Origin of the sequence: Roseivivax jejudonensis (assembly GCF_900172265.1) — a bacterium.
Taxonomy (GTDB): domain Bacteria; phylum Pseudomonadota; class Alphaproteobacteria; order Rhodobacterales; family Rhodobacteraceae; genus Roseivivax; species Roseivivax jejudonensis.
Genome location: NZ_FWFK01000006.1, coordinates 1 through 55,388, shown reverse-complemented (window position 1 = coordinate 55,388; position 55,388 = coordinate 1). Strand labels below are relative to the sequence as shown.

At 69.5% G+C, this 55,388-nt stretch carries 52 protein-coding genes (1 of these 52 running past the window's edge); 24 read left to right on the top strand and 28 right to left on the bottom strand.

Going from position 1 to position 55,388, the window contains the following annotated elements:
• The 4 genes in view from ROJ8625_RS15800 to ROJ8625_RS15785 are tightly spaced (at most 25 nt apart) and all read right to left on the bottom strand, a layout consistent with a single transcriptional unit that may run on beyond the window.
• Positions 1–322, bottom strand: the 5' end (the start) of a protein-coding gene (locus tag ROJ8625_RS15800; RefSeq protein ID WP_085792892.1) for an ABC transporter ATP-binding protein. It extends 434 nt beyond the left edge of the window; 322 of the gene's 756 nt are visible here — the first part of the coding sequence; it begins with the start codon at positions 320–322; its stop codon lies off the left edge, out of view.
• The gene (locus tag ROJ8625_RS15795; protein ID WP_085792891.1) at positions 319–1,314 is read right to left on the bottom strand and encodes a branched-chain amino acid ABC transporter permease; all 996 of its coding nucleotides are present in this window, start codon (positions 1,312–1,314) and stop codon (positions 319–321) included. The genes ROJ8625_RS15800 and ROJ8625_RS15795 overlap by 4 nt, the downstream gene beginning before the upstream one ends.
• Positions 1,314–2,231, bottom strand: coding sequence for a branched-chain amino acid ABC transporter permease (locus ROJ8625_RS15790; RefSeq protein WP_085792890.1), 918 nt, complete (start codon positions 2,229–2,231; stop codon positions 1,314–1,316). The genes ROJ8625_RS15795 and ROJ8625_RS15790 overlap by 1 nt, the downstream gene beginning before the upstream one ends.
• Positions 2,232–2,256: 25 nt before the next feature.
• Positions 2,257–3,453, bottom strand: a complete 1,197-nt coding sequence (locus ROJ8625_RS15785; RefSeq protein WP_085792889.1) for an ABC transporter substrate-binding protein — start codon at positions 3,451–3,453, stop codon at positions 2,257–2,259.
• 295 nt (positions 3,454–3,748) lie between these two features.
• Here ROJ8625_RS15785 and ROJ8625_RS15780 point away from each other — a divergent pair, with 295 nt between their 5' ends.
• The 4 genes from ROJ8625_RS15780 (at position 3,749) to ROJ8625_RS15765 (ending at position 7,917) form a co-directional block, all read left to right on the top strand.
• Positions 3,749–4,237, top strand: coding sequence for a MarR family winged helix-turn-helix transcriptional regulator (locus tag ROJ8625_RS15780; protein ID WP_234984301.1), 489 nt, complete (start codon positions 3,749–3,751; stop codon positions 4,235–4,237).
• Positions 4,234–5,034: an enoyl-CoA hydratase family protein gene (locus tag ROJ8625_RS15775; RefSeq protein ID WP_085792888.1), complete on the top strand. Its 801-nt coding sequence runs from the start codon at positions 4,234–4,236 to the stop codon at positions 5,032–5,034. Before ROJ8625_RS15780 ends, ROJ8625_RS15775 begins: the two co-directional genes overlap by 4 nt.
• Entirely contained in the window at positions 5,034–6,197 is a 1,164-nt protein-coding gene (locus ROJ8625_RS15770; RefSeq protein ID WP_085792887.1) for an acyl-CoA dehydrogenase family protein, read from the top strand. Before ROJ8625_RS15775 ends, ROJ8625_RS15770 begins: the two co-directional genes overlap by 1 nt.
• An 82-nt stretch (positions 6,198–6,279) precedes the next feature.
• Positions 6,280–7,917, top strand: a complete 1,638-nt coding sequence (locus ROJ8625_RS15765; RefSeq protein ID WP_085792886.1) for an AMP-binding protein — start codon at positions 6,280–6,282, stop codon at positions 7,915–7,917.
• Between the two features lie 253 nt (positions 7,918–8,170).
• On the opposite strand, the gene ROJ8625_RS15760 is transcribed toward ROJ8625_RS15765, so the two are convergent.
• The 10 genes from ROJ8625_RS15760 to ROJ8625_RS15715 form a co-directional block, all read right to left on the bottom strand.
• On the bottom strand, positions 8,171–8,875 hold the full coding sequence (locus ROJ8625_RS15760) for a dimethylsulfonioproprionate lyase family protein (protein WP_085793068.1): 705 nt from the start codon (positions 8,873–8,875) through the stop codon (positions 8,171–8,173).
• A 166-nt stretch (positions 8,876–9,041) separates the two neighbouring features.
• Positions 9,042–10,199 carry a helix-turn-helix domain-containing protein gene (locus tag ROJ8625_RS15755; protein WP_085792885.1) on the bottom strand — a complete coding sequence of 386 codons (1,158 nt, stop codon included), beginning with the start codon at positions 10,197–10,199 and terminating at the stop codon, positions 9,042–9,044.
• A gap of 271 nt (positions 10,200–10,470) precedes the next feature.
• Positions 10,471–11,454: a plasmid partitioning protein RepB gene (gene repB, locus ROJ8625_RS15750; protein ID WP_085792884.1), complete on the bottom strand. Its 984-nt coding sequence runs from the start codon at positions 11,452–11,454 to the stop codon at positions 10,471–10,473.
• Positions 11,444–12,634 (bottom strand): plasmid partitioning protein RepA, encoded by a 1,191-nt coding sequence (gene repA / locus ROJ8625_RS15745; RefSeq protein ID WP_085792883.1) that lies wholly within the window; start codon positions 12,632–12,634, stop codon positions 11,444–11,446. The genes repB and repA overlap by 11 nt, the downstream gene beginning before the upstream one ends.
• A gap of 264 nt (positions 12,635–12,898) precedes the next feature.
• Positions 12,899–13,711, bottom strand: coding sequence for an ATP-binding cassette domain-containing protein (locus ROJ8625_RS15740; protein WP_085792882.1), 813 nt, complete (start codon positions 13,709–13,711; stop codon positions 12,899–12,901).
• The gene (locus ROJ8625_RS15735; RefSeq protein WP_085792881.1) at positions 13,704–14,579 is read right to left on the bottom strand and encodes an ABC transporter ATP-binding protein; all 876 of its coding nucleotides are present in this window, start codon (positions 14,577–14,579) and stop codon (positions 13,704–13,706) included. The genes ROJ8625_RS15740 and ROJ8625_RS15735 overlap by 8 nt, the downstream gene beginning before the upstream one ends.
• The gene (locus ROJ8625_RS15730) at positions 14,576–15,391 is read right to left on the bottom strand and encodes an ABC transporter permease (RefSeq protein WP_085792880.1); all 816 of its coding nucleotides are present in this window, start codon (positions 15,389–15,391) and stop codon (positions 14,576–14,578) included. Before ROJ8625_RS15730 ends, ROJ8625_RS15735 begins: the two co-directional genes overlap by 4 nt.
• Positions 15,384–16,361, bottom strand: a complete 978-nt coding sequence (locus ROJ8625_RS15725) for an ABC transporter permease (RefSeq protein ID WP_234984295.1) — start codon at positions 16,359–16,361, stop codon at positions 15,384–15,386. Before ROJ8625_RS15725 ends, ROJ8625_RS15730 begins: the two co-directional genes overlap by 8 nt.
• A 64-nt stretch (positions 16,362–16,425) precedes the next feature.
• The gene (locus ROJ8625_RS15720) at positions 16,426–17,958 is read right to left on the bottom strand and encodes an ABC transporter substrate-binding protein (RefSeq protein ID WP_085792878.1); all 1,533 of its coding nucleotides are present in this window, start codon (positions 17,956–17,958) and stop codon (positions 16,426–16,428) included.
• 351 nt (positions 17,959–18,309) lie between these two features.
• Complete coding sequence (locus ROJ8625_RS15715; RefSeq protein ID WP_085792877.1) at positions 18,310–19,872, bottom strand: phytoene desaturase family protein; 1,563 nt, start codon at positions 19,870–19,872, stop codon at positions 18,310–18,312.
• 95 nt (positions 19,873–19,967) lie between these two features.
• Here ROJ8625_RS15715 and ROJ8625_RS15710 point away from each other — a divergent pair, with 95 nt between their 5' ends.
• The 5 genes from ROJ8625_RS15710 to ROJ8625_RS15690 all read left to right on the top strand — a co-directional run bounded on the left by ROJ8625_RS15710 (position 19,968) and on the right by ROJ8625_RS15690 (position 26,709).
• Positions 19,968–20,756: a cyclase family protein gene (locus tag ROJ8625_RS15710; RefSeq protein WP_085792876.1), complete on the top strand. Its 789-nt coding sequence runs from the start codon at positions 19,968–19,970 to the stop codon at positions 20,754–20,756.
• Between the two features lie 13 nt (positions 20,757–20,769).
• Entirely contained in the window at positions 20,770–22,335 is a 1,566-nt protein-coding gene (locus tag ROJ8625_RS15705) for a phytoene desaturase family protein (RefSeq protein WP_085792875.1), read from the top strand.
• 5 nt (positions 22,336–22,340) lie between these two features.
• Positions 22,341–22,832, top strand: coding sequence for a MarR family winged helix-turn-helix transcriptional regulator (locus tag ROJ8625_RS15700; protein WP_085792874.1), 492 nt, complete (start codon positions 22,341–22,343; stop codon positions 22,830–22,832).
• 107 nt (positions 22,833–22,939) lie between these two features.
• Positions 22,940–25,084 carry a thiamine pyrophosphate-dependent enzyme gene (locus ROJ8625_RS15695; protein ID WP_085792873.1) on the top strand — a complete coding sequence of 715 codons (2,145 nt, stop codon included), beginning with the start codon at positions 22,940–22,942 and terminating at the stop codon, positions 25,082–25,084.
• Positions 25,081–26,709, top strand: a complete 1,629-nt coding sequence (locus ROJ8625_RS15690) for an indolepyruvate oxidoreductase subunit beta family protein (protein WP_143535148.1) — start codon at positions 25,081–25,083, stop codon at positions 26,707–26,709. The genes ROJ8625_RS15695 and ROJ8625_RS15690 overlap by 4 nt, the downstream gene beginning before the upstream one ends.
• 21 nt (positions 26,710–26,730) lie before the next feature.
• Here ROJ8625_RS15690 and ROJ8625_RS15685 read toward each other — a convergent pair whose 3' ends face one another.
• Positions 26,731–27,879, bottom strand: coding sequence for a pyridoxal phosphate-dependent aminotransferase (locus tag ROJ8625_RS15685; protein WP_085792872.1), 1,149 nt, complete (start codon positions 27,877–27,879; stop codon positions 26,731–26,733).
• Positions 27,880–27,894: 15 nt separating this feature from the next.
• Here ROJ8625_RS15685 and ROJ8625_RS15680 point away from each other — a divergent pair, with 15 nt between their 5' ends.
• The gene (locus ROJ8625_RS15680) at positions 27,895–28,653 is read left to right on the top strand and encodes an N-acyl homoserine lactonase family protein (RefSeq protein ID WP_085792871.1); all 759 of its coding nucleotides are present in this window, start codon (positions 27,895–27,897) and stop codon (positions 28,651–28,653) included.
• Here ROJ8625_RS15680 and ROJ8625_RS15675 read toward each other — a convergent pair.
• The gene (locus tag ROJ8625_RS15675) at positions 28,650–29,381 is read right to left on the bottom strand and encodes an SDR family NAD(P)-dependent oxidoreductase (protein ID WP_200813324.1); all 732 of its coding nucleotides are present in this window, start codon (positions 29,379–29,381) and stop codon (positions 28,650–28,652) included. The genes ROJ8625_RS15680 and ROJ8625_RS15675 overlap by 4 nt on opposite strands.
• Before the next feature lie 69 nt (positions 29,382–29,450).
• Between ROJ8625_RS15675 and ROJ8625_RS15670 the strand changes: the two genes are divergently transcribed.
• Together ROJ8625_RS15670 and ROJ8625_RS15665 are read left to right on the top strand one after the other, a co-directional pair.
• A complete protein-coding gene (locus ROJ8625_RS15670) occupies positions 29,451–30,536 on the top strand; it encodes a cupin domain-containing protein (RefSeq protein WP_085792869.1) in 1,086 nt (361 codons plus the stop codon).
• Entirely contained in the window at positions 30,533–31,639 is a 1,107-nt protein-coding gene (locus ROJ8625_RS15665) for an aminotransferase class V-fold PLP-dependent enzyme (protein WP_085792868.1), read from the top strand. The genes ROJ8625_RS15670 and ROJ8625_RS15665 overlap by 4 nt, the downstream gene beginning before the upstream one ends.
• Positions 31,640–31,641: 2 nt before the next feature.
• On the opposite strand, the gene ROJ8625_RS15660 is transcribed toward ROJ8625_RS15665, so the two are convergent.
• Positions 31,642–32,007, bottom strand: coding sequence for a type II toxin-antitoxin system VapC family toxin (locus ROJ8625_RS15660; RefSeq protein ID WP_085792867.1), 366 nt, complete (start codon positions 32,005–32,007; stop codon positions 31,642–31,644).
• Complete coding sequence (locus ROJ8625_RS15655) at positions 32,004–32,198, bottom strand: type II toxin-antitoxin system VapB family antitoxin (RefSeq protein WP_085792866.1); 195 nt, start codon at positions 32,196–32,198, stop codon at positions 32,004–32,006. The genes ROJ8625_RS15660 and ROJ8625_RS15655 overlap by 4 nt, the downstream gene beginning before the upstream one ends.
• Before the next feature lie 159 nt (positions 32,199–32,357).
• Between ROJ8625_RS15655 and ROJ8625_RS15650 the strand changes: the two genes are divergently transcribed.
• From ROJ8625_RS15650 to ROJ8625_RS15630, 5 genes are all read left to right on the top strand, one after another.
• On the top strand, positions 32,358–33,191 hold the full coding sequence (locus ROJ8625_RS15650; protein ID WP_085792865.1) for a tryptophan 2,3-dioxygenase: 834 nt from the start codon (positions 32,358–32,360) through the stop codon (positions 33,189–33,191).
• Between the two features lie 3 nt (positions 33,192–33,194).
• A complete protein-coding gene (gene kynU, locus ROJ8625_RS15645; RefSeq protein WP_085792864.1) occupies positions 33,195–34,406 on the top strand; it encodes a kynureninase in 1,212 nt (403 codons plus the stop codon).
• 99 nt (positions 34,407–34,505) lie between these two features.
• Entirely contained in the window at positions 34,506–35,069 is a 564-nt protein-coding gene (locus ROJ8625_RS15640; RefSeq protein WP_085792863.1) for a TRAP transporter small permease subunit, read from the top strand.
• The gene (locus tag ROJ8625_RS15635; RefSeq protein ID WP_085792862.1) at positions 35,066–37,048 is read left to right on the top strand and encodes a TRAP transporter large permease; all 1,983 of its coding nucleotides are present in this window, start codon (positions 35,066–35,068) and stop codon (positions 37,046–37,048) included. Before ROJ8625_RS15640 ends, ROJ8625_RS15635 begins: the two co-directional genes overlap by 4 nt.
• A gap of 23 nt (positions 37,049–37,071) precedes the next feature.
• Positions 37,072–37,761: a DUF998 domain-containing protein gene (locus ROJ8625_RS15630; RefSeq protein ID WP_085792861.1), complete on the top strand. Its 690-nt coding sequence runs from the start codon at positions 37,072–37,074 to the stop codon at positions 37,759–37,761.
• 31 nt (positions 37,762–37,792) lie between these two features.
• On the opposite strand, the gene ROJ8625_RS15625 is transcribed toward ROJ8625_RS15630, so the two are convergent.
• From ROJ8625_RS15625 to ROJ8625_RS15590, 8 genes are all read right to left on the bottom strand, one after another.
• Positions 37,793–38,935, bottom strand: coding sequence for a TRAP transporter substrate-binding protein (locus ROJ8625_RS15625; RefSeq protein ID WP_085792860.1), 1,143 nt, complete (start codon positions 38,933–38,935; stop codon positions 37,793–37,795).
• Positions 38,936–39,065: 130 nt separating this feature from the next.
• Entirely contained in the window at positions 39,066–40,211 is a 1,146-nt protein-coding gene (locus ROJ8625_RS15620) for a TRAP transporter substrate-binding protein (protein WP_085792859.1), read from the bottom strand.
• A 77-nt stretch (positions 40,212–40,288) separates the two neighbouring features.
• On the bottom strand, positions 40,289–41,041 hold the full coding sequence (locus ROJ8625_RS15615) for an endonuclease/exonuclease/phosphatase family protein (RefSeq protein ID WP_085792858.1): 753 nt from the start codon (positions 41,039–41,041) through the stop codon (positions 40,289–40,291).
• A gap of 201 nt (positions 41,042–41,242) precedes the next feature.
• Entirely contained in the window at positions 41,243–42,265 is a 1,023-nt protein-coding gene (locus ROJ8625_RS15610; protein WP_085792857.1) for a uroporphyrinogen decarboxylase family protein, read from the bottom strand.
• Positions 42,266–42,294: 29 nt separating this feature from the next.
• Positions 42,295–43,131, bottom strand: coding sequence for a cytochrome c family protein (locus tag ROJ8625_RS15605; RefSeq protein WP_085792856.1), 837 nt, complete (start codon positions 43,129–43,131; stop codon positions 42,295–42,297).
• Between the two features lie 60 nt (positions 43,132–43,191).
• Positions 43,192–44,709, bottom strand: coding sequence for an amidohydrolase family protein (locus ROJ8625_RS15600; RefSeq protein WP_085792855.1), 1,518 nt, complete (start codon positions 44,707–44,709; stop codon positions 43,192–43,194).
• A gap of 33 nt (positions 44,710–44,742) precedes the next feature.
• Positions 44,743–45,546: an IclR family transcriptional regulator domain-containing protein gene (locus ROJ8625_RS15595; protein ID WP_085792854.1), complete on the bottom strand. Its 804-nt coding sequence runs from the start codon at positions 45,544–45,546 to the stop codon at positions 44,743–44,745.
• Positions 45,547–45,550: 4 nt separating this feature from the next.
• Complete coding sequence (locus ROJ8625_RS15590) at positions 45,551–46,414, bottom strand: dioxygenase family protein (RefSeq protein WP_085792853.1); 864 nt, start codon at positions 46,412–46,414, stop codon at positions 45,551–45,553.
• 129 nt (positions 46,415–46,543) lie between these two features.
• Between ROJ8625_RS15590 and ROJ8625_RS15585 the strand changes: the two genes are divergently transcribed.
• Genes ROJ8625_RS15585 through ROJ8625_RS15555 form a run of 7 tightly spaced genes read left to right on the top strand, consistent with a single transcriptional unit; the run spans position 46,544 to position 52,477 of the window.
• Entirely contained in the window at positions 46,544–47,356 is an 813-nt protein-coding gene (locus ROJ8625_RS15585; protein ID WP_085792852.1) for a citryl-CoA lyase, read from the top strand.
• Between the two features lie 14 nt (positions 47,357–47,370).
• Positions 47,371–48,516, top strand: coding sequence for a CaiB/BaiF CoA transferase family protein (locus ROJ8625_RS15580; RefSeq protein WP_085792851.1), 1,146 nt, complete (start codon positions 47,371–47,373; stop codon positions 48,514–48,516).
• Between the two features lie 10 nt (positions 48,517–48,526).
• Positions 48,527–48,925: a YciI family protein gene (locus ROJ8625_RS15575; protein WP_085792850.1), complete on the top strand. Its 399-nt coding sequence runs from the start codon at positions 48,527–48,529 to the stop codon at positions 48,923–48,925.
• Positions 48,926–48,957: 32 nt separating this feature from the next.
• Positions 48,958–50,037: a C4-dicarboxylate TRAP transporter substrate-binding protein gene (locus ROJ8625_RS15570; protein ID WP_085792849.1), complete on the top strand. Its 1,080-nt coding sequence runs from the start codon at positions 48,958–48,960 to the stop codon at positions 50,035–50,037.
• Between the two features lie 14 nt (positions 50,038–50,051).
• Positions 50,052–50,618 (top strand): TRAP transporter small permease subunit, encoded by a 567-nt coding sequence (locus tag ROJ8625_RS15565; RefSeq protein WP_085792848.1) that lies wholly within the window; start codon positions 50,052–50,054, stop codon positions 50,616–50,618.
• Entirely contained in the window at positions 50,615–51,928 is a 1,314-nt protein-coding gene (locus tag ROJ8625_RS15560; RefSeq protein WP_085792847.1) for a TRAP transporter large permease, read from the top strand. The genes ROJ8625_RS15565 and ROJ8625_RS15560 overlap by 4 nt, the downstream gene beginning before the upstream one ends.
• A 15-nt stretch (positions 51,929–51,943) precedes the next feature.
• Positions 51,944–52,477, top strand: a complete 534-nt coding sequence (locus tag ROJ8625_RS15555; protein WP_085792846.1) for an NADPH-dependent FMN reductase — start codon at positions 51,944–51,946, stop codon at positions 52,475–52,477.
• A gap of 43 nt (positions 52,478–52,520) precedes the next feature.
• On the opposite strand, the gene ROJ8625_RS15550 is transcribed toward ROJ8625_RS15555, so the two are convergent.
• Entirely contained in the window at positions 52,521–53,978 is a 1,458-nt protein-coding gene (locus ROJ8625_RS15550; RefSeq protein ID WP_159456782.1) for a hydroxymethylglutaryl-CoA lyase-like TIM-barrel protein, read from the bottom strand.
• Positions 53,979–53,989: 11 nt separating this feature from the next.
• Positions 53,990–55,357 (bottom strand): acetyl-CoA carboxylase biotin carboxylase subunit, encoded by a 1,368-nt coding sequence (locus ROJ8625_RS15545; protein ID WP_085792844.1) that lies wholly within the window; start codon positions 55,355–55,357, stop codon positions 53,990–53,992.
• Positions 55,358–55,388: the final 31 nt, after the last annotated feature.

The window sequence follows — 55,388 nt, the reverse complement described above, 5'->3', positions numbered from 1 at the left end:
CGTGCCGCGCCTGCACCGCCAGCGCGGCGTTCTCGAGCACGGTGAAGCCGGGCAGCGTCTGGGTGATCTGGAAGCTGCGGGCGAGGCCCAGATGCACGCGCTCGGGCATCGAGGTGCGGGTGATGTCGCGCCCGTCGAGGCGGATCGCGCCGGAATCGGGCCGCAGCTGGCCCGAGATCTGCGCGATCAGCGTGGTCTTGCCGGCGCCGTTGGGGCCGATGATGGCGTGGATCTCGCCGGGCTCGGCGGTGAGCGACACGTCTTCGGTGACGCGCAGCGCGCCGAAGCTCTTGTCGAGGTGGTCGATCTCGAGCCGGCTCATGCGCCGTCCCTCCCCCGCAGCTGCGCCACCAGCCCGGTGATGCCGCGCGGGCTGAAGAGCACCATCAGCACGAGGAAGACGCCGAACCAGAGCCGCCAGTGCTCGGTCATCATGCCGAGCACCTCCTCGAGCAGGAGCGCGGCCACCGCGCCGCCGATGGCGCCGGTGAGCGTGCCGATGCCGCCCAGCACGACCATCACGATCAGTTCGCCCGAGCGGTGCCAGGACATGAAGGCGGGCGACACGAACTCCGCCTGGTTGGCCAGGAGCACGCCCGCCACGCTGGTCATGCAGCCCGAGATCACGAAGGCGGTGAGCTGGTAGCGGAACGGCGAGAAGCCGATCGCCTCCATCCGCACCGGGTTCTCGCGGATGCCGGTCAGCACCCGGCCGAAGCGCGATCCGACAATCCGGTGGCAGAGCGCGAAGAGCCCGACCAGCACCGCGAGCGTGACGTAGTAGAGCGTCACGTCGTTTTCGAGAACGCGGCTGCCGAAGAGCGTGGAGCGCTGCGACAGTCCGTAGCCGTCGTCGCCGCCATAGGCCGAGAGCGAGATGAAGAAGAAGAACGCCATCTGCCCGAAGGCAAGCGTGATCATGATGAAATAGACCCCCCGCGTGCGCAGCGAGATCGCCCCGGTCACCAGCGCGAAGAGCGCCGAGACGAGGATCGCGCCGAGCATCTGCAGCAGGAGGTCGCTCACCCCGTAGCTCGACAGGATCGCCACCGCGTAGGTGCCGAAGCCGAGATAGGCGGCGTGGCCGAACGACACCATCGCGCCGTAGCCGAGGATCAGGTCGAGCGCCATCGCCGCGATCGCGTAGGCGAGGATGCGCGTGGCGATCAGGATCAGGAACGGATCGTCCAGCGCGATCACCACCGGCGGCACCAGCGCGAAGAGCACGAACAGAACCAGCGCCGCCTTGACCCGGGGCGCGAGCGCGGCGGCACGGGCCGGCCGCGCGGCAGCGGGGGCGGTGGTCTCGGCCATCAGGCGCGCCCCCCGAAGAGCCCGGCGGGCCGGGCGAACAGGATCGCCGCCATCAGGATGTAGACGAGCATCGGCGCCAGCATCCGCCCCGCCTGCCCCGCCGCCGAGGGGTCGAGCACCTCGCGCAGGAGGATCGGGCCGAACACGCCGCCGAGCGTGTCGACGATCGCCACGAGCAGCGCACCGAGGAACGCCCCCTTGATCGAGCCGATGCCGCCGATGACGACGACCACGAAGGTCAGGATCAGCACGCTCTCGCCCATGCCGGTATCGACCGACAGGATCGGCGCCACCAGCGCGCCGGCAAAGCAGGCGAGCACCGCGCCCAGGGTGAAGACCATCGCGAAGAGCTTGCCGATGTCGATGCCGAGCGCCGAGACCATCATCCGGTTGGTCGCCCCGGCGCGCAGCAGCATGCCGATCCGCGTGTGGTTGATGACGAGGTAGAGCCCGCCCGCCACCGCGAGCCCCGCGATGATGATCGCGATGCGGTAGACCGGGTATTGCAGCGGGCCCATCAGCGGCACCGATCCCGACAGGATCTCGGGCATCGGCACCGACAGGGGCGACACGCCCCAGACGATCTTGACCGTCTCGTTGGCGATCATCACCAGCCCGAACGTCGCCAGCACCTGGTCGAGATGCGAGCGCGCGTAGAGCCTTCGGATCACCACGACCTCGAGGATGAGGCCGACCGCGACCGCCGCCGGCAGCATCAGCAGGAGCCCCCACCAGAAGCTGCCGGTCAGCGCCGCGAAGGTGGCCACGAAATACGCGCCCACCATGTAGAGCACCCCGTGGGCGAGGTTGACCACGTCCATGATCCCGAAGACGAGCGTCAGCCCGGCCGCGATCAGGAACAGCAGAACCCCGAGCTGCACCCCGTTCAGGAGCTGGAGCACGAAGAGATTCGCCATCGCTCGATCCCCCTCGCCCGGGCGGTCAGGACGCGCCCATCTGGCACTGCTCGGCGTAGGTATCGACGTAGTCGTCGAAGATCTTCTCCTGCGCCGAGGTGCCGTACATGCCGTCCTCGCGCTTGACCGCCTCGACGAGGTAGAAGTCCTGCACCGGGTAGTTGTTCACCCCGAAGGAGAAGTCGCCGCGCGGGCTGTCGAAATCGGCCTCCTTGAGCGCCGCGCGCAGGGCGTCGCGGTCGGTCAGGTCGCCGCCGACCTTCGAGACGGCCGAATTGATCAGCTGCGCCGCGTCGTAGGCCTGCATCGCGTAGGTGCCCGGCACGTGGCCGTATTCCTCGATATAGGCCGACACGAATTCCGCGTTCGCCTCGTTGTCGAGGTCCGGCGCCCAGTTCGCGCCGCCCAGAAGACCCACGGCCGCGTCCTGCGTGGCCGGAAGCGTCGTCTCGTCGACGGTGAAGGCCGACAGGAACGGGATCGAGGACAGGCCCGCCTGGTCGTACTGCTTGACGAGGTTCACGCCCATGCCGCCCGGCATGAAGGTGAACAGCGCGTCGGGCTGGAACGCGGCGATCTGCGCGAGTTCGGACGAGAAGTCGAGCTGCCCGAGCTCGGTGAAGACCTCGCCCGCGACGCCGCCGGTGTAGGAATGCTTGAACCCCGCGAGGCTGTCCTTGCCCGCCTGGTAGTTCGGCGCCATCAGGAACACGTTCTGGTAGCCCTGCTGCTCGGCATAGGCGCCCATCACCTCGTGGTTCTGGTCGTTCTGGTAGGAGGTGACGAAGAAGTTCGGGTGGCAGTCCGGCCCGGCGAAGTTCGAGGTGCCGGCATTTGTCGAGATCAGGATCGTGCCGGTCTCGGTCACCGGCTGGTGGATCGCCACCAGGATGTTCGAGAAGATCGGACCGACCACGAAGTCGACCTCTTCGCGCTGCACCAGCTCGCGCGCGTCGTCGGCGGCCTTGTCGGGGCGCTGCTCGTCGTCGATCACGACGATCTCGGTCTCCATCCCGCCGATCTCGCCCATCCGCTCCGCCGCGAGCATGAATCCGTTGCGCGCCTGCTCCCCGAGCGCGGCGGCCGGGCCGGACAGCGTGTAGATCAGGCCGATCTTCAGCACGTCGTCCTCGGCCGCCGGCGGCACCTCCTGCGCGGCGGCGCCTGTGGCGAGCCCGAGGGTCAGCGCGGTCGTCGCCAGTATCGTCGTCTTGGTCTGCATTGTCGTCTCCCTGTTGGATCTGGGCGGCCACGCTCTCTGTCGGGCGCGTGCCGCGGTCTCGTCCCTCATTAGAGGGCGGGATCGCCTCGCCGGCGCAAGCCCTTTCCGGGTCTGGTGCGCGTCGGACGACCGTCTGTTTTCCCGATCGTGGCCCGGTCCGGCGAATATTTCAAGCTCAAACCTTTTTTGCTTGAAACAAAATCCGCGACTGCCTAGCCTTTGCGCGACACCGACCACGGAACGGAGTGCGCGACAGGTGGCCTACGGCGAGACGGAAATCGGGCGCGGATCGCGAATCGCGGACACCGCGCCGGGCGACGGGGGGTCGAAGGAACGCCTGCGGCTCTGGCTCAGATTGCTCAAGTGCACCCGCGGGGTCGAGACCGAACTGCGCGACCGCTTCCGCCGCGAATTCGACACCACCCTGCCCCGGTTCGACGTGATGGCCGCGCTCGCCCGGTTCGAGGGCGGGCTGAAGATGAGCGCGCTGTCGGGCGTGCTGCGGGTCTCCAACGGCAACGTCACCGGCATCGTCGACCGGCTCGCCGAGGACGGGCACGTGGTGCGCGTGCAGGTGCCCGGCGACCGCCGCGCCTCGCTCGTGCGCCTGACCAAGCGCGGGCAGGAGGAGTTCGCCCGCCAGGCCGCCGCGCACGAGGCCTGGATCGCCGAGCTTCTGTCCGGCTTCGGCCCGGACGAGGCCGACACCCTGTCCGAACGCTTCGACGCGGTGACCCGCGCCGACGCCGACACCGACGACCAGCCGAGGGAGACCGGGGCATGAGCGACGATCCGGTGCATTTCCGCTGCGACATCGCGGACGGCGTCGCGACGCTCCGCCTCGACCGGCCCGACCGCAAGAACCCGCTGACCTTCGACAGCTATGCCGAGCTGCGCGACTGGTTCCGCGCCCTGCCCTACCGCGACGACGTCAAGGCCGTCGTGTTCGGCTCGAACGGCGGCAATTTCTGCTCGGGCGGCGACGTGCACGACATCATCGGCCCGCTGACCCGGATGTCGATGAAGGAGCTTCTGGCCTTCACCCGCATGACCGGCGATCTGGTGAAGGCGATGATCGGCTGCCAGACGCCCGTCGTCGCCGCCGTCGACGGCGTCTGCGTCGGCGCCGGCGCCATCGTCGCGATGGCCTCCGACCTGCGCGTCGCCAGCCACGACGCCAAGACCGCGTTCCTGTTCACCCGCGTCGGCCTCGCCGGCTGCGACATGGGCGCCTGCGCCATGCTGCCCCGCATAATCGGCCAGGGCCGCGCCGCCGAGCTTCTCTATACCGGCCGCGCGATGAACGCCGAGGAAGGCGCCGCCTGGGGATTCTGGAACCGCGTCGTCGACCGCGACGCGCTCGAGGAGACGGCGCAGGACATGGCCGCGCGCATCGCCGCGGGCCCCAATTTCGGGCACATGATGACCAAGACCATGCTCAACCAGGAATGGTCCATGTCGCTCGAGCAGGCCATCGAGGCCGAGGCGCAGGCCCAGGCGATCTGCATGCAGACCGCCGACTTCACCCGCGCCTACGAGGCCTTCGTGGCCAGGGAAAAGCCCGTCTTCGAGGGGGATTGATGCCCGACCGCTCCTATCTCGACTGGCCGTTTCTGGAGGATCGCCACCGCGACCGCGCCCGCCTGCTCGACGCCTGGGCGGCCGGAATCGGCCCGATCGACCACGACGACACCGACGCCACCTGCCGCGATCTCGTCGCGCGGCTCGGCGCCGACGGCTGGCTCGAGGCGACGGCGGCCGACCCGGCCGATCCCCGCCCGCTCGACGTGCGCGCGCTCTGCCTCAGCCGCGAAACGCTCGCCCGCCACGACGGGCTGATGGACTTCGCCTTCGCCATGCAGGGCCTCGGCACCGGCGCGCTGTCGCTCTTCGGCACGCCCGACCAGCAGGCCGAGTGGCTGCCGCTGACCCGCGCGGGCAAGGCGATCTCGGCCTTCGCGCTGACCGAGCCGCGCTCGGGCTCGGACGTCGCCAATTCCACCATGACGGCGACCGACGACGGCGACGCCTGGGTGCTCGACGGCGAAAAGACGTGGATCTCGAACGGCGGCATCGCCGATGTCTACACGCTCTTCGCCCGCACCGGCGAAGGCGCCGGCGCCAGGGGGCTCTCCGCCTTCGTGGTACCCGCCGACACGCCCGGGCTGTCGATCGCCGAGCGGCTCGACACCATCGCCCCCCACCCGCTCGCCACGTTGCGCTTCGACGGCGCGCGGCTGCCGAAATCGGCCCTGCTCGGCCAGCCCGGTCAGGGCTTCAAGATCGCCATGTCGGTGCTCGACGTGTTCCGCACCACCGTCGCCGCCGCCGGCCTCGGATTCGCCCGCCGCGCCCTCGACGAAACGCTCGCCCGCGTCACCGCGCGCGAGGTCCAGGGCAAGCCGCTGAGCGAGTTGCAGCTGGTGCAGGGTCACATCGCCGACATGGCGCTGCGCGTCGATGCCAGCGCGCTCCTGGTCTACCGCGCCGCCTGGGCCAAGGATTCGGGCGCCCCCCGCGTCAGCCGCGAGGCCGCGATGGCCAAGCTCCACGCCACCGACGAGGCGCAGAAGGTCATCGACGCGGCGGTGCAGCTGCACGGCGGCGACGGCGTGCGCTCGGGCGCGGTGGTGGAGCGCCTCTACCGCGAGATCCGCGCGCTGCGCATCTACGAAGGCGCCTCCGACGTGCAGAAGGTCATCATCGCGCGCCAGACGCTCGACGCCGCCGCCGCGGCCGGCTGACGCGGCCCGAGACGACCCGAGGCGGGCCGAACCCGCCCGGGATCCATATCCGGCCCCCGCGCCGGCAACAGGGAGCTCACCCATGACGGACAGATCCGTGCACGACGTTCTGGGCCCCTCCGCCCATGTCGACACCTTCACCCGCGACAACCTTCCGCCGCCGGAGCAGTGGCCGGATTTCCTGCTGGACGGGTTCGACTACCCCGAGCGGCTCAACATCGGCGTCGAACTGACCGACGCGATGGTCGAGCGGGGCCACGGCGACCGCGTCGCGCTGATCGGCAACGGCCGCCGCCGCACCTACAAGGAGCTCGCCGACTGGACCAACCGGCTGGCCCACGCGATGGTCACCGACCTCGGCGTGAAGCCCGGCAACCGCGTGCTCATCCGCTCGGCCAACAACCCCGCGATGGTCGCCGCGTGGCTCGCCGCGACCAAGGCCGGCGCCGTCGTCGTCAACACCATGCCGCTGCTGCGCGCCGGCGAACTGGCCAAGATCGTCGACAAAGCGGAAATCGCCTTCGCGCTCTGCGACACCCGCCTGATGGACGAGATGACCACCTGCGCGAAGTCGAGCGCGTTCCTCGAGACGGTGGTCGGCTTCGACGGCACCTCGAACCACGACGCCGAGCTCGACCGCCTCGCGCTGGAAAAGCCGGTGACCTTCGACGCCGTGCCCACCGGCCGCGACGACGTGGCGCTCCTGGGCTTCACCTCGGGCACCACGGGCGCGCCCAAGGCGACGATGCACTTTCACCGCGACATCCTCGTCATCGCCGACGGCTACGCGCGGGAGGTGCTGAACGTCACGCCGGACGACGTGTTCGTCGGCTCCCCGCCCCTCGCCTTCACCTTCGGCCTCGGCGGCCTCGCGGTGTTTCCGCTGCGCTTCGGCGCGGCCGCGACCCTGCTCGAGAACGCCTCGCCCCCGAACATGATCGAGATCATCGAGCAGTTCCGCGCCACGATCTCCTTCACCGCACCCACCGCCTACCGGGTGATGCTGCGCGCGATGGACGAGGGCGCCGACCTCTCGTCGCTCCGCGCCGCGGTGTCGGCCGGGGAAACCCTGCCCGCCCCGGTCTACGAGGAATGGATGCAAAAGACCGGCAAGCCCATGCTCGACGGCATCGGCGCCACCGAGATGCTGCACATCTTCATCACCAACCGATTCGACGACCACCGCCCCGCCTGCACCGGCCGCCCCGTCACCGGCTACGAGGCGCGGGTGATCGGCGAGGACGGCACCGAACGCCCCCGGGGCGAGGTCGGCCGCCTCGCCGTGCGCGGGCCGACCGGTTGCCGCTACCTCGCGGACGACCGGCAGACCGATTACGTATTCAACGGCTGGAATATAACGGGCGACGCCTTCGTCATGGACGCGGACGGCTACCTGCATTTCGCCGCGCGCAACGACGACATGATCGTGTCCTCGGGCTACAACATCGCCGGCCCCGAGGTCGAAGCCGCGCTCCTGTCGCATCCCGCCGTGGCCGAATGCGCCGTCGTGGGCCAGCCGGACGAGGATCGCGGCGCCATCGTCGCCGCCCATGTCGTCCTGGCCGAGGGCCATTCCGGCGACGATGCGCTGGTGACGGCCCTGCAGGAGCACGTGAAGGCCGCGATCGCGCCCTACAAGTATCCTCGCTCGATCCGCTTTCTCGACGCCCTGCCCAAGACCGAGACCGGCAAGATCCAGCGCTTCCGCCTCAAGGACTGACCCCTCCCCCCTGCCCTGCCCCGCGCACCGTCTTCAAGTCGCAGACGCTCCGACGGTGCGCGAGGGCGGCGCCCTCCACGGCCGCCCGACCCCGCCCGGACCCGGATCCCGACGCCCCCTCTTCTTCTTGGCGCAAATACTCCGGGGGTGCGGGGGCAGCGCCCCCGCGAGCCACCCCTCGGCCGGATCGCTTGACGCCCCCACCCTGCCCGCGGGCAGGTCGCGCCGTCCCCTGCCCTGCCCGCGGGCAGGATCACGCCCCGGCGCGCTTGCGCTTCGGCGCCGTCAGCTTCATCCCCGGCGCGGTCAGCGCCTCGGGCGTGCCGACCCAGGCATAGGCCAGAAGGCACGGCTCGAGCTCCCCGGTGGTGATGCGGTGCTCGTCGCCCGGCCGGTTCAGGATCAGCGACCCCGGCGCGTAGACCGCCGCGTTGTTCTCCGACCACGCGCCCGAGATCGAGATGTAGCTCTCCTCGATGCTCTTGTGGCTGTGCTGGGGATAGGTCGTGTTCGGCGCGAACAGCACGAATCCCAGGATCAGGCGATCGGCGAGGATCGGACCGCGCGGCCCGAGGATCTCGCAATAGGCGTATTTCCGGGCCAGCGCCGGCGGGACCTTCTCGTAGCCGTATTCCCATGTCAGCCGGTCGCGCACCTGGCGCAGCGCCCGCGCCATGCCCTGCATCGCGCCGCGCTCGCCGACGTCCAGCGCGCGGTTGAAATGCGCCGTCACCGGCTTGGTGATCGGCGTCTGCTCGACGAATCCGCCATCGGCCGCGATGACCGCGGACAGCCTGTCGCGCACCGCCTTGCGGTGGGTGCGGATCGCCTTGCTGCCCCCGGCCGAGCCATGGCGGAACAGCGCCTCGAACTCGCGCAGAAGGTAGATCCAGTCCGGCCGCTCCGACAGCCGCGCATCCGGGCTCGTCGTGCTCTCGCCGCCGCTCGCATCGGTCATGCTCATCCCCGCGCCGTCCTCTCTGTCCCGCCACCGCATCTTAATCGCAAGAGAGCCGGTCCGCGCGAAAAGGCAAGCCCGCGCGACACTCCGACCCCGCACCTGCCCGCGGGCAGGCCGCATCGGTCCGCCGGCTGCCCGCGGGCAGCCTCGGGTCCGGGCCCCGTCACCGGATCCCCGCCACCGGCTTCCCGGCCCGGAACTCCGTCACCATCCGCCCGAGATACCGGTCAGGTCGCGCGATCCGCGTCGCGTTGGCGATGAGGTAATCCAGCGCCGTCACCACGCGCAGCCATCCGAGCGTCGCGATGGCCTCGGCCAACGGGCGTTCCTTCACACCGACAAATGATCCCATCATGTAGACCGACTGCATCAGCTCCGCGGGCCGGTCGGGCGGATGCGGCACGTATTCCGAGAGGGCCGGGCAGGTGGCCCAGGTCGCCGCCAGCGCCGCCCGGTCGGGCAGGTGCGCCATATCTGTTTCTGTTTTTGGGGACTCTACGGGCCGGACAATTTCCCCGTTCGCGGCGGACTCCGCGTCCGTCTCCGAACCGTCCTCGGCGCCGGTCCGCGCCTCCGGTTGCGGGTCGGCGACATCCGCAGCGGGGCAGGGGGCCGCCGTCGGAGACGGGGCCGGCGCCTCGGCCATCACCGCCTGCCCGCGGGCCAGCCGCATCAGCCGCGCGAGGATCGCGCGCATGTCCCCGAGGCTCAGCGTCGTGCGCCGCAGGACCGTCTTCGCCGTCTCGACGAAATCGCGCGCCTCCGCGGTCAGCCGCGCCGCCCCGCGCAGGAGGACCGCTCGCACCGCCAGCGCCTCGGCGCGGACCGCGCGCGCTTCCTCGGCCTCCGCGGCCCGCGTCTCGGCCAGCGCGGCGATCTCGGCGTGCCGCTCCAGCAGCGGCGTCAGGTCGAGCCCGTAGGCCGCCCGCACCTGGCCGCCCGAGCGCAGCGGAAACCGCTTGCGCGTCGCGCTGTCGCGCCGCGCGAGAAGCCCCGCCGCCACCAGCCGCGCGATGTGCCGGCGCAGGACGCGCTCGTCCATGCCGTTGGCCCGCGCGCAGATCGTCGCGTTCGCGGCGTAGATCGTCAGCATCGTGTCGGGCGTGATCGGCCGCTCCGTCCCGCGTTCGCGGCAGGGCAGGAAGCTCAACAGCGTGTCGAGCACCAACACGTCGCCCGTGGACAGGCCGAAATCGGTGCGCGTCGCCCGGATCGCGCACAACAGGGTCCGGCGCAGGACTGGGCGAAAGCCTGCGGGGCTGGTTCGGACACAGCTTTCCCGTGCCCCGGCGCGCGGCGCCGCGGAGATGGTGTGGTTCATGCCATTTCAGACGGCAAAAGGGGACCGTTCACCGAAAACGATGTTGCACGCGACTCGTATGTCGGGTATCCAGAACGTGGCTAAACGAGATGGAACCCTTCGGAACTTCGGTTTCGGGGGGTTTCTTTTTGCCTGCTGTCTGCTCCCTCGTTCTGGTTGATCGACTGCTCGAGCCCGATGTTACGGGCGCTTCCTCCGTCCGGCCCGTCGGACCCTGCCCGCGGGCAGGGTTTTCGCCGGTCCGGGGCGAAAATCGTTATAAATCAATGGCTTACGCGCCATTCTTCTGCTCCCACTCCTGCAGGAGGTCGGGCAGGGCGGTCTCCAGGTGATCGAGGAACGCCTCCGGCACCCCGTCGCCCGGCCGCACCGTCAGCGCCTTGCCCGCGCGCCGCGCCCGCAGCTTGCCGCCGGCGATCTCGCGTTCGCCGCGGGGCTGGGTCCGCGCCGGTTTTCCGGCCGATTTCAGGTCCGCGATCAGCGCCTTCAGCCGGTCGCCCGAGCTCAGGTCGGTCCGCACCGTCTTGACCACCTTGGTGGCCTTGGGCGCACCCTCGGCGGTCAGGATCTTGCGCAGTTCCTCCCACGGCCGCCGGCCGACGCCGTGCGCCGCGCCCACCGCCGCGATGACCTCGGCGGGGATGTCGCGGGCGATCCCGCGCATGCGGTAGACCTGCGTCTCCTCCACGCCGATCGCCTTTTCCACCAGCACCGCGGTGAACCCGGCATCGAGGATCTGCTTCACGAACAGCGCCCGCTCGATATACGAGGTCTCGAGCCGCGCCGCGTTCTCGAGGCCCTGCGCGATCAGCGCGTCCTCGTCGTCGAGCTCGACCACCATGCCGCGCACCGGACGCTCCAGCGCCCGGCAGGCGAGGATCCGGCGCCGGCCGTAGATCACCTCGAACCGGTCGTCGGCCTTGCGCCGCACCAGGACAGGCACCTGCTGGCCGTTGCGCCGGATCGATTCCTTCAGCTCGCTCAGGTCCTCGCCCGGGTCGATCCGGTCCGAGAACCGCGACATGTCGATCCGCGCCGGGTCGATGTCCTGGAGCGAGCGCTTCATCTGCTCCTCGAAGGACTGGCTGAAATACCGCACGTTGGGCGCGGTGCGCTTGCCCGCGCCCGCCTCGGCCGCCGGAGCGGGGGCCGGGGGCGTCTCCGCCGCCCGCGGGGCAGGGGAGGGGGCCGCGCCCCGGTCGCTTTCCTTCATCGCGCCGCGCAGCGCGTCGCCGAACACGTTCTTACGCGCCATCGGTCCGCCCCCATGCCTGGAAGAGATCGGCTTCCACCTCGTCGGCGATGCGCCCGATCGATTCGGTCACCCGGTCGTAGGTGCGCCGGTTCATCTCGCGCGGCTCCACCTCGAACACCGGCTGCTTGGTGTTGGCCGCGTCGCCGATCGCCGTGGATTTCACGAATTCCGCGCTCATCACGCTCTCGCCCAGCACCGTGCGCAGGTACGACGCCACCTGGATCTGCGGCTGGTCCGTCGCCTCGAACCGCGTGATCAGGAACCGAACGAAATCAAAGGTCTTGTCCGCCGCCTGGTTCTCGACGATCTCCATCAGGTCGCCCGCCATGTTCAGGAAGCTGGCAAGGCTCATCACGTCGAGCATCGAGGCCGTGAGCGGGATCACCATGCCGTTCGACGCGAACAGCGCCGCGATCACCGCGAACGACATCTGCGGCGGCGTGTCGAACAGCACGAGGTCGTAATCGTCCTCCACCTCGGACAGCGCCTGCGCGATGCGCCCGTGGAAAGGCACCACCGTGTCGGGGTCGCGGAACGACAGCGCCGTCTCGTACTCGAACTCGATGATGTCCATCGACACCGGCAGGATGTCGATATTCGGGAAATAGGTGCCGCGGATCGCCTGCCGGATCGGCACCGGGTCGCGATAGCGGATCACGTCGTAGACGGTCACCATGTCGGGGTCCGCCTCGGGCGTCAGCCCGAACAGGTTGGTCATCGACGCCTGCGCGTCGAGGTCGACCATCAGCACCCGGTAGCCCCGAAGCGACAGGATCTGCCCCAGATGCGTGGTGGTCGAGGTCTTGGACACCCCGCCCTTGAGGTTGACCACCGTGATCGCCTTCATCGGCTCGCCCGGCTGGCGCCGGCGGTACTCCCGCAGCCCGATCTTGCGATCGGCCCACAGCACCTCGCGGATGCGATTCATCTCGTCGGCGGTGAAATAGCGCCTGTTTCCGTTCACCAGCGTGCCGGTCGGGATCCTGTCGGACATCGACTTCACGTAGTGACGGAACGTGTTCTGGTTCACGCCGAGAAAGTCCGCGACCTCGCGCATCGAAAACGGCCGAAGGGTCTTCTCCGCATCCGGGGGGAAGATCTTTTCGGAGTGTTCCTGTAGGCTCCGCGACAGCTTCGCCGAGTAGTTCTGCAGGCGCTCGGAGCCCCTGATTCCGCTCATCTGTGCCTCGTCTGCTCGTTCGTGCTTTTTTCCCTGTATAACAGCAAAATGCACGTTTCCTAGAAAAAGCTGTTGAGGCGGCGTTCGCACGTGAAACGCGTTTGACACCCGTAAGAAAAAAACAAGCGAAAGCAGTGCCTTGTCCGTTGCGCGGCAGGGGTCGCGCGCGGCGCCGCCGCATCGCCTATCTCTGGCATCCCGCTCCAGACCTGGGGGAGGGGGCGCGCCATGCCCCCAGATCCGGGCCCGAACGCGAATCCCCGGTCAGGGCTGCGACAGCCACCCGGCATCCGGATCGGGCAGGGGAATCGCCGCCTTGAGCTCGGCCGTGTAGGGGTGCTTCGGCGCGGCGAAGACCTCGGCGGTCGGCCCCGCCTCCACGATCTCGCCCGCGCGCAGCACGATCACCTCGTGGCACAGCCGCCGGATCACCGACAGGTCGTGACTGATGAAGGCCAGCGTCAGGTCCATCTCGTCCACCAGCCGTTCCAGCAGCCGGATGATCTGCGCCTGCGTCGACACGTCGAGGCCCGACACGATCTCGTCGGCGAGGATGAAGCGCGGCGACAGCGCCAGCGCCCGCGCGATGCCCACGCGCTGCCGCTGGCCGCCCGACAACTGGTGCGGATAACGGCGGGCAAAGGCGCCGCCCAGCTGCACCCGCTCGAGCACCTCGCGGGCGCGATCCTCGGCATTCGCCACGCCATAGAGCCGCATCGGCGCCTCCACCAGCCTTAGCACCGAGTGCCGCGGGTTCAGCGACGACATCGGATCCTGAAAGATCATCTGCAGATCGCGCCGGTGCCGCTTCAGCGCGCGGGTGTCCGCGTGGGTGATGTCGTCCCCGTCAAAGCGCAGCGTGCCGCCCGTCGGCTCCAGCAGCCGCACCAGGCACCGCCCCAGCGTCGACTTGCCCGACCCGCTTTCGCCCACGATCCCGAGGACGCGCCCCCGCGCCACGTCGAAGCTCAGCCCTTTCAGGATCTCCACCCGCGGCGCCGCCCCGAACAGCGGCCGCGCGTTCAGGTCCGGCAGCGCCAGCCGCAGGTCGCGCGCCTCGATGAGCGGCTCAGCCATCGGTCCAGTCCCTGTCCGCCGCCGCCACCTCGGCATCGAGCGCGGCGATCACCGCCTCGGGCACCGGCATCAGCGACTCCTCCGGCCGGTCGTAGCGCGGCGTCGCCGCGATCAGCGCCCGCGCGTAGGGGTGCGGGTCGGGGCCGAAGATCCGCGCCGCCGGGCCCTGGTCCACCACCTTGCCGGCATACAGCACGCTCAGGCTCCGGCAGAGCTTGGCGACCACGCCCATGTCGTGCGTCACGAACAGAAGCGCCGTGCCGTGCCGCGCCTGCAGTTCCCCGATCAGCCGCAGAACCTGCCGCTGCACCGTCACGTCGAGAGCGGTGGTCGGCTCGTCGGCGATGATGAGCGCGGGCTCGGCGGCGAACGCGGCGGCGATCAGCACCCGCTGCCGCATCCCGCCCGAGACCTCGTGCGGATAGGCCTGCATCACCCGTCCGGGTTCGCGGATCGCCACCTCGTCGAGCAGCTCCGCCGCCCGCGCGCGGGCCCGCCCGGCGTCCCAGCCGAGGATGTGCACCAGCCGGTCGGTGATCTGCCCGCCGATCCGCCGGCAGGGGTTGAGCGCGGTCAGCGGATCCTGCGGGATGATCGCGATCCGCTCGCCCACCAGCCGCCGCCGCGCGCGGCGGGGCAGGGCGGTCAGGTCCTGCCCGTCGAACAGGATTCGACCCGAACGCACCGCGATCCCGCGTGGCAGCACCCCGGCGATCGCCTTGCCGATCATGCTCTTGCCGGCGCCGGATTCGCCCACGAGGCCGTGCGTCTCGCCCGCCGCGACCGACAGCGACACGTCGCGCAACAGCCGCGGGCCGCCGCGCCCGACGCTGACGTTCAGCCCCTCGATCCGCAGAAGCGCGCTCATCGCAGCACCGGGTCGATGCGGTCCTTCAGCCCCTCGCCGAACTGCGAGAAGGCGAGGACGGTGAAGAACAGCGCCACCATCGGCGCCACCAGCACCCAGGGCGCGAAATGGATCTGCGTGCGCCCCTCGGCGATCATTCCGCCCCAGGTCGGATCGTCCGACGAGATCGACAGGTTCACGAAGCTCAGGATCGCCTCCACGATCACCGCGATCCCCATCTCCAGGGACAGCAGCACGAGGATCGTCGGCAGCACGTTCGGCACCACCTCCGTGGCGAGGATGCCGAGCCGCGAGCGCCCGATCACCACCGCGCTCGCGACGTAGTCCATGCGGCTCTGTGCCAGCGTCTCGGCGCGGATCACGCGGGCGAAGCGGGTCCAGTCGATCACCGCGATTGCGATGATGACCGAGTGCAGCCCGGTCCCCAGCACCGCCACCAGCAGGATCGCGAACAGCACCGGCGGAAAGCTCATCCACACGTCGATCACCCGCCCGATCACCCGGTCGGTCCAGCCGCCCATGTAGCCGGCCAGAAGCCCCAGCACCGACCCGATCAGCGCCGCCGCCCCGCCGGCCAGGATCGCGACGATCAGCGCGATCCGCGCGCCGTGGATGAGCCGCGACAGAACGTCCCGGCCAAGGCTGTCGGTCCCGAGGTAGTAGCCCGGCTCGTGCCCCTCGGCCCAGACCGGCGGCAACCGCTCGAGGAACAGGTCCTGCGCCAGCGGATCCTGCGGCGCGATCCACGGCGCGAACACGGCCGCGACCAGCAAGAGCGCCAGCCATCCGCCCGCCAACCAGAGCCTAACCATGCCGAAGTCTCGGGTTCAGCGCCGCGTAGGCGAGGTCCACGATCAGGTTCGTGGCGATGAACAGCACCGCGAACAGCAGCACGATCCCCTGGATCAGCGGCAGGTCCCGGTTGATGACCGCGTCGATCGCGAGGTTGCCGAGCCCGCCGTAGGAAAACAGCTTCTCCACGATCACCGTGCCGCCGATCAGGAACGTGAACTGCACGCCCACCAGCGTCAGCGTCGGCAGCACCGCGTTGCGCAGCGCCTCGCGGAACAGCACCGCGATCTCGGAATACCCCTTGGCCCGCGCCAGCGTCACGTAGTCGAGGTGCATGACCTCCTTCAGCGACTGCTTCAGAACCTGCGCGATCACCGCCGACAGGGGCAGCGCCAGCGCCAGCGCCGGCAGCGCCATGTGGTGCAAAAGGTCGCCCGTCACCCGCAGATCGAGCCGCAACAGGCTCTCCACCAGCAGGAATCCGGTCGCGTAGTCCGGGTCGAGCGCCGGAGAGATCCGCCCCGACACCGGAAACAGCGGCACCACCACGCCGAACAGCAGGATGAAGATCAGCCCCCACAGGAAATCCGGGATCGACAGCGTCATGCCGTTCCACAGGTCCACCGCGCTCTCGGCCGGGCGCTGCCGGCGCAGCGTGCCGATCACCGCCAGCGTGGTGCCGATCGCCACCGCGATGGCCAGCGCCAGGAGCGCCAGCTCCAGCGTCGCCGGCAGCCGGTCGAGCACCAGCGCGCCGACGTCCTGCCGGAGCGAGATCGACGTGCCGAAATCGCCGCGCACCACGCCGCCGAGCCAGATCAGGAACTGTTCCGGCACCGACCGGTCGAGCCCGTAGGCCGCGCGCAGCCGCGCCATGTCCTCGGCGTCCGCGCCGGGCGGCAGCATCATGGCGATCGGGTCGCCCGGCGCCAGCCGGATGACCACGAACACCACGAGCGCCACGCCGAACAGCGTCACGACCGTCGTCATAAGGCGAAGGAGGGCCTGTCTCATGCGGGGCAGGGGGCGCGCGCCGGGGCGGCGCCCCCGCGCCTCATCCGCGGCGCACGGATTGCGCCGACAGCGCGCCCGAGGCGCGCGGCGTCACGCTCAGCCCGGCCCGGTGCACGATCGGCTGGACGTATTGCAGGATCGGGATCACCAGCGCGTCCTCGGCCACCTTGCGGTCCACGGCCTTGTAGCCCTCGATCCGCGCCGCCTCGTCCGCCTCGCCCCAGAGCGGGCCGATCATGTCGATCATCTCCTGCCCGTCCCAGACCGAGTGCGGGCTCGGCCCGAACATGGTGAACCCCGTCGAGGTCGCCGGGTCGCCCACCGAGTTGCCCCAGTTGTAGAACGCCGCCGGCGCCAGCTCGTCGGCCGCGCGCAGCTCGTAGTGCTTGGCGATCTCGTAGACCTCGATCTCCGCCTCGATGCCCACGCGCCGCCACAGCCCGACGATGGCCTGGATCATCTCGTAATCCTTGGGCTTGAACCCCCGCGTCGTCTGGATCGTGAACGTCACCGGGTTGTCCGGGCCGTAGCCGGACTCGGCCAGCAGCGCCTGCGCCTGCTCGGGGTCGTAGGGCACCTCGATCGACGGGTCGTAGGCGGCGTAATCCGGCGTCTGCAGCGTGTCGATCGGCACGCCGTAGCCCGACAGCAGCCGGTCGATGATCAGCTGCTTGTCGATCGCCATGTGCATCGCCTTGCGCACGTTGGGGTCGGTCATCGGCTCGACGTCGTTGATGAAGATCATGCCGATATCCGACACCGGGATCGACGTGCCGGCCAGCGCGTCCTGCGCGCTCAGCCGGTCGAACTCCTCGTAGGGGATCTCCAGCGTCAGGTCGGACTGGCCCGATTCCACCTCGGCCACCCGGCTCGAGGCGTCGGTGACGAACTTGATGGTCACCGTCTCGAAATCCGGCGCCTCGCCCCAGTAGCCGTCGTGCCGGACCAGCCGCAGGAACGCCCCGCGCTCGAACCGGTCGACCTTGTAGGGCCCCGATCCCACCGGCGCGGCCTCGAACCCGTCGGGCCCGACCTCCTCGAAATACGCCTTCGGCAGGACGTAGCCGGTCAGAAAGCCCATCCACTTGAACAGCGTCGGCTCGAACTCCAGCACGTCGGCGGTGATCTCCTGCCCGTCGATCTCGAAGTTGCCGATCTTCGACCAGACGAACTGGATCGGGTTGCCGCCCTCGGGATCGCCCGCACGGGTCAGCGACCACACGATGTCCTCGGGCGTGACCGGGTCGCCGTTGTGCCATGTCGCGCCCTCGCGCACGACCATCCGCACCTTGGTGTTGTCGTCGGTCCAGCCCCAGTCGGTCAGCAGCCCGGGCCGGAACGACAGGTCGGGCTCCTGCGCGATGAACTGGTCGAAGATCGACTGGTAGATGCCCTGGATCGTCGGGTTCACCGCCGACGGGCCCACCGTCGGATCGAACGAGGGCAGGGTGACGTTGTAGGCGATCGTCAGCGCGGACTCGTCCTGCGCGACGGCCCGGCCGGGCAGCCCGGTCAGGCCCGCGACGAGGCCCGCGGCGCCGGTGCCGAGCACGGTGCGGCGAGTGAGGGTCATGGTTGTCCTCCGGATCTGTTGGACGGCGGCGCGCGGGCCGCCGATCGGTCGCGGGCCGTTCGGACGGCCTTCTGCGATCAGGATTGCTTCAAGCCTGAAATGTGTCAATGCATATATCTCTGCCGCTCCCGCGCGAGACGCCGGGTGGCCCCCCGCGCCCCGTGGGATGCCCGAAACCGCGCCGCCCTGCCGCGCGCCCGATCGTACGATCCGACCCGAATTTGCGCGGGATGGCGTACGTTTTCCCGCCGCAATCGGACAAACCTTACGAACCGCGCGCGCGATCGGCCGGTCCGGCCGTCCGCTTCGTTGCGATGAAACCGTCCGGCCCCGGCCCGCGGGCCGGGGCGCTCAGCCCGCCAGCCGCTTCGCCAGAAGCGTGCCGGACCCCGCGCCGGTGCCCGCGCCCGGCCACGTCGCGGCGCCCACCATCCACAGCCGCTTGATCGGCGTCGCCCCGTCCGAGAACCCCGGAACCGGGCGGAACAGGAAGTTCTGCGCCGGGTGGTGGCTGCCGCAGATCTGGTCCCCGCCCACGAGGTTGGGATTGTCCGCCTCGAGGTCTTCGGGCGACTCGACATGCCGCGCGAGGATCCGCGCCCGCAGCCCCGGCGCGTAACGCTCCATGATGTCGAGCACGCGCTCGGCATAGGCGTCCCTGGCGGTGGTCCAGTCCCGCGCCGCGATCTCGTTGGCGGCGTCGCCGCGGATCGTGCCCGGCACCATCCGCACCTGCACCCACAGGATGTGCTTGCCTTCGGGCGCGCGGGTCGGGTCCACCACGGTCGGCTGGCCCACCACGATGACCGGCTCGGCGGGCAGGAGCCCCGCCTGCGCCTCGGCATAGGTGGCCGCCATCCGGTGCAGCGACGGCGCGAGGTGCACGTAGGCAAAGCGGCGCAGCTCCGCCCCCGCCGCCCAGTCGGGCAGGTCGTCCATCGCCAGGTGCAGCATCATCGTGCCGGGCGCGTGGCGGAACCGAGCGAGCCCGTCGTCGAACCGCGCGCTGCCCGATCCGCGCGGCAAGAGGCGGGCGAGGCCCGAGGGCGCGACATTGGCGATCACCGCTTTTTCGGCCTTCACCCGCCGCCCCTCGGCCAGCCACACGCCGGTCGCGCGGCCGCCCGCGGTCAGCACCTCGGCGACCGGCGCGTTGCAGGTCACCGATCCGCCCGCGGCCTCGATCATGCCGACCATCGCGCGCACGATCGTGTCGGCGCCGCCGCGGCCGATCACCATGCCGAAGCTCTGGTTCGCCATCGCCTCGAGATAGGGAAACACCGCGCCGCCGGATTGGTCCGGCGCGAAGTCGAGATGCATGCCCCACGCGGCGCACATGGCCTTGACCCGCTCGCTCTCGAACGTCTCGTCGAGAAACGCGCGCGGGCTCTGCAGCATCAGCCGCGCGAGGCTGCGCACGTGCCCGATGCCGCGCTGGCGCGCCACCGACAGCGCCGTCCGCCCGAGCGAGCGCAGCGTCATCGGCGCGCCGAGCACGGCAAAGATGTGCGGCGCGTCCTGTCCGAACTCCGCGACCAGACGCCGCCACGTCGCCGCATCCCGCGCCGACTGCCCGCCGATGCGCGCCGCCGTCACGGCGAGGTCCGTCGACACGCCGAGCCATCGCCCGTCCGGGAACGCCGTGGCAAAGCAGTCCGCGGCCGGCGCGAAGTCCATCCCGTGCCGCGCCAGCGCCGCCCCGTGCGCCTGCGCGAAGGGCGACCCGGCGAAAAGCGACAGGTTCATCGCGCCGGTGTCGTGCCGGAATCCGGGCAGCGTGACCTCGCGCGTCTTGACGGCGCCGCCGGGCACGTCCGCCTGCTCGAACACCTCGACCGACCAGCCCTTCGCCGCGAGCGCCGCCGCCGCCGCCAGCCCGTTGTGCCCCGCGCCGATCACCACCGCGTCCGCCATGTGCGCCTCCGTTGTCCGGGTCACGTAGATATTTGCATGTGCATGTTTTTCTGTCTACGCTCGGCGGCAAAACACGCGCAACAGGGAGAGCGCCCATGTCGGCACATGACGTCGTGAAGGATCTCGGGGCCAAGCTTCTCACGGGAGAGGTTAAGATCGTCGATCTGTCGGGTTCGCTGGGCCCCGACACGCCGATCCTGCAACTGCCGCCGGACTTCGCCAAGAACACCCCCAAGGTCGAGATCCACAAGATCTCGGAATACGACGAGGACGGCCCGTTCTTCGCCTGGAACTGGATGGTCCTGGGCGAGCATTCGGGCACGCATTTCGACGCGCCGCACCACTGGGTCACCGGCAAGGACTACGCCGAGGGCTTCACCGACACGCTCGATCTGCAGCGCACGGTCGCGCCGGTCAACGTCCTCGACTTCTCGAAGGAAAGCGCTGCGGACGCCGATTTCCTGCTCACCCCCGACCACATCAAGACGTGGGAGGCCGAGCACGGCGAGATCGGCGCCGGCGAATGGGTGGTGATGCGCACCGACTGGGACAAGCGTGCCGACGACGAGGCGAAATTCCTCAACGCCGACGACAACGGCCCGCATTCGCCCGGACCCACGCCCGAGGCGATCGAGTACCTGCTGTCCAAGAAGATCGTCGGCTGGGGCACCCAGTGCATCGGCACCGACGCGGGTTGCGCCGGCGGGCTCGAACCGCCGTTCCCGGCGCACAACTTCCTGCACCGCGACAATTGCTTCGGCCTCGCGTCACTGGCCAATCTCGACCAGCTGCCCGCCAAGGGCGCGATTCTCGTCGCGGCCCCGCTCAAGATCAAGCGCGGCACCGGCAGCCCGATCCGGGCGATGGCGATCGTCCCGGCGTGACGGGGCGCGCGCCATGAGCCGCGACGCCGTCGTCATCGGAAGCGGGATCAACGGCCTCGTCGCCGCCGCGCTTCTGGCGAAAATGGGAAAATCGGTCCTCCTGCTCGAACGGGAGGACCGGATCGGCGGCTGCATCCGGACCGAGGAGATCACCGCCCCGGGCTTCGTGCACGACGTCATGGCGACGACCTTCGTGCTGTTCCTGACCGGGCCGGCCTACGGCGCGCTGGCCGACGATCTGGGCCGGCACGGGGTCGAATTCGCGCACAGCGACCACCCCACCGCCGTGCTGCGCCCCGACGGGTCGGCGGCGGTGCTGTCCAAGGACCGCGCCGCCAACCGCGCGATGTTCGACGCGCTGGCCGACGGCGACGGCGCCGCCTTTGCCGCCGCGGCCGACGGCGTGGGCGCCGATGCCGGGCTGATCTTCGGCCTTCTGGGCGAGGCGCTGTGGACCCCGCGCACCGCCTGGACCCTCGCGCGCGAGGCGTGGCGCCGCGGCCCGCGCGGGCTCGCCGCCTTCGTCGGAGAAGCAATGGTCCCCGCGCGCGGCTGGCTGGAACAGGCCTTCGCCTCCGACACCTCGCGCGCGCTCTTCGCGCCGTGGGTGCTGCATACCGGCCTCGGCCCCGATGCGGCCTACTCGGCACAGATGGGCAAGGTCATCGCCTTCGCGCTCGAGGCCGCCGGCGCGCCGATCGTGAAAGGCGGGGCGGGGCGCCTGCTCGACGGGTTCCGCGCGATCATCGAAGAAAACGGCGGTGAGATCCGCACCGGGGCCGAGGTCGCGCGCATCGACACGCCGGGCGGCACCGCACGCGGTGTCCGCCTCGCCGACGGTGAGCGGATCGCAGCGCGCCACGTGATCGCGTCCGTCGCGCCGGGCCAGCTCTACGGCACGCTCGTCGCCGACCCCCGGCCCGAGACGGTGACGGCGATGCGCGGCTTCCGGCACGGCATGGGCAACTTCCAGATGCACTACGCGCTGAAAGCGCCGCCGCGCTGGCGCACGGAGGGGCTGTCGGACGTGGCGCTGACCCACCTGACGCCGGGCCTCGACGGCGTGTCCAAGGCGGTGAACGAGGCGATGCGCGGCATGCTGCCCGAGACGCCGACGATCTGCGTCGGACAGCCCACCGCGCTCGATCCCTCCCGCGCGCCGGAAGGGCAGGCCATCCTGTGGCTGCAACTGCCCGAGGCGCCGGTGCACATCCGCGGCGATGCCGGCGGCACGATCGACGTGCCCGGCGACGGCACTTGGACCGAGGCGGTGCGCGAGGCCTATGCCGACCGCATCGAGGCGATCCTGTCGCGGCATGTCGACGGCTTCGCCGACACCGTGATCGCGCGCCGCGCCTATTCGCCCGCCGATCTCGAGGCGATGAACGTCAACCTCGTGGGCGGCGATCCTTACGGCGGATCCTGCGCGCTCGACCAGTTCTTCCTCTGGCGTCCCTTCAAGGGTTCGGTCAACAACCGCACCGAGATTCGCAACCTGTGGCACATTGGTGCCTCGACCCACCCGGGGCCGGGGTTAGGTGGCGGATCGGGATATCTCGTGGCGGGCAGCATCAGGTGACGGACATGGCGGAAGACCAGGCACCCGGCGAGGGGCTCGCGCGGCCCGACCGCACGCTCGGCGAAATCGGGCTGTGGCAGTTCGCGCCCTACCTGATGAACCGCATCATGGGCCGCTACAACGCCAACCTGCAGACCACGCTCAAGACCCAGAACCTGACCACCGCCAAGATGCGCACGCTCGCCGTGCTGGCGGTGGTGCCGGGGCTGACGATCAACGAGCTGTCGGTCTACGCGGTGACCGAGCAGTCGACGATGTCGCGCACGCTCGAGGCGATGGAGAAGGCCGGACTGATCCATCGGCGCGCGCGCGACACCGACGCCCGCGTGCGCGAGATCACCCTGACCGATGCCGGCCGCGCCGAGTTCGATGCCGTCTGGCCGCTGATGTACGCCCGCTACGAGGACATGTTCGCCGGCATCGACGAGGCCGAGCGCACGGCCTTCATCGGCACGCTTCAGAAGATCCTCAAGAACGTGCGCCTGCACGAGATCTGATAGCGCCGCGCGCACCCTGACGGATCGTGACCGGAGCGCGCGTTGGGGCTTTGCAAAACTCTATGCAAATGGATATACCTGTCCAAACCGCGCAGGAAGGATGCCGCATGGCAGAGCGTTCGTTCAAGAAGGAGGTCGAGCAGCTGCGCATCGGCGCGGGCGAGACCTTCCGCGGCGAGGGCATCCTCGCCATCACCAAGGCGCTTCTGGAAAACGGCGTCGGCTATGTGGGCGGCTACCAGGGCGCCCCGATCAGTCACCTGATGGACGTGCTCGCCGACGCCGAGGACCTGATGGCCGAGCTCGGGATCCGGTTCGAGGCCAACGCCTCCGAGGCCGCCGCGGCGGCGATGCTGGCGGCGAGCGTGCACTACCCGATCCGAGGGGCCGTCACCTTCAAGTCGACCGTCGGCACCAACGTCGCCTCCGACGCGCTGGCCAACCTCGCCTCTGGCGGCGTGACCGGTGGCGCGCTCGTCATCGTCGGCGAGGATTACGGCGAAGGCTCCTCGATCATGCAGGAGCGCAGCCACGCCTTCGCGATGAAGTCGCAGATCTGGCTGCTGGACCCGCGCCCGAACCTGCCGTCGATCACCGACGCGGTGCGGCACGGCTTCGCGCTCAGCGAGGCGTCGAACACGCCGGTGATGCTGCAGGTCCGGATCCGTTGCTGCCACGTCCACGGCGCGTTCGAGGCGCGGGACAACGTGCCGCCGCCGCTCACCGTGCGCGACGCGCTGTCGAACCCGCGGCGCGACACCAACCGCATCGTGCTGCCGCCGGCCTCCTTCGCGCACGAGAAGGAAAAGGTCGAAAAGCGCTGGCCGGCCGCCGTCCGCTACATCACCGAACACGGGCTGAACGAGCATTTCGGGCCTGACCGGGGTCGCGTCGGCATCATCCTGCAGGGCGGCATGTACAACGGCGTGATCCGCGCGCTGCAGCGGCTCGGCCTTGCCGATGTCTACGGCGACAGCGCCGTGCCGCTCTACTGCCTGAACGTCACCTACCCGCTGGTCGATGACGAGATCCTCGGCTTCTGCGCCGACAAGGATGCCGTCCTGATCGTCGAGGAGGGCCAGCCCGATCACATCGAGCAGAGCCTGCGCGCGATCCTGCACAAGGCCGGCGCCACCACGAAGGTCGCCGGCAAGGACGTGCTGCCGATGGCCGGCGAATACACCGGGCAGGTCATGCTCGACGGGGTCGAGGCGTTCCTCACCCGCCACGCGTCCGACATCCTGCCCGACCGCGCCCGCGCGCCGAACCGTCCGGGGCCGGTGCCGGACCTGTCCGAGGTCGTGCCCGGACGGCCGCCGGGCTTCTGCACCGGCTGCCCGGAGCGGCCGATCTTCGCGGCGATGAAGCTCGTCGAGGAAGAGACCGGGCCGCACCAGGTGTCGGCCGATATCGGCTGTCACCTGTTCTCGATCATGCCGCCGTTCGAGATCGGCGGCACCACGATGGGCTACGGGCTCGGCCCGGCCTCCAACGCCGCCTTCGACGGCGGCGGCGACAAGCGCCCGATCTCGATCCTCGGCGACGGCGGGTTCTGGCACAACGGGCTGTCGTCCTCCATCGGCAACGCGGTGTTCAACAAGTCCGACGGCGTCACGATCGTGGTGGACAACCACTATTCGGCCGCCACCGGCGGGCAGGACATCCTGTCGTCGCGCGCGCAGAACGACACGAAGTCGACGCAGCACCCGATCGCGCAGGCGCTCAAGGGCGTGGGCGTCGGCTGGGTCCGCCAGATCGACCGCACCTACGACGTCAAGCGCATGCGCGACACGCTGAAGGAGGCGCTGACCACCGACCACGAGGGCCCGAAGGTCATCGTCGCGTCGTCGGAATGCATGCTCAACCGCCAGCGCCGGGAAAAGCCGCTGCTGTCCAAGGCGATCAGCGAGGGGCGGCGCGTCGCGCGGCCGAAATTCGGCGTCGACGAGGAGGTCTGCACCGGCGATCACGCCTGCATGCGGCTCTCGGGCTGCCCGTCTCTGACGCTGAAGATGCCCGACGACCCGCTGCGCGACGATCCCGTCGCGCATATCGACCAATCCTGCGTGGGCTGCGGCAATTGCGGCGAGGTCGCGGATGCCGCCGTGCTGTGCCCGTCCTTCTACCAAGCCGACCTGGTGCACAACCCGCGCCCGTTCGAGACGCGCATGGCCCGCTGGCAGCGCCGCGCGATCGACTGGCTGCAGGCGCGCCGCGCGTCGCGTCGGCTCGCCCGAGAGGCGGTGCGATGAACCGCGCCGCGATGCTCGACCCGCGCGCGCCCGACGCGAGGCTCGACCAGATCGTCAAGCTCGCGATCCTCGCCGTGGGCGGGCAGGGGGGCGGCGTCCTGACCAACTGGATCGTCGATCTGGCCGAGCGCAACGGCTACGCCGTGCAGGCCACGTCGGTCGCCGGGGTCGCGCAGCGCACCGGCGCCACGATCTACTACGTCGAGATGCTGCCCGAGAGCGGGCGCCAACCTGTCTTCGCGCTCGCGCCCGCCGAGGCGGACGTCGACATCCTCATCGCCGCCGAGATGATGGAGGCCGGGCGCGCGATCATGCGCGGCTTCGTCACGCCCGACCGCACCACGCTGATCGCGTCGTCGCACCGCGCGCTCGCGGTGAGCGAGAAGGTCGTGCCGGGCACGGGCCTTGCCGACAGCGGCGCCGTCGCCCGCGCCGCCGAGGAGAGCGCCGCGCGCTTCATCGCCTTCGACATGGAGGCGATGGCGCGGGAGGCGGGCTCGGTCATCTCGGCCAGCCTCTTCGGCGCGCTGGCCGGCTCGGGCACGCTGCCCTTCGCCGCGGACACGTACCGCGAGACGATCCGCGCCTCGGGGCGCGGGGTCGCGGCGTCGCTCGCCGCGTTCGAGGCCGCGCGCGAGGCCGCCGCCGCCGGCCGCACCCCCACGGCGACCGAGCTGTCGGACGCGCCGCCGGAACCGGGCGGCACGCTGCCGCCGGCCGCGACGCCGGTGACCGAAGATGCCGCGCCCGAGCGCATGGCCGGCCCGGACGCGATGCTCTCGGAGTGGCGCGATCTCCGGGCCCGTGCCGCAGCGCTGCCTGCGCCCGTGGTGCCGCTGGCCGAGGCCGGGCTGGCAAAGCTCGTCGACTACCAGGATCTCGCCTACGGCACGGAGTATCTCGATCGGATCGACGCGATTCTCGCGCGGGACCGCGCGGCGGGCGGAGAGCGGCACGACTTCGCCTTCACAGCGGCGGCGGCCAAGTACGTGGCCACCGCGATGGCCTACGACGACATCCCGCGCGTGGCCGATCTCAAGACCCGCAAGGGCCGGCTGGAGCGGATCACCGACGAGATGCGCGCGCCCGAGGGGACGCTCGTGCACGTCACCGAATACATGCACCCCCGCGCGGCGGAGGCGATCAGTGTCATGCCCGCCCGCCTCGGCCGCTGGGTGGAGGCGCGCCCGCGACTCGTCAGCGCGCTCGACCGGGTGGTGAACCGTGGCCGTCGGCTCCGGACGGACCGGCTGGCGGGATTCACGGCGCTCTATGCGGTTGCCGGACTGCGCCGCTGGCGCCGGCGCCTGCTGCGCCACGGACGCGAGATGGCGCATCTCGACGCGTGGCTCGACGCCGCGCTCGGTCGGCTCGACAGCGACTACGCCCACGCGACCGAAACGCTGCGCATCCGGCGTCTGGTCAAGGGCTACAGCGACACCCATGCGCGCGGACTGGCGAAGTTCGACTCGGTGATGGCCGGTGCCGCGCTGGTCGAGGGGCGCGACGATGCCGCCGACTGGACCGCGCGGCTGATCACCGCCGCGCTGAAGGATCCGAAGGGAGAGGCGCTCGACGGCGCGCTGCGCACGATCCGGTCGTTCACCACGGCCGGCAGCGCCTGACGCGCTGCGCCGCGCCGGGTCTCAGCCTGTCCCGGCGCGCTCGTGCTCCGGCCACGTGGCGAGGCATTCGGCCAGCCGCGCGAGCCCGGTTTCGAGGTTCGTGCCCTCGCCGCCGCCAACGCCCAGCCGGATGTGGCCGGGCTGGCCGTAGGCCGCGCCGGGCAACAGGAACGTCTTCCACGGCGGCGCCAACAGGCGGCGGGCGAAGTCCTCTCCGTCGATCCCGTCGGGCAGCCGCGCAAGGCCGATCAGCCCCGCCTGCGGGCGCACCCACGACAGACCCGGCGTCTCCGTCACGAAGGTATCCATCCGGTCGAGCCCGGCGCGCCCCTCGTCGCGGGCGGCCTCCAGCGCGGCGCGGTAGCGGCCGGGCCGCAGCGCCACCTCGGCCACAACCTCTCCGAGGATGTTCATGATCTCGCTCGCGTTCTCGCGCAGGATCACCGCGTCCATCACCAGTTCGGGATCGCGGCAGATCAGCCAGCCGGTCCGCAAGCCCTGCAGCCCCAGCGCCTTCGACACGCTGCCGGTGGTGATGCCCTTGTCGTAGAGCCCGGCGACCGACGGCGCGCGCGGACCGTCCCATTCGAGCCCGGCATAGACCTCGTCGATCACCAGCCATGCGCCGGCGCGGCGGGCGATGTCGACCACCGCGCAGAGCTCGGTCTCGTCCATCACCCGGCCTGTCGGGTTGTTGGGGTTGGACAGGAAGATGACCTTCGTGCCGGGCACCGCCGCGGCCTCGAGCCGGTCGAGCGGCAGGCGCCAGCCGTCGGCCTCGTCGCGGGCCACGGTGACGACCTCGGCCTCCGCCGCGCGGCCCAGCACCTCGGCCTGCGGCCAGCCCGGCACCTCGGTCACCAGCCGGTCGCCCGGCGACAGAAGCTGGCGCAGAACGAGGTAGTTCGCCTCCGCCGCGCCGGCGGTCACCAGCACGTCGTCGTCGGCGCAGACCGTGTCGAGGCCCGCCTGTCGCAGGATGTGTGCGCGCAGCTCCGGCAGGCCGCGGAACGACCGCTGATTCCAGTCGAGCGACAGGTCCGGGTCGAGATCCGGCAGGAAATCCCCCAGCGTCGGCGACGTGGACAGCGAAAAGCCCACGATCGCGTCCGGCTCCTCGGCCACGGTGTCGAGCAAGTAGTCGAAAAGCTTGTGTATCCGCACCTTCATCGGCACTTATCCGTCATGTTGAACCTCGATCTGCTCAAGGGCCGCCCCGCGCGGCTGACCGTCCTCGATTTCGGCCTCTTCCGCGTTCATGCCGGCCCGCGCGACATCGGCATCTGCGGGTTCCTGATCTCCACCGATGCCGGCGAACACGTGCTCGTCGACAGCGGCTTTCCGGCAAAGTATGCCGACGATCCCGCGCGCGCCACCGAGGAGGACGCGCTCGGCAGCTTCGGCGAAGTGCTGTCGATCACGCCGGACAACCTGCCCGCTGCGCAGCTCGCCAAGGCCGGGGTCGCGCCGGACGACATCGACATCTTTGTCATGACCCACACCCATATCGACCATCTCGGCGGGCTGTTCGACTTCGCGCACGCGCCGATGGTGATTTCCGAGACCGAGCGCGCGCTGCCGAGGCCGCTCTACTGGACCGGCGGACAGCCCTGGGACTGGCCCGAGCGCGACTACGTCACCGTGGGCGAGGACGCGACGCTCGGCCCCGGCCTGACGCTCCTGCAGGCACCGGGCCACGCGCCCGGTCAGATCGCGCTCCTGCTCGACCTGCCCGAGACCGGGCCCGTCCTGATCGCGTCCGACGCCATTTCCCGCCCCGAGGAGATCGACGAGCGGTTCGACACCGCGTGGGATCCCGCGCAGGCAATCGCCAGCGCCGACCGGCTCATGCGCATCGCGCGCGAGCGCGACGCCTTCGTGATCTACGGTCACGGGCCCGAGCAATGGGCAGAGCTGCGCAAATCCCCCGAGCATTACGCCTAGCGCACGTCTCGGCCCTGGTTGAGGATGATGACGTTCCCGCTCGAGATGTCGCCGGCGGACGACACGAGGAACCCGACCCAGGCGGCGATCTCGTCGGGCTGCATCGCGCGTCCGTGCGGCATCTGCGCGATGGCGGCCTCCAGCACGTCTTCGCTCACCACGCCGAAGAGCGGCGTTTCGGTCATTGCCGGAGCGATGGAGTTCACCGCGATCTTCTCGCGCGCGTAGCGGCGGGCGAGGTCCTTGGTCAGCGTGTCCATCGCCGCCTTCGAGGCGCGGTAGTGCGGCGGGTCGAAGACATCGAAGTTGTAGGCCCCGTTCGACGAGATGTTGACGATCTTCTTTACGCCCGGCCGCTCCAGCATCCGCGGCACCGCCGCCTGGCAGCAATGGAACGCGGCCGAGAAGTTGAGCCGCATCTGCGCCTCGAACTCGTCCTCGGGGATGTCCGGAAACTCGGACATGAAGCAGGTGCCGGCATTGTTGATCAGGACGTCCGGCCCACCGGTGTCGGCCGCGATGCGGTCGAAGACGGCGCGGATCGCGGCCGCGTCCATCAGGTCGACCGGGCACGGCATCACCGCGTCGCCCAGATCCGCCACCAGCTGCGCCAGCCCGGCCTCGTCGCGGTCGAGCGCCGCCACCCGCAGCCCGTCCGCCACCAGCCGCGCGACGATCGCGCGCCCCATGCCGCCTGCCGCGCCGGTCACCGTCGCGATCCTGTCCATGGCGTGTCCCCCCTTGCCGTGCCAATATCCTCCCAATAGCATGCATTTGCATACGACAAGGGCAACCCGATGAGCGACATTCTCGCCGAGATACGCCTCCCGACCGACGAGCTTCGCGCGGACATCCCGTTCTACACGAAGACGCTGGGGATGCGGCTCGACATGATCTACCCGGCCGACGATCCGGCGGTGGCGGTGTTCTCCGGCCACGGCGTGCGGCTCAGGATCGAGAAGGGCGCGCCCGAGCCGCCAGGGACGCTGCGGCTCCGGATGGACGATCCCGACGGGTTCGCCGAGGGGGCGCGCACGCTCACCGCGCCCAATGGCACCCGGATCGAGATCGACGAGATGCAGCCGCCGATGGTCGTGCCGCAGGCGCTGCATTCGTTCATCGTGCGGCGGCTCGCGGACCAGGCGCCGTGGATCGTCGGCCGCGCGGGGATGCATTACCGCGATCTCATTCCCGACCGGCTCGGCGGGTCGATCATCGCCAGCCACATCCGCATTCCGGACGGCGGCCCGGTGCCCGACATGGTGCACTACCACACCGTTGGGTTTCAGCTGATCTTCTGCTACCGCGGGTGGGTCGATCTCGTCTACGAGGACCAGGGCGAGCCGTTCCGGCTCCATGCCGGGAACTGCGTGATTCAACCGCCGGAGATCCGCCATCGCGTCCTCTACGCCGCCGACAACATCGAAGTGATCGAGATCGGCGTGCCGGCCGAGCACGTCACCACGATCGACCACGAGATGACGCTGCCGAACGGCCCGGCGAATCCCGACCGGCGGTTCCAGGGTCAGCGTTTCGTGCATCACCGCGCCGAGGTGGCCGCGTGGCGGCCCTTCCGCCTGCCGGGCTTTGCGGCGCGCGACACCACGATCGCAGAAAACACCGGCGACGTGGCCGGCGTGATGGTCGCCCGCCGCGGCGAGGGGCCCACGGCCTGGGCGACGCACGACGCCGACATCCTCTTCACCTTCGTGATGGAGGGCACCATGACGCTCGAGGGCGAGGGCCGCGATCCGGTTCCGCTCGCCGCCGGAGACGCCTTCGTGATCCCGCCGGGGATGGCCACGCGCTATGCCGCGCCATCGGACGATATCGAGCTGCTCGAGGTCGCGCTCCCCGGCACGTTCCGGACGGACACGCGATGAGCGGGGGGTATTTCCTCAACCACTCGGTCGGGCTCTATCCCGACAAGGCGCGGGAAATGGCCGAGGTCGCCGCCGCCTTCGCCGAGATCTGGTCGGCGCCCGACGATCGCCACTGGCCGCGGGTGCTGCCCGCGCGGGCCGAGTTCGTCGCGCTCTGGGAGGCGCTGATCGCGGCGCCGCCGGGCAGCGTCACCACCGCCGAATCCGTCACCGCGGCGCTGAGTTCCGTACTAGGTGCTTTGCCCGACGCGCGCCTTTCGGGCCGGCGCGTGCTTGTCGCGGCGGATTGCTTCCCGAGCCTGCACTTCCTGCTCTCGGGCCTCGCCGAGAGGCGCGGCTTCACGCTCGAGACCGTGCCGTTGCGCGCGGGCGAGACATGGGTGCGCGAAGAGGACGTGATCGCCCGGCTGGGCGAGGACGTGGCGATGACTCTCGTGACGCTCGTGACCTCGACCGCCGGCTACCGCGCCGATCTCGACACGCTTTTGCCCGCGATCCGCGCCAGCGGCAGCCTGATCGCGCTCGACCTCACGCAGGGGGTGGGGGTGGTGCCGGTGTCCTGCGAGGCGCTTGCGCCCGACATCGCGGTCTCGACTTCGCTCAAGTGGCTGTGCGGCGCGCCGGGCGCCGGGATCCTGCACGTCGCGCCCGCGCTCCTGCCGGAATGCCGGCCGGAACTGCGCGGCTGGTTCAGCCAGCCCGATCCGTTCTCGTGGGATCTCGACGGCTTCGCCTATGCCGAGGATGCGCGCCGTTTCGATGCGGGCACGCCGGCGCCGCTGCCCGCCATCGCGTCGGTGCCGGGCCTGCGCTGGCAGGCGGCACAGGGCAGCGCCGCGCTCCTCGACCATGCGCAGTCGCTCTGCGACGCGATCCTCGACTGCACACGGCTGGCCCCGGCCACGCCGAAAGATCGCGCGCGGCGCGGCGGCAGCGTGATGTTGCACCTCGGCGATGCCGCTCCCGGGCGCGTGGTGGCCGAGCTGAAGGCCGAAGGGATCTTTGCCGACGCGCGCGGGCCGCTCCTGCGGCTGTCGCCCGGCGCGACGACGGCCATGGACGACGTGGAGCGCGTCCTCGCCGTGCTCGGCCGGATCGCCTGACCTCAGACGGCCGCCGCGATGCCGAGCTGGTCGGCCACCGCGGCCAGCCGCCGGTCGCGCGACCAGAGCGTCGTGCCCGGGGTCAGAAGGCAGGAGGCCACCAGCCCGGCGTCGACATAGCCGATGCCGCGGCTCATCAGCCGGCGCGCCTCGATCATGGCGCGCACTTCGGCCACCGTTGCGAGCGGCAGCGCCGGCAGCCCGTCCAGCAGACCGAGGATCTCGTCCCGCGCGCGCAGGGTGCCGAGCGCCAATTCGGCCACCACGAGCGGGTGGCACGCCACCTCGCCGGCGTCGAGGTGACGCGCGAGGTCGGGGTCGCCGTGCCGCAGATGGTCGATCCAGACCGAGGTATCGGCGAGGATCACGCCTCGTCGCGCCGGCGCGGGGCCACGTCGATGTCGGGTTCGCTGCCGCCGAGCCGCGCCAGCCGCCGGGCGCTTTCGCGCTCGATCAGCGCGCGCAGCGCCTCGCGCAGGAGCGGCCCGCGGTCGTTCATGCCGGTCAGCGCCGTGGCGCGGTCCAGCAGCGTGTCGTCGAGTGTGACGGTGGTGCGCATGAAAACCTCTGCATCATTATGCGCACAATATGATGCGTTCTGAGATGCTGCGCAAGGCCACTCGACCGGGGCATTCGCTTTATGCTTGAAGTTTCAGGCTTGAAGTAAATTCCGCCGCGGGCTACCGTCGCGCATCCCTTCACGGCGACAGGCCGAGCCATGTCCGATCCACGCGATCCCGCCGATGACGGCGCGCAGATGTCCTTCGCCCGCGACATGAGCTACGGCGACTATCTGCAGATCGACCGCATCCTCGATGCGCAGGCCCCGCTGTCCGACGCGCATGACGAGATGCTGTTCGTGATCCAGCACCAGACCAGCGAGCTCTGGATGAAGCTCGCCCTGCACGAACTCGACGCCGCGCGCGCGAGCATCGGGCAGGGCGCGTTCCAGCCCGCCTTCAAGGTGCTGGCCCGGGTGGCGCGCATCTTCGACCAGCTGAACGCGTCGTGGGACGTGCTGCGCACGATGACGCCCTCCGACTACACCACCTTCCGAGAAAGCCTCGGCCGATCCTCGGGCTTCCAGTCGCACCAGTACCGGCTGATCGAGTACGCGCTCGGCAATCGCAACACGCACCTGATGCGCGTGCACGCGCATCGTCCCGATCTTCTCGCCCGGCTCGAGGCGGAGCTGGCGCGGCCCTCGCTCTATCACGTCACGCTCGATGCGCTGGCGGCCGCGACCGGCCGCACCTTCGCGCCGGAGAGCTACCGGCGGCGCGCGCCGCACGTCGCCGACCCCGAGATCGAGGCCGCCTGGCACGTGGTCTATACCGACACGATGCGATACTGGACGCTCTACGAGCTGGCCGAAAAGCTCGTGGATCTCGAGGATTACTTCCGCCGCTGGCGGTTCAACCACGTCACCACCGTCGAACGCGTGATCGGCTTCAAGCGCGGCACCGGCGGAACGAGCGGCGTGAGCTACCTCAGGAAGATGCTCGAGGTCGAGCTCTTTCCCGAACTCTGGAGCGTCCGCGGAGGACTCTGACACATGCCCGACACCATCCGAACCGCCCCGTCCGTTACCCGCAAGGACCTGTTCCACCTGCCCGACGGGGTGATCTATCTCGACGGCAACTCGCTCGGGCCGCTGCCGAAATCGGTGACGGCGCGGACGCAGGCGATGATGACCGACGAATGGGGGGAGATGCTGATCCGCGGCTGGAACGGCGCCGGGTGGTTCGCCCAGCCCGGGCGCCTCGGCGACCGGATCGGCCGCCTGATCGGCGCGCCCGAGGGCACCGTCATGGTCGGCGACACGCTGTCCATCAAGGTCTACCAGGCGCTTGCCGCGGCGCTGGCGCTGCGGCCCGATCGCCGGGTGGTGCTGTCGGACAGCGGCAACTTTCCGACCGATCTCTACATGGCGCGGGGCCTTCTGGAGTTGCTGGGCGACGATTACGAGCTGCGCGTGGTCGCGCCCGAAGAGGCGGCGGGTGCCATCGGCCCGGACGTCGCGGCGGTGATGCTGACCGAGGTCGACTACCGCACCGGCCGTCGGCACGACATGGCCGGCATCACCCGCGCGGCGCAGGAGGCCGGTGCCGTGATGATCTGGGATCTCGCGCACAGCGCGGGCGCGTTCCCGGTCGACCTCGAAGGTTCCGGCTGCGAGTTCGCGGTGGGCTGCACCTACAAGTACCTCAACGGCGGGCCGGGGGCCCCGGCGTTCATCTACGTGCGGCCCGATCTCGCCGATGTCGCGGCGCCGACGCTGCAGGGCTGGCTGGGCCACGACGCGCCGTTCGCCTTCGACCTCGACTACCGCCCGGCGGGCGGCATCGCGCGGATGCGCGTCGGGACCCCGCCGGTGATCCAGATGACCGCGCTCGAAGAGGCGCTCGGCGTCTGGGATGGCGTCGCGATGACGGAGGTGCGGGCCGCCGCCGTCGCGCTGATGGAGCAGTTCATCGCCGACGTCGAGGCGCGCTGCCCGCAGCTGACGCTGGCGAGCCCGCGCGATCCCGAGGCGCGCGGCAGCCAGGTGTCCTTCCGCTTCGACGAAGGCTACGCCGCGATGCAGGCGCTGATCGAGCGCGGCGTGATCGGCGATTTCCGCGCGCCGGACATCATGCGGTTCGGGTTCACGCCGCTTTACCTCGATGCGGACGACGTGACGGCGGCGGTCGACGTGCTCGAGACCGTGCTGCGCGACGAGCTGTGGCAGGATCCGAAGTATAAGGCGCGTGCCGCGGTCACCTAATCCCCCTGTTTCCCGCCGCGCGATGTGCTAGCTGGTTCCCGCAGCGGACGCACGGGCGCGTCCGCGGATGCCCCCGGATCGGGATCAGGGAGGATCACAATGGCGGCGCTCGTTCGTCTCGCGCGCGGGATCGACTGGATCAACGGCTGGATCGGGCGCGTCGTCGCCTGGCTCGTGCTCGCGGCGGTGCTGGTCTCGGCCGGCAACGCGGTCATCCGCAAGAGCTTCAACATCTCCTCTAACGCCTGGCTCGAGCTGCAATGGTACCTGTTCGGCGCGGTGTTCCTGCTCTGCGCCGCGTGGACGCTGCGGCAGGACGAGCACGTGCGCGTCGACGTTCTGGCCTCGCGGCTGTCGCCGCGGGCGCGGGCGATCGTCGATTTGTCCTGTCACCTGCTGTTCCTGATGCCGTTCGCCGTCCTGATGGTCTGGCTGGCCTGGCCGTTCTTCGTGTCCTCTTATGTCAGCGGCGAGCAGTCCTCCAACGCCGGCGGTCTGATCCGATGGCCTGCGAAGCTGTGGGTCCTGCTGGGCTTCATCTCCTTTGCCGCGCAGGGCGTGTCGGAGATCATCAAGCGGTCCGCGCAGCTGTCGGGTGCGCTGCCGTATCCGACCGCGCCCGACGATGAGCTGCCGCCGGTGGCCCGGGAGGCCCGGTCGTGATCGAGCTCATCGCCCACAATCTCGCCCCGATCATGTTCATCAGCGTGATGGGGCTTCTGCTTCTCGGTTACCCGGTGGCGCTGACGCTCGCCGGGGGCGGGCTCATCTTCTTCGTGATCGGCGTCGGGCTGTCGGACTACTCGAACGAGATCAACCTGTTCTGGCCATTGCTCCGGGCGATGCCGGAACGCGTCTTCGGGATCATGTCCAACGACACGTTGCTGGCGATCCCGTTCTTTACCTTCATGGGTCTGATCCTCGAGCGATCGGGGATGGCGGAGGATCTGCTCGACACGGTCGGCCAGCTCTTCGGGCCGCTGCGCGGGGGCGTGGCCTTCGCGGTGATCCTCGTGGGCGCGCTGCTCGCGGCGACGACGGGAGTCGTCGCGGCCTCGGTGATCGCGATGGGCCTCATCTCGCTGCCGATCATGCAGCGCTACCAATACGACCCGTCGGTGGCGACAGGCACCATCGCCGCCGCGGGAACGCTGGCGCAGATCGTGCCGCCGTCGCTCGTCCTCATCGTGATGGCCGACCAGCTCGGCGTGTCGGTCGGCGACATGTATCTCGGCGCGCTCTATCCGGCGCTGATCGTCATCGGCGTCTACTGTCTCTACATGTTCGCGCTGACGCTGCTGCGGCCGTCGGCCGTGCCCGCGCTGCCGCCCGAGGAGCGCCGTCTCGGGGGCGGGATCTGGTCGCTCCTGGCGATGTTCGCACTGGCGGCCGTTCTCTATGTCGGCTCGGCGCGCCTTCTTTTCGACGGCTACATTCCGGCCACGCGCACCGTGTTCGCGGCAGCCTTCACGGTCATCATCTGCTACGGCATCGCGCTGGCCAACCGCTACATGCGGCTGGGGCTGCTGTCGCGGCTGGCCGAGGAGGTGGTGATCGTGCTGATTCCGCCGCTGGCGCTGATCTTCCTCGTGCTCGGCACGATCTTCCTCGGGATCGCCACGCCGACCGAGGGTGGGGCGATGGGCGCGGTCGGCGCGCTGATCCTCGCGGTCGCGAAGCGGCGGCTCGATCTCAAGACGCTGCGCTCGGCGGTCGAAGCGACGGCCAAGCTGTCGGCTTTCGTGCTGTTCATCCTGATCGGGGCGCGGGTTTTCGGCCTGACGTTCTACGGCGTGAACGGGCAGGTGTGGCTGGAGGAGCTGCTCTTGGGCCTGCCGGGCGGGCAGTTCGGCTTCCTCGTGGTGGTGACCATCGTCATCTTCATCCTCGGCTGCTTCCTCGACTTCTTCGAGATCGCGTTCATCCTCGTGCCGCTGCTCGCGCCGGTGGCCGAAACGTTGGGGATCGACCTGATCTGGTTCGGGGTGATCCTGTCGATGAACCTGCAGACCTCGTTCCTGACCCCGCCATTCGGCTTCGCGTTGTTCTACCTGCGCTCGGTCGCGCCGGGGCAGGACAGGCGTGACACGGTCACAGGCGGCACCCTGCCGGGGATCCGTACGCCGCAGATTTACAAGGGCGTGCTGCCCTATATCGGCATCCAGTTCCTGCTGATCCTGCTGGTGATCTCGGTCCCGAGCCTCGTGACCCACTACCAGGGCGACCGGCAGCCGCCGCCGACCGCGCCGGCGGCGTCGGGCGACAGCGGCGGCACCGGCTTCAACTTCGGCGGCGGATCCTCGGGCGAAGACGGCGATGGCGGATCCTCGGACGGCGGTGCCGGGGGCGGGTTCAACTTCGGTGGCGGCAGCTCCGACGGCGGATCGTCCGGGACGGGCCAGGATTCCGGAGGCGGCTTCAACTTTGGCGGCTCGGGCGGTTCGTCCGGAGAGAACGGGTCGTCCTCGGACCCAGGCACATCGTCCGGCGACGGACCCTCGGACGACGCGCCCGACAGTGGCGGCGCGTCCGGCGCACCGGAGGGCGGGTTCAATTTCGGCGGGGGCGACGACGGCGGCGACGATGAGGCAGAAACATCGGAACCGCAGGAGGGCTCCGGGGGCTTCAACTTCGGAAACTGAGATGTGATCCGAAGGAGAGCCGTATGGCGAATGAGGCGCAAAGGCGCGGGCACGGGCTGCATCCGCGCGCCGAAATGGCCGAGGTCGTCACGCACGAGCGGCCCGAACTCCTCGTACTCTGCGGCATCGCGGGGATCCTTGGCAGCCTCGGTCCGGTGCTCACGATCGTCTGGGCGGCCTCCGTGAACCAGCACGATTTCGTGGCCGACACGATCAGCGACCTGGCGCGCGGGCCGAAGGCGTGGATCATGGACACCGGCTTCTACGTGCACGCGGCGGGCCTGCTCGGGCTGTCGATCGCGGCGGCTCACGCGCACCTGGGGCGCGTCGGCTGGTCGCTCGGCATCTTCTGCCTCGCGCTTCTGGCGCTCAACGTCACGCTTCTGGGGATCTGGGACGAGTTCGGGGCGACGGCCGACAGCGAGGGCCTGTCCGTCCATACCAAGCTGTCGTTCGGCCTCGGGCCGCTGTTTCTCGCCGGGCCGCTGCTGATGTCGCAAGGGGCGCGGGGGATCCGCAACCTCTATGGCAACCTGTTCATCGCCTCGTCAGTGCTTTGGCTGGCCTTTGCCGCGGCGTTCAAGCTGTCGCCGAACGGATATGACGGCCTCTTCGAGAAGGTCGCGGTGGTGTTCACGATGCTCTGGACCGTCCCGCTCGGAATGATGTTCACGGCGCGTGGGCTGGAACGGCGGCATCGCCTGATCGGGTGACGCGCCCGCGTCGAACGCGGGCGCGCGGCGTTCACTCGCCGGTTCCGCCGACCGATCCGGCACCGTCGATCTGCGCGGGCAGCGCGTTGTTCGACTGTTTTTCGTACATGAAGCTCGCGAAGGTCTGCTCGGCCACCTGCTGCCACAGGAAATGCTCGGACTGGAAGCGCATCATGCTGTCGTAGATGTCGGCCCAGCCGTCGACGTTCTGGCGGAAGTCCGAGTAGAGATCGAGCGCCGCGTCGTAGCCGGCGTTCATCACCTCGTCGGGGAACCGGCGCAGCTGCGCGCCGCTGTCCACCAGCTCGCGCAGGGCGGCGGGGTTCTTGTAATCGTACTCGGCCAGCATGTCGGTATTCGCCGCCCGTGCCGCCGTGTCCAGAAGGCTGCGGTATTCCTCGGGCAGCGCCTCGTAGGACTCGCTGTTGCAGAAGACCGAAAGGGTGGCGTTCCCCTCCCACCAGCCGGGATAGTAGTAGTACGGCGCGACCCGCTGGAAGCCGAGCCGGGCGTCGTCGTAGGGGCCGACCCATTCGGTCGCGTCGATCGCCCCGCGTTCGAGCGCGGCATAGACATCGCCGCCGGCGATCTGCTGCGGCACGACGCCGAGCGCCTCCATGATCCGCCCGCCGAGCCCGGCGACGCGCATCTGCAGTCCCTCCATGTCCGACAGCCCGCCGATCTCGTCGCGGAACCAGCCGCCCATCTGCGTGCCGGTGTTGCCGGCCGGCAGATAGTGCAGACCCTGCTCGCGGAAGAAGGCGTTGAGCGCGTCGAGCCCGCCGCCGTAATAGAGCCATGCGTTCATGCCGCGGGCGTTCATGCCGAACGGGATCACCGTGCCGAGCGCCCAGGTGGGCGACTGGCCGACGAAGTAGTAGGCGGCGGTGTGGCACATCTCGACGGTGCCGTTCTGAGCGGCGTTGGCCGCCTGCAGGCCCGGCACGATCTCTCCGGCCGCAAAGACCTGGATGTCGAAATCGCCGGCGGAGGCCTCACGCACGTAGCGCGCGATGTCCTCGGCTCCGCCATAGACGGTGTCGAGACCCTTGGGGAACGACGAGGTGCAGCGCCACTGCACGCTCGGTCCGGATTGCGCGATCGCGGGCGCGGCGAGCGTCAGGGAGCCTGCGCCACCCAGTGCGGCGTTTCGGAAGAATGACCGGCGGTCCATGTCCTTGCCTCATATTGCTATATCCGACGTGCGCCTTATTGAAGATTGCCGGCAAGGTCGACTCCGGGGCGCAAAAGAAAACGGCCCGGGGCAGGTGCCCCGGGCCGCATCGCGTCGACTGAAGCCACGCTTAGTTGTTGCCGGACCCGCCGGTCGATCCCGCGCCGGAGATCTGTGCCGGAAGCCGACCCTGCGACTGCTTCTGCTGCATGAAGCTGGCGAAGTTCTGCTCCGCCACCTGCTGCCAGAGGAAGTGCTCGGCCTGGAAGTCCATCATGCTGTCGTAGATGTCCGCCCAGCCGTCGGTATTGCCGCGCAGGTCGGAATAAAGCGACAGCGCCGCCTCGTAGGTGGCGTCCAGCACCTCCTGCGGGAAGGCGCGAAGCTGCGCGCCGTTCTGCACGAGGCTGCGCAGCGCGGTCGGGTTCTTGTAGTCGTATTCCGCCATCATCTCGGTGTTGGCGGCCCGGCACGCGGTTTCGAGCAGGCGCTTGTAGGTGTCCGGCAGGCTTTCCCACGCCTCGGTGCCCACGAAGACGTTGAGGGTCAGGTTTCCTTCCCACCAGCCGGGATAGTAGTAGTACGGCGCGACCTGGTAGAAGCCCAGCTTCTCATCGTCGTAGGGGCCGATCCACTCCGCCGCGTCGATCGTGCCGCGCTCGAGCGCGGGGTAGATGTCGCCGCCGGCGATCTGCTGCGGCACCACGCCGATCTGCTCCATGATCCGCCCGGCGAGGCCCGCGATCCGCATCTGCAGCCCGTCCATGTCCGACAGCCCGCCGATCTCCTCGCGGAACCAGCCGCCCATCTGCGTGCCGGTGTTGCCGGCCGGCAGATAGTGCAGACCCTGCGAATTGTAGAAGCCGTTGAGCGCGTCGAGCCCGCCCCCGTAGTAGAGCCACGCGTTCATGCCGCGATTGTTCAGGCCGAAGGGAATGACCGCCCCGAGCGCCCAAGTGGGCGACTTGCCGACGTAGTAGTAGGCTGCGGTGTGACACATCTCGACGGTGCCGTTCTGCACCGCGTCGGCAGCCTGCAGGCCGGGCACGATCTCGCCACCCGCGAAGACCTGGATATCGAAGGCGCCGTCGGTCGCCTCGCGCACGTACTGGGCCACGTCCTGCGCACCGCCGTAGATCGTGTCGAGCGATTGCGGAAAGGACGAGGTGCAGCGCCACTGGATTTGCGGCGAGGATTGCGCGACCGCGGGCGCGGCCAGCGTCGCGGCACCGGTGCCGCCGACAGCGGCGGTGGTCAGAAACTTGCGGCGATCCATGAATTCTCCCCTCTATAGATGTCGTGGCGAGTCACCTAGAGCGGCACGCCGCGCTGACGACCACGTGACCGCGCGGGTCAGGACCGCGCCGCGGGGAGCGTCAGGTCCGCCCGGATCGGACGATGGTCCGAGGTCGCGCGGATGGCGGGCGTGTCGAGCACTTCGAGCGTCTTTACCGACAGGGGCGGGGTCACCAGAACGCGGTCGAGCGGCAGGATCGGTCGGCGGGCAGGGAAGCTTGCCCGGCGTGGCCCGGCAAAGGGCAGGATCGTCACCCGGCGCGACAGCGCCGGCCCGCCCCACGGCCGCCACTCGTTGAGATCGCCGCACAGGATCGTCGGCCGCGCGGCGCGGCGGGCGAGATGCTGGCCGATCGTGCGCGTCTGCGCCACGCGCAGCGGCAGCGCCAGCGCAAGATGCGCGCCGACGAGCCGCAGCGGCTTGTCGCGATGGGTGAAATCCACCACGACCGCGCCGCGATGGCAGTGGCCCGGAAGGTCGACAAGCAGCACGCGCTCGACGACCGACGCCGCCGACAGGAACACGATCGTGCCGAGAAACCCGTGGCTTTCGACGCTCCAACGGGTCTCCGGCGCCGCGTGGACCGAACGCAATCCCGTGTCGCGTTCGATCCGGTCGAGATCGAGCAGCCCACGATGGGGCGGCGCCTCCTCGTCCGCTTCCTGCAGCAAGAGCGCGTCGGGCGGTGGCGCGCAGACGTCGCCGACCACGACATCGGCGGTGCGCCCGGGATCGACCACACCGTCGTTGCCGCGCGCGCGGTGGATGTTCCAGCTCGCGCAGGTGAACCGCGTCTCAGGGTCTGTCACGTCTTTCGGGCCTTCGGATCAGGGGCGGGGGCCGGCCGAGGCGGAGCGTCGCACGGATCGCGCCCACAGGCACGCCGGCAAAGGTCGCATCGGCTTTCTCGGCGGTGCCCCGCGCGGTCCGATTGCCGCGCGGGGCGTCGCTGCCGATCTCACCGGCAGATCGTGGCCGCAGCCGGCGCGGCAGACCCCGCGCCCGCCGCCTCAGCCGAGTTCGGAACGCACCAGCGCCGCACCTTCGGCCATCGCCCGGATCTTGCCGAACGCTGTCTCGCGCGGAAGGTATTTCAGCCCGCAATCGGGGGCCACGATGACCTTTTCCGCATCCACGTGCGGCAGCGCGCGGCGGATGCGGTCGGCGATCACCTGCGGCGTCTCGACCTCGGGGTCGGACAGGTCGAGCACGCCGAGAATGATGGTCTTGCTCCGCAGATGCTCCAGCACCGAGGTATCGAGGTTCGACTGCGCCGTCTCGATCGAGATCTGGTCGCAGGAGCACCCAGCCATTTGCGGCAGGAACGAGTAGCCTTCGGGTCGTTCGTGGATGATCGCCGCATAGCCAAAGCAGATGTGGACGGCGGTCTTGCCTGCCGCGCCCTCCAGCGCCGCGTTCAGCGCCTCCAGTCCGTATTCCTCGGCCGCCTCGGGCCGGGCCTGCATGTACGGCTCGTCGAGCTGCACGACGTCGGCGCCTGCGGCGAAGAGATCGGCGATCTCCTCCTTCACCGCCTGCGCATAGGCGAGCGCGCAGGCGCGCGGGTCGCCATAATGGTCGTCCTGCGCCTGCTGCGACATGGTGAAGGGCCCGGGCACCGTCATCTTGACCATGCGGTCGGTGTGGCGCTTGAGGAACTTCAGATCCTCGACCTCGACGGAGTGGATCCGCACGATGTCGCCGGTCACGCGCGGCACCGGGTTGGGGTGCCCGGACCGGTCGAGCGCGGTGCCGGGGTTGTCGATGTCCACGCCGGCCAGCGCGGTGGCGAACCGGTTGGAGTAGCTCTCGCGCCGGATCTCGCCATCGGTGATGATGTCGAGCCCGGCCTCTTCCTGCAGCTTGATGGCGGCGATGGTGGCGTCATTCTGCGCCTCTTCCAGATGCTCTTCGGGGATCCGCCACAGCTCCTTGGCGCGGGTGCGCGGCGGGAAGCGGCCGCCGAGCTTTTCGCGGTCGATGAGCCAGTCGGGCTGACAATAGCTTCCGACAAGGGAGGTGGGCAGCAGCATGGGTGTCTCCTGGTTTGCTGGGTGGCGCGTCATCCGTTGGGCAGGGCCGGGAGCGCGCGGAGGTAGCGCACGATCGCCTCCAGATCGTCGTCGGTCATGCGCGCGAGGTAGGGGTAGGGCATCGGCGGCAGCATGGCGGAGCCGTCCGGGCGGATGCCCTCGGTGATCATCGCCTTGATCTCGCCGTCGTCGTAGCCGTCGAGCCCGTCGGCGTGCGGGGTGATGTTGGACGCGACCGAGATGCCCCACGGGCCGTGAAACTCGAAGCCGCCGGCGCCGAGCCGGGCGTCGTAGTCCGGACCGCGGGGCGTCATCGGCGTGTGGCATTCCATGCAGTGGGCGAGGCCCATGGCGAGGTATTCGCCGTAGGCTTCGGTCGCGCCGCGGGGCGGCGCGTCGACGCTCTCGACCGGCGGGCCGTAGCTTGGCGGCAGCTCGATCCGGTATTCCGATGCGGGCCCCTCGGTGTCGACCGGATCGACCGTGCGCAGGAACGCCACGATCGCCGACAGGTCGTCGTCCGAGATGTGGCGGTAGGCGGAATAGGGCATGGGCGGGCCGATCAGTGTGCCGTCGGGCCGGATGCCCTCGCGGATGGCGCGGGCGAGCTTGGCATCGGTCCAGTCCGCGATGCGGCTGCCGGGCGTGATGTTCGGCGCGTAGGCGGTGAACATGTCGTTGTCCTCCACCAGCCGGCCGCCGAGTTCCTGCTCCATCACGAACCCCTCGGGCCCGATCGGCGTGTGGCAGTTGCCACAGCCCATGATCCCGCGCACGAGGTATTCGCCGCGCGCCTCGGGCGTCTCCGCGGCGGCGATGCCGCCGAGCGCCGCCAGTCCGGTGGCCAGTGTCGAAAGCGTCTTCATGAATTCCTCCCTGAAAAACCGGCGCCGGCTGCTCCTCCGGCCGGCGCCGAAACCCGTCGGTCAGAAGGCAAAGAGGTCGCGCTCCACCCCGGCCGCCTCGAAGATGTGGTCGCGGCTCGCCTCGAGTTCCGAGCGCAGCCGCGCGATGTCGAAGCCGACCATCTGGCCGCGCCATTTCTTCACCTGGCCGGCGACCAGCACGGTATCGACGTTCGAGCGCTCCATCAGCGTCACCACCGCGCCGGGCGCGTTGTTGAGTGGCGTGACGTTAAGCGCCTCGGCATCCAGCAGCACGATGTCTGCCGCCTTGCCGGGCGTCAGGCTCCCGGTCACGTCGTCGAGCTTGAGGCCGCGCGCGCCCTCGATCGTGGCGTGGCGGATCGCGTCGGGGCATTGCATCAGCGCCGGGTAATCCTCGGCACCGGACAGCGCGGCCTCGTTCGCGAACATGCGCTGGAGCGTGATGAGGCCCCGCATCTGCGTGAACGGATCGGCGGTCATCGTGCATTCCACGTCCGACGACAGCGAGGTCGACAGCCCGAGGTCGATCGCCTTCTGGATCGGCGGCGTGCCGTGGCGCATGTGCATCTCGATCGGCACGGCGAGCGAGACATGCGCGCCCGCGTCGGCCGCCGCCTGCCAGCTCATGTCGGACATGCCCGTCATGTGGATGAAGATGTTGTCGTCTCCGAACTCGCCCGCCTGCGCGAGCTGGTCGAACGTGTCCGCCATGCCGAACGTGCCGACCACGTGCAGCGCGATCGGCAGGCCCAGCTCGCGGCCGATCTGCCAGCTCGTCTCGTAACCCGGCAGGTAGATCTCGCCGCCCATGACCATCGTCGTGAGCTGGTCGTCGGAGGCGAAGTACTGTTCGCGTATACGGCGGGCATCCTGCGGGTACTGCGAGCGGTCGCCGTGCCCTTCGAAATAGCCGAAGACCGACCGGCGGCCGGCGTCCTGCAGCCCCTCGATGGCGGCGTCCGAGTGTTCCGGGCTGTGGTGGATCTGGCTGACGTCCATCACCGTCGTCACGCCCGCGTCCAGCTGCGCGATCCCGGCGAAGAGCTCGTTGATGTAGACGTCCTCGGGCCGGTACACCATCGAGAACGTCTGCAGGATCGTGTCGTAGTAGTTCGTCTCGTTCACGGAGCGCCCGTCGTTGACGAGGATGCCGTGCGCAAGCTGGCTGCGCAGCGCGGTCTCGAACTGGTGGTGGTGGGTGTCGATGAAGCCGGGCATGACGATCTTGCCCGCCGCGTCGATCACCGCGGCGTCTGGCGCGTCGATCGACGCGGCGATCTCCACGATCCGCCCGCCTTCGATCAGGACGTCGCCGGAGGCGAAGTTGCCGACGCTGTCATCGACCGAGATGATCGTGCCGCCCCGGATCAGGGTCTGCCGCCCGGGCGCGCCGATCCCCGCGGGAATGGATCCTTCGGCCGCCTGCTGCGCCGTGGCGGAGCCGCCGAGAGTCGCGCCCGTGGCCGCCGCGGCGCCGCCGATGGCCGAGGCCTTGAGGAAGTCGCGGCGTGACGGGCACGGCGCTTTCGGGCGCGCGGGGTCGCACAATCTGCACATCGGGTGTCTCCTTTTCCGTGGAATTGCGGGGGATCAGCCGGTGAGGGCCGACCCCAGGACGGGATAGCGCACGAGCTGGTGCGCGATATGCGAGGCGGTGGCGCGCAGCTCGGGCAGGCGTTCGGCGACGAGCTGTTCCGGCGTGACGAGGCCGGTGTAGCCCGAGCTGTTGAGCGCGGCGATCGTCCGGCCCTCGGCGTTGCGGATCGGGACCGCGATGGCGGTGATGCCGTAGTCGAGCTGATCGACGGTGGTGGCGTAGCCCTGCTCGCGCACGCGGTCGAGTTCCTCGCCCAGCCGGCACGGATCGGTGCAGGTGCGCGAGGTCAGCGCCTGCGGGGCCAGCCGGGCCAGCCACGCCGCGCGCTCGTCGTCGGGCATGCCGGCGACGATGACCCGGCCCATCGACGTGGCGAAGGCCGGGTAGCGAACGCCCACCACCGCCGCCGCGCGGCGCGCGCGCTGGACCGACACGTGGGCGATGTAGATGACGTCGTGCCCGTCCAGCGCGCCGACCGAGGAGGCGTCGCCGAACCGGTCGACCACCGCCTTCAGCTCGGGCTGGAGCACCTCGTCGATCCGCGCCGACGCGTAGAAGGCCGAGCCCAGCGTCATGATCTTGGGTGTCAGGTGGAACTGCTTTCCGCTGCGCCCGACATAGCCGAGCGTCTCGAGCGTGATGAGGCTGCGGCGGGCCGCGGCCGGCGACAGGTTCACCACCTTCGCGACCTCGCTCAGCGTCATCTCCGGCCGCGTCCCGTCGAAGCTCTCGAGGATCGAGAGGCCCTTGGCGAGGGCCTCCACGAACTCGGCCGGTCTTTCTGATTTCTGTTCCACGGCGTCACCCCTCCGGCGCGAGGACGAAATCGAACTCGAAGACGGCGTCGGGTTTCACGGCGAGATCGTAGTCGAACTGGTCGGCCTTCCGCACCGGCTGCACCTTGGCAATGAGCGACTTGCGCACGCCGAAGACCGCGTCGTTGTCGAGGTACTCTGTGTTCTCGAAGAAGACCTCGGTGGTGACGCCGGCCATGCCCGGGGCGCGGACGATGTAGTGAAGATGCGCCGCACGCCAGGCGTGCCGGTTGCCCGCGCGCAGAAGCTCGCCCACCGGTCCGTCGTACGGCACGGTATAGGGCTTCGGCAGGACCGTGGTGTAGAAATATCGCCCCTCGTCGTCGCAGGTGAACTTGCCGCGCAGGTCCATCTTGTCCTGGCCGTGCTCCTGCTCTTGGATCGGGTAGGTGCCCGCGCCGTCGGCCTGCCAGGTATCGACGATGGCGCCGGGCAGGGGCTTGTGCAGGGTGTCGGTGACCTTGCCGTGCACCAGCACGACGGCGCCGTCGCGCCCTTCCGACAGGTCGGCACCCAGCGGCTTTTCCGGCGCGTCGTCGAGGTAGAAGGGACCGAGATTCGACCCCTCCGTGGCGCCGCCTCGGGTGTTGATCATGTCGACGAGCGCCGAGAAGCCGAGCACGTCCGACAGCAGGATGTATTCGTGCCGCTCGGGCGTGGAGATCTTTCCGCAATCGTAGAGGAAGTTCAGCACGCGCATCCACTCGTCGTGGGTCAGGCTGTGTTCGCGGGTGAAGTCGTGCAGGTGCTCGATCAGCCCGTGCAGGAGCTGCTCGAACCGGCTGCCGGGTTCGGTCGCGAAGCTCTCCTTCACGGCGTCGGTGAGATTGAATTGGTTGATCGAGCGCATGTGGTCCTCCCTTGGCGTTCGTTGCTGGTGCGTGTCGCCCTTCGCAACAATCGTGCTTGACGAAACGGTAATCCGCCCTCTAGTCTTCGGCAAGAGCAAAAAATTTCGCATACCGAAAAAGGAAGCGCGATGCGCATTGGCAAACAGGATCAGAGCTTTACGGCGATCGCCACGTCGGACGCCGAGAGCATCACCGTGCGCGGCCACGATCTGTGCGACGACCTGATCGGGAAAATCGGCTTCACCGACTATTTCTGGCTGCTGGTCCTTGGCGAGAAGCCGACCGAGCCGCAGCGGCGCATGATGGATGCCTGCCTCGTCGCGATCGCCGAGCACGGGCTTGTTCCGTCGGTGCAGGCGGCGCGCATGACGCTGGCCGCGGGGCCCGACGCGTGGCAAGGCGCGATGTCGGCCGGTCTTCTGGGCATGGGCAGCGTCGTCGCGGGCTCGTCCGAGGTCGCCGCGCAGTTCCTGCAGGAGGTTCTGGACAAGGCGGAGGCCGACGGCACCGACCTCGAGACCGCCGCCATCGACAGCCTGAAGGCGCTGAAAGCCGCCAAGAAGAAGGTGCCCGGCCTCGGCCATCCGCAGCACAACACCGGCGACCCCCGGGCCAACACGCTTATGGATCTCAGCGACGAGATCGGCGTGAGCGGCAAGTATGTCGAGACGCTCCGCATCCTCGGTAAACACGCGCCGGAGATCACCGGCCGGCCGCTGCCGATCAACGTGTCGGGCGCGATTCCGGCGACGATCCTCGACGCGGGCTGGCCGCTGGAGGCGATCAAGGCGGTGCCGCTTCTGGCCCGCGCCGCCGGCCTGTCGGCACATCTCTACGAGGAAAGCCTGCGCTCGATCGGGTTCATCATGTCGAACCACGCCGACCAGGCGATCAGCTACGACGGCGTCGAGTCGTCCAAGACACAAGCCAAGCGCGCGTAACGGGGAGGAACGGAATGGTCAGGATCCTCAGGGACGTCCGGGTCGTCGAACTCGGCACCTACATCACCGGCCCGGCCTGCGGCATGCACCTCGCCGATCTGGGCGCGGATGTCATCAAGGTCGAGCGTCCGGGCACCGGAGACCCGTTCCGCGCCTTCAAGGGCGGGCTCTACTCGCCGCACTACCAGACCTACAACCGCAACAAGCGCTCCATCGCGCTCGACACGAAGGACGAGGACGACCTCGCCGTCTTCCACGATCTCGTCGCGAGCGCGGACATCTTCATCCAGAACTTTCGCCCCGGCGTGGCCGAGCGGCTCGGCGCGGGCGAGGACGAGCTGCGCAAAATCAACCCCAGACTGGTCTATTGCGCGATCTCGGGTTTCGGTACCTCCGGCCCGTCGCGCGACCGCCCGGTGTTCGATTCTGTGGCGCAGGCGGCGAGCGGCTATCTGCGGCTGCTGACGCCGCCGACCGATCCGCGCGTGATCGGCCCGGCGATCGCCGATGCCGTCACCGGCCAGTACGCGGCGATGGCCTGCATCGCGGCACTGTTCGAGCGCGAGAAGGGCGGGCAGGGGCGGCGCGTCGACATCTCGATGCTCGAGGCGATGTGCCACTTCAACCTCGACGCCTTCACCCACTTCTACAGCGTGGGCGAGGTGATGGGCCCGCTGTCGCGCCCGACCGTGTCGCAAAGCTACACGTTCGAGTGCAAGGACGGCGCATGGATCGCATTCCACCTGTCCAGCCCGGAAAAGTTCTGGGAGGGGCTCCTCGCCGCGACGGGGCAGGAGCAGCTGAACGAGGACCCGCGCTTCAACGAACGGCTGGAGCGGATCCAGCACCAGGACGAGCTGATCGCGCACTTCACGCCGGTCTTCATGCAAAAGACCCGCGACGAATGGTGCGCGCTCCTGCTCGAGCACGAGGTGCCGCATTCGCCGGCCTACGACGCGTCCGAGGCGCTGGAGGACGCGCAGGCCCAACACCTCAACATCAAGGTCAGCGTTCCGAGCGCCGAGCTCGGCACCTTCACCACGGTGCGCCCGCCCTACAACTTCGATGGCGCGGCGCAGACCGACGTGATCGCGCCGCCGGTGCTCGACGAGCACGGCGACGAGATCCGCGAAGAGCTGCGCAAGCTGCGCGCGGGCTGAGGGGCCGGACATGACCGAACCGCTCAGATCCGTGCCCGCGGCCGACGTGAAGCAGGCCAGCCGCGAGATGCTGCAGAAGCAGCTCTACGCGATATTCACCAGTCCGGTCGACGGGATGGCCCCGGTCTTCGAGCATCTGGAGGCGCATCTCGCCTATCAGGTGCAGCTCGAGGCGGACGGCGTGCTCTACTCCGCCGGCCCCATGTGGACCGATGACGAGCAGAGCTGGGAGGGCGACGGCCTCGTGGTCGTGCGCGCCGAGACACGCGAGGCGGCCATCCGCATTGCCGAGGCCGATCCCATGCACAAGGCCGGTGCGCGCGCGTTCCGCGTGCGCCCGTGGATGATCAACGAGGGAAGTGTGACGGTCCGGCTCGACCTGTCGAGCCAGCGTTTCGAGATCGTCTGACACGTCACGATTCAAGGGAGGAGGAGATCCCAATGAAGCATCTGTACGGCACCGCGCTCAGCTGCGCGATGATCCTGCCCGGCGCGGCCTTCGCGCAGGAAACGATCGACCTGACCGTGGCCTCGAGCCACCCGACGGTCATTCCCTGGGTCGGCATGATCCAGACGCACTTCATGGCCCGCACGGACGAGATCCTCGCCGAGAGCGGCAACTACGAGATCAACTGGTACGAAGCCTTCGGCGGCCAGCTCTACAAGGCGAACGCCACGCTCGACTCTGTCGAGCAGGGGATTACCGATATCGGCTGGGTGTTCTCGTTCCTCGAGCCCGCGAAGTTGCCGATGAGCCAGGCGTCGTCCTACGCGCCGTTCTCGACCGCCGACGCCTCGCTCCAGCTCGAGGTCATGTCCGAGCTGTTCGAGACCAACGAGGCCTTCCGCAACGAGTGGGAACAGTACAACCTCAAGGTTCTCGGCTTCACCGGCACCGACAGCTACGACGTCTACGCCAAGGAAGAACTGGGCGGCTTCTCGGATCTCGAGGGCATGAAGCTCTCGGCGCCGGGGGTTCTGGGCAACTGGCTGCGCGGAACCGGCGCCAACGCCGTCGACGGCGCGCTGACCACGTTCTACACCGACATCCAGACCGGCGTGTCCGACGGTGTGCTGTCGCTCGCGCTCGGCGTGCTGCCAGCCAAGATCTACGAGGTCGCGCCCTACATTCACCGCTACGATCTGGGCGTCGCGTTCTCGGGCGCCGTGGCTATCAACCGCGACAGCTGGGACGGTCTGCCCGAAGAGGTCCAGAACGCCATGATCGAGGCCGGTGAATACTACACCGAGAGCCACGGCACGGACCTCAACGAACGGCACGAGGCCGCGCTCGATGCGATGGTCGAGGCCGGTGCCGAGCAATCGCCCCAGGTGCAGATCATCGACATTCCCGAAGAGGAACGCGAGGCGTGGGTGCAGGCGATGCCCAACATCGCCAAGGAATGGGCTGACGGGCTCGAAGAGCAGGGCGTGCCCGCACGCGAGTTCATGCGCGCCTACATGGACGGCCTGCGCGAGCGTGGCGCCGAGCCGGTGCGCGCCTGGGACGACGAGCTGTAACGGGCGCCCTGCAGGTGACATCCCCTGATGACAGAACGGACGGTGCCGCCCCCCGGCACCGTTCCCCGCTCGCCCGGGCGTGGGGCTGGGTCGTCGATGCGCTCGCCGCGCTCGGCACCGCGCTCATCGCCGGTCTCATGCTCATCATCTGCGCGGACATCGTCGCGCGGAACGGCATGGGATCGTCGCTGCCGCTGGTGTCCGAGCTCGGGGCGCTCCTGCTCGTGATGATCGTGGCGCTGCAGCTCGCCGCGACCGTGCGCGCGGACCGGCTCGCCCGGGCGGGCCTCTTCATCACGCCCATGCGCGAGAAACGGCCCCGCGTCGGCGCGGCGTTCGAGGCGCTGTTCTGCCTCGCCGGTGCCGCGATGGTCGGCATGATGGCGTGGGCGACGCTCGACGTGCTCGGCACCGACTGGGAGCGCGGCGAGTTCATCGGCACGCCCGGCCTCGGAACGCTGCCGACCTGGCCCTTCCGCGCTTTCATACTCGTCGGTCTCGTCGTCGCGGCGATCGAGTTCCTCGCGCGCGCCGGACGGTCCGCGACGGTCGCCGCCGGACGCGCGGAGCCCGCGTCATGAGCCCGCTCGAGATCGGATACGCGTCGATCACCGGACTGATCGTGCTGATCTACCTCGGGATGCCGATCGGCGTCGCCATGCTCGGCGTGTCGTTCTTCGGGGTCTCGATGATCCGCAACGACGCGGTGGCGATGAACATGCTGGGCGCCGTCGGCAACGACTCCTTGCGCGAGTACCTCTTTGCGGTCGTGCCGCTCTTCGTGCTGATGGGGCTGCTGGTAACCGTGTCCAACGTGGGCAAGGACACGTTCGATGTCTTCGAGCGGCTGATGCGGCGCGTGACCGCGGGCCTCGGCATCGCGACGGTCTTTGCAAACGCAGTGTTCGCCTCGATCACCGGAATCTCGATCGCGTCGGCGACGGTGTTCAGCCGCGTCGCCGTGCCCGAGATGACGCGCCACGGCTACACCAAGCGCTTCGCGACCGGCGTCGTCGCGGGCTCGTCCGTGCTCGGCATGCTGATCCCGCCGTCGCTCCTGATGATCGTCTACGCCGTGCTCGCAGAGCAATCGGTGGGCCGGATGTTCCTGGCCGGGATCGGGCCGGGGCTGCTGTTGTCGGTCGTGTTCGCGGCGACGATCCTGCTGCTCGCGCGGCGGTCGGAACGCTTCGTGTTCGACACGCGCGAGGACACCGCCGCCTACGACGATCTGTCGCTCGGCGGGTTCCTTAAGAAGTCCGTGCCGATCCTGTCGCTGATGATCCTCGTTCTCGGCGGTCTCTACGGCGGGTTCCTGAACCCGACAGAGGCCGGCGCGGCCGGCGCGGCCGGTGCGCTGGTGATCGCGCTCCTGCGGCGGTCGCTTCCCAAGCGCACGCTCTGGAACCTGATGGTCGAGACCGGTCAGATCACCGTGTCGGTGCTGTTCCTGATCCTCGCCGCGACCTTCTTCAGCCGGATGCTGGCGCTTTCGGGCGTTCCGCGGGAACTGGCCGATCTCTTTCTCGAGACTGCCATCGGGCCCTACGGCTTCCTGATCGTCTACCTGCTCCTGATCGTGGTGCTGGGCTGCCTGATCGACTCGATCTCGATCATGCTGATCGTCCTGCCCATCGCGCTTCCCGTTGCGCAGGCGGCGGGGTTCGACCTCATCTGGTTCGGCGTCCTGACGGTCGTCGCGGTGGAACTCGGCCTTCTCACGCCGCCGTTCGGCCTGTCGGTCTACACCATCAAGTCGGCGATCGAGGATCCTGACCTGTCGGTCGGCGACATCTTTCGCGGCGCGCTGCCCTTCGTGGCCGCGATGGTGGTGTCTCTCGCCATCCTGATCCTCTTTCCTTCGATCTCGACATGGCTCGCGCGGCTCTGACACAGCGGAAATGACATGACCCAACTTCTCTTCGTGCCTGGCAGCCTGCGGGCTGCCTCTTCCTCGCGCGCCACGGCGCGTGCCCTCATCGATCGTCTGCCCGACGGCGTGGAGGCGGGCACCGCCGATGTCGGCGCGCTGCCTCATTACAACGCGGACGTGACGGACGACCCGAAGGTCGCCGCCTTCGTCGACGCCGTCGCCGCGGCGGACGGTGTCGTGTTCGTCACGCCGGAATACAACTACAGCATTCCCGGCGTCCTGAAGAACGCGATCGACTGGGCCTCGCGCCCCGCCTACGAGTCCGTCTTCAAGGACAAGCCCTGCGTCGTGGTCAGCGTGTCGGGTGGGCCGCTCGGCGGCGTGCGCGCGCAGTCGCACCTGAAATACGTGCTGAACGGGATGCTGGCGCGGGTGCATCCCAGCAAGGAAATCCTCGTGCCGCAGGCGAACGCCAAGGTAGAGGACGGAAAGCTGACCGACGCGGCCATTCTCGACTTCGCCGACAGCATCCTGTCCGATTTCATCGCGCGCCTCGGCTCTCGCTAGACGCGCGGCCGGCGGCCCGGGCGCGCCCGCCCGCGCTGGCGGATCAGCGCTTCGAGAGGCGGACCGAGAGATCGCCGGTCGTCATCGAGATCTCGTGCTGCGCGCTCTGCGCCGCGAGCTGCGCGACCAGTTCCACGACCGGAGACCGGGCAAACGGCTCTTCGTCGGGCGGCGGCAGGCGGCGCATCAGCTGCACCGCGGCGTCGTCGACATACGCGCGCACGATCAGCTCTTCGTCGGTCAGGTCGGCGCCGGCCGCGCGGCGCACCTCCTCGAGGCTTGGCTCCTCGGGCTCGATCGCGGCGATCTCGCGCGCGCGAGGCCGGTCGAGGATGCGGTCGCGGACCGTGCCGTCCATGTGGTCGAGCGCCTCGCGTCCCCACTGGCCGAGCGCATACTGGATCGTTTCGTCGGACACCTGCTTGTAGCGGTCGCCGGTGATGACGTTGATCGCGGCCTGCGTGCCCACGAACTGCGACAACGGCGTCACCATGATCGGGTAGCCCAGGTCCGCGCGGACCCGCGCGGCCTCTTCCCGGATCAGGTCCATCCGGTCGCCCATGCCCACCTTCGCGAGCTGGTATTCGAGGTTCGAGATCATGCCGCCCGGGATCTGGTGGGCGTAGAGCGTCTCGTCGTAGGCGCGGGGCGCGCCGATGGCGAGCCCCTCGCGCGCCGCGATCCGCGTCAGGAACTCCGAGGTCTCGCGGACCGGGTCCAGCTCGAGCGGCACGTCGTACCCCCGCGCGTGCAGGTTGCGCACGATATCGAGGACCGAGGGCTGGGACGAGCCGTCGGCGAGCGGTGGCACCGCCGAATGCACGTGCCGTATGCCCATCGCCACCGCTTCCTGCGCGTTGAACGCCCCGAGCCCGTTGTTGCAGTGGTTGTGGAACTCGACCGGGATGTCGCCCGCGGCCTCCAGCACCCGCGGCAGCAGCTCCCGCGCCCGTTCCGGCGTCAGCAGGCCGCCCACGTCCTTGAAGCAGAGGCGATAGGGCCTGAGCGCGGCGGCGTCGCGCGTGCGCTGGACGAAGTACTCGGTCGTGTGGCGGGGCGAGACCGAGTAGATCAGGTTGACGACGGATTCCATGCCCATCCGCCGCATCTCGTCGTGCTCTTCCTTCAGCGTGCCGAAGTCGTTCCAGGGATCAGAGATGCGCGCGGTGGTGATGCCCGCGTCGATGATCGTGCGGACCATCAGCTTCGACACCGCTTCGGGGACCTTGCCGAGCCCGCTGCGATAGCCCGCGTGGAGGCGCAGCGGCGTCTGTTTCGCCCGCGCGGTGCCGCGGCGGAGCCACTCGAACGGATCCTCCTCGAGGTCGCGGATCATCTTCTTGATCTGGACGACGGGCACGAAGAACTCCATCGCCTCGTAGCCTGCGCGGTCCAGCCGGTCGAGCGCGGGCAGCATCCAGCCCGTGCGCATGTTCATGGCCCAGAGGCTCTGCTGACCGTCGCGCAGCGTGGTGTCGATGATGTGGACCGATGCGTTCATCCTGCCCTCCTTCAGGCCGTTTCGGTCGCGGCGAAGGACTGCGCCGCGCCGTCGAGCCATGTCGTGTTGATCGGCCCGTCGGCGAAGGCCGCCTGCGCCAGGACGTGACGGTGGAACGGTATCGTGGTCTCGATTCCGGCGACGCGGAACCGCGCGAGCGCCGCGTCGGTGCGCGCGATGGCGTCGGCGCGGTCGCGACCGTGAACGATGAGCTTGGCGACCATCGAGTCGTAGAACGGCGGCACGACGTATCCGGCGTGGGCGTGGCTGTCGACGCGGATCCCGTCGCCCTCGGGCGGGGCCCAGTCGGTGATCCGGCCGGGGGAGGGGGCAAAGCCCCTGGCCGGCGATTCCGCGTTGATCCGGCATTCGATCGCGTGGCCGTCGAAGCGCACGTCCTGCTGCCCGAACGACAGCGCCTCGCCCGCCGCGATGCGAAGCTGTTCGGCCACGATGTCGATGCCGGTGATCATCTCGGTCACCGGATGCTCGACCTGCACGCGCGTGTTCATCTCGAGGAAGAACACCTCGCCGCGGTCGGAATCGACGACGAATTCGACCGTGCCCGCGCTTTCGTAGCCGATGTGCTCGGCGAGCCGGACCGACGCCGCGCGGACCTCCTCCCGGATGTGGTCGGGCAGATCGGTGGGCGGCGCCTCCTCCAGGAGCTTCTGGTAGCGGCGCTGGAGCGAGCAGTCGCGCTCGCCGAGGTGCACGACGGTGCCGTGGCGGTCGGCGAGGATCTGGACCTCGATGTGCCGCGCGTTGGCGATGTAGCGTTCCAGAAAGAGCGCGCTGTCGCCGAAGGCGGCCTGCGCCTCGGCCGACGCGGTGTCGAAGGCGTTGCGCAGATCTTGCGCACGGTGAACGATGCGGATGCCGCGCCCGCCGCCGCCGGCGGCCGCCTTGAACAGGACCGGCATGCCGATCTCGTTTGCGATTCCCTCGGCGGTGGCGAATTCGGCGATCCGCGGCGACCCGGGCGCGAGCGGCACGCCGACCGCTTCGGCGATCTCGCGTGCGACCAGCTTGTTGCCCATCTGGCGAATGCACTCGGCCGAAGGCCCCACGAAGACGAGGCCGTGTTCAGCGCAGAGCGCCGCGAACTCGGCGTTCTCCGACAGGAAGCCGTAGCCCGGATGCACCGCGTCGCAGCCGGTGCCGAGGGCGGTCGCGATCAGCACGTCCTTGCGCAGGTAGCTTTGCGATGCGGCGGCCGGGCCGATGCAGACCGCGCGGTCAGCGAGTTCTGCGGCGAGGGTGGCCCGGTCGGCGTCCGAAACGGCCGCCACCGTCTCGATCCCGAGCGACCGGCAGGCCCGGATCACCCGGACCGCGATCTCTCCGCGATTGGCGACGAGGACACGGCGCAGGGCCATTCAGGCCTCCGGGCGGACGAGCAGGATCGGC

Coding starts and splice junctions, on each gene's coding strand:
- ROJ8625_RS15795 (WP_085792891.1), bottom strand. CDS start 1,314: ATGGCCGAGACCACCGCCCCCGCTGCCGCGCGGCCGGCCCGTGCCGCC.
- ROJ8625_RS15790 (WP_085792890.1), bottom strand. CDS start 2,231: ATGGCGAATCTCTTCGTGCTCCAGCTCCTGAACGGGGTGCAGCTCGGG.
- ROJ8625_RS15785 (WP_085792889.1), bottom strand. CDS start 3,453: ATGCAGACCAAGACGACGATACTGGCGACGACCGCGCTGACCCTCGGG.
- ROJ8625_RS15775 (WP_085792888.1), top strand. CDS start 4,234: ATGAGCGACGATCCGGTGCATTTCCGCTGCGACATCGCGGACGGCGTC.
- ROJ8625_RS15770 (WP_085792887.1), top strand. CDS start 5,034: ATGCCCGACCGCTCCTATCTCGACTGGCCGTTTCTGGAGGATCGCCAC.
- ROJ8625_RS15765 (WP_085792886.1), top strand. CDS start 6,280: ATGACGGACAGATCCGTGCACGACGTTCTGGGCCCCTCCGCCCATGTC.
- ROJ8625_RS15760 (WP_085793068.1), bottom strand. CDS start 8,875: ATGACCGATGCGAGCGGCGGCGAGAGCACGACGAGCCCGGATGCGCGG.
- ROJ8625_RS15755 (WP_085792885.1), bottom strand. CDS start 10,199: ATGAACCACACCATCTCCGCGGCGCCGCGCGCCGGGGCACGGGAAAGC.
- repB (WP_085792884.1), bottom strand. CDS start 11,454: ATGGCGCGTAAGAACGTGTTCGGCGACGCGCTGCGCGGCGCGATGAAG.
- repA (WP_085792883.1), bottom strand. CDS start 12,634: ATGAGCGGAATCAGGGGCTCCGAGCGCCTGCAGAACTACTCGGCGAAG.
- ROJ8625_RS15740 (WP_085792882.1), bottom strand. CDS start 13,711: ATGGCTGAGCCGCTCATCGAGGCGCGCGACCTGCGGCTGGCGCTGCCG.
- ROJ8625_RS15735 (WP_085792881.1), bottom strand. CDS start 14,579: ATGAGCGCGCTTCTGCGGATCGAGGGGCTGAACGTCAGCGTCGGGCGC.
- ROJ8625_RS15730 (WP_085792880.1), bottom strand. CDS start 15,391: ATGGTTAGGCTCTGGTTGGCGGGCGGATGGCTGGCGCTCTTGCTGGTC.
- ROJ8625_RS15725 (WP_234984295.1), bottom strand. CDS start 16,361: ATGACGACGGTCGTGACGCTGTTCGGCGTGGCGCTCGTGGTGTTCGTG.
- ROJ8625_RS15720 (WP_085792878.1), bottom strand. CDS start 17,958: ATGACCCTCACTCGCCGCACCGTGCTCGGCACCGGCGCCGCGGGCCTC.
- ROJ8625_RS15715 (WP_085792877.1), bottom strand. CDS start 19,872: ATGGCGGACGCGGTGGTGATCGGCGCGGGGCACAACGGGCTGGCGGCG.
- ROJ8625_RS15710 (WP_085792876.1), top strand. CDS start 19,968: ATGTCGGCACATGACGTCGTGAAGGATCTCGGGGCCAAGCTTCTCACG.
- ROJ8625_RS15705 (WP_085792875.1), top strand. CDS start 20,770: ATGAGCCGCGACGCCGTCGTCATCGGAAGCGGGATCAACGGCCTCGTC.
- ROJ8625_RS15700 (WP_085792874.1), top strand. CDS start 22,341: ATGGCGGAAGACCAGGCACCCGGCGAGGGGCTCGCGCGGCCCGACCGC.
- ROJ8625_RS15695 (WP_085792873.1), top strand. CDS start 22,940: ATGGCAGAGCGTTCGTTCAAGAAGGAGGTCGAGCAGCTGCGCATCGGC.
- ROJ8625_RS15690 (WP_143535148.1), top strand. CDS start 25,081: ATGAACCGCGCCGCGATGCTCGACCCGCGCGCGCCCGACGCGAGGCTC.
- ROJ8625_RS15685 (WP_085792872.1), bottom strand. CDS start 27,879: ATGAAGGTGCGGATACACAAGCTTTTCGACTACTTGCTCGACACCGTG.
- ROJ8625_RS15680 (WP_085792871.1), top strand. CDS start 27,895: ATGTTGAACCTCGATCTGCTCAAGGGCCGCCCCGCGCGGCTGACCGTC.
- ROJ8625_RS15675 (WP_200813324.1), bottom strand. CDS start 29,381: ATGGACAGGATCGCGACGGTGACCGGCGCGGCAGGCGGCATGGGGCGC.
- ROJ8625_RS15670 (WP_085792869.1), top strand. CDS start 29,451: ATGAGCGACATTCTCGCCGAGATACGCCTCCCGACCGACGAGCTTCGC.
- ROJ8625_RS15665 (WP_085792868.1), top strand. CDS start 30,533: ATGAGCGGGGGGTATTTCCTCAACCACTCGGTCGGGCTCTATCCCGAC.
- ROJ8625_RS15655 (WP_085792866.1), bottom strand. CDS start 32,198: ATGCGCACCACCGTCACACTCGACGACACGCTGCTGGACCGCGCCACG.
- ROJ8625_RS15650 (WP_085792865.1), top strand. CDS start 32,358: ATGTCCGATCCACGCGATCCCGCCGATGACGGCGCGCAGATGTCCTTC.
- kynU (WP_085792864.1), top strand. CDS start 33,195: ATGCCCGACACCATCCGAACCGCCCCGTCCGTTACCCGCAAGGACCTG.
- ROJ8625_RS15640 (WP_085792863.1), top strand. CDS start 34,506: ATGGCGGCGCTCGTTCGTCTCGCGCGCGGGATCGACTGGATCAACGGC.
- ROJ8625_RS15630 (WP_085792861.1), top strand. CDS start 37,072: ATGGCGAATGAGGCGCAAAGGCGCGGGCACGGGCTGCATCCGCGCGCC.
- ROJ8625_RS15625 (WP_085792860.1), bottom strand. CDS start 38,935: ATGGACCGCCGGTCATTCTTCCGAAACGCCGCACTGGGTGGCGCAGGC.
- ROJ8625_RS15620 (WP_085792859.1), bottom strand. CDS start 40,211: ATGGATCGCCGCAAGTTTCTGACCACCGCCGCTGTCGGCGGCACCGGT.
- ROJ8625_RS15610 (WP_085792857.1), bottom strand. CDS start 42,265: ATGCTGCTGCCCACCTCCCTTGTCGGAAGCTATTGTCAGCCCGACTGG.
- ROJ8625_RS15605 (WP_085792856.1), bottom strand. CDS start 43,131: ATGAAGACGCTTTCGACACTGGCCACCGGACTGGCGGCGCTCGGCGGC.
- ROJ8625_RS15600 (WP_085792855.1), bottom strand. CDS start 44,709: ATGTGCAGATTGTGCGACCCCGCGCGCCCGAAAGCGCCGTGCCCGTCA.
- ROJ8625_RS15590 (WP_085792853.1), bottom strand. CDS start 46,414: ATGCGCTCGATCAACCAATTCAATCTCACCGACGCCGTGAAGGAGAGC.
- ROJ8625_RS15585 (WP_085792852.1), top strand. CDS start 46,544: ATGCGCATTGGCAAACAGGATCAGAGCTTTACGGCGATCGCCACGTCG.
- ROJ8625_RS15580 (WP_085792851.1), top strand. CDS start 47,371: ATGGTCAGGATCCTCAGGGACGTCCGGGTCGTCGAACTCGGCACCTAC.
- ROJ8625_RS15575 (WP_085792850.1), top strand. CDS start 48,527: ATGACCGAACCGCTCAGATCCGTGCCCGCGGCCGACGTGAAGCAGGCC.
- ROJ8625_RS15570 (WP_085792849.1), top strand. CDS start 48,958: ATGAAGCATCTGTACGGCACCGCGCTCAGCTGCGCGATGATCCTGCCC.
- ROJ8625_RS15560 (WP_085792847.1), top strand. CDS start 50,615: ATGAGCCCGCTCGAGATCGGATACGCGTCGATCACCGGACTGATCGTG.
- ROJ8625_RS15555 (WP_085792846.1), top strand. CDS start 51,944: ATGACCCAACTTCTCTTCGTGCCTGGCAGCCTGCGGGCTGCCTCTTCC.
- ROJ8625_RS15550 (WP_159456782.1), bottom strand. CDS start 53,978: ATGAACGCATCGGTCCACATCATCGACACCACGCTGCGCGACGGTCAG.
- ROJ8625_RS15545 (WP_085792844.1), bottom strand. CDS start 55,357: ATGGCCCTGCGCCGTGTCCTCGTCGCCAATCGCGGAGAGATCGCGGTC.